Origin of the sequence: Streptomyces sp. NPDC047315 (genome assembly GCF_040643215.1) — a bacterium.
Lineage (GTDB): Bacteria > Actinomycetota > Actinomycetes > Streptomycetales > Streptomycetaceae > Streptomyces.
On the sequence record NZ_JBEYTZ010000026.1, the window covers coordinates 57672 to 111407 of the forward strand.

65 protein-coding genes and 2 pseudogenes (1 of these 67 cut by a window edge) are annotated in these 53736 nt (G+C 70.3%); 34 read left to right on the top strand and 33 right to left on the bottom strand.

Annotated features, from left to right (window positions below; translation table 11 throughout):
- Window positions 1-54: 54 nt before the first annotated feature.
- The 7 genes from ABZ842_RS27315 to ABZ842_RS27345 form a co-directional block, all read right to left on the bottom strand.
- The gene (locus ABZ842_RS27315) at window positions 55-1737 is read right to left on the bottom strand and encodes a hypothetical protein (protein ID WP_361542047.1); all 1683 of its coding nucleotides are present in this window, start codon (window positions 1735-1737) and stop codon (window positions 55-57) included.
- A gap of 114 nt (window positions 1738-1851) precedes the next feature.
- Window positions 1852-2253 (bottom strand): hypothetical protein, encoded by a 402-nt coding sequence (locus ABZ842_RS27320; protein WP_361542050.1) that lies wholly within the window; start codon window positions 2251-2253, stop codon window positions 1852-1854.
- Window positions 2254-2330: 77 nt separating this feature from the next.
- A complete protein-coding gene (locus tag ABZ842_RS27325) occupies window positions 2331-3503 on the bottom strand; it encodes a DUF2637 domain-containing protein (RefSeq protein WP_361542053.1) in 1173 nt (390 codons plus the stop codon).
- Between the two features lie 150 nt (window positions 3504-3653).
- Entirely contained in the window at window positions 3654-4478 is an 825-nt protein-coding gene (locus ABZ842_RS27330; RefSeq protein WP_361542056.1) for a hypothetical protein, read from the bottom strand.
- Window positions 4479-4492: 14 nt separating this feature from the next.
- On the bottom strand, window positions 4493-5527 hold the full coding sequence (locus ABZ842_RS27335) for a hypothetical protein (RefSeq protein ID WP_361542058.1): 1035 nt from the start codon (window positions 5525-5527) through the stop codon (window positions 4493-4495).
- Complete coding sequence (locus ABZ842_RS27340; protein ID WP_361542061.1) at window positions 5524-5823, bottom strand: hypothetical protein; 300 nt, start codon at window positions 5821-5823, stop codon at window positions 5524-5526. Before ABZ842_RS27340 ends, ABZ842_RS27335 begins: the two co-directional genes overlap by 4 nt.
- A gap of 52 nt (window positions 5824-5875) precedes the next feature.
- Window positions 5876-6481: a hypothetical protein gene (locus ABZ842_RS27345; protein WP_361542064.1), complete on the bottom strand. Its 606-nt coding sequence runs from the start codon at window positions 6479-6481 to the stop codon at window positions 5876-5878.
- A 422-nt stretch (window positions 6482-6903) separates the two neighbouring features.
- Here ABZ842_RS27345 and ABZ842_RS27350 point away from each other — a divergent pair, with 422 nt between their 5' ends.
- The 5 genes and pseudogenes from ABZ842_RS27350 to ABZ842_RS27370 all read left to right on the top strand — a co-directional run.
- Window positions 6904-7527 carry a hypothetical protein gene (locus tag ABZ842_RS27350; RefSeq protein WP_361542067.1) on the top strand — a complete coding sequence of 208 codons (624 nt, stop codon included), beginning with the start codon at window positions 6904-6906 and terminating at the stop codon, window positions 7525-7527.
- Window positions 7528-7547: 20 nt separating this feature from the next.
- Window positions 7548-8189, top strand: coding sequence for a hypothetical protein (locus ABZ842_RS27355; RefSeq protein WP_361542070.1), 642 nt, complete (start codon window positions 7548-7550; stop codon window positions 8187-8189).
- A gap of 77 nt (window positions 8190-8266) precedes the next feature.
- A complete protein-coding gene (locus ABZ842_RS27360) occupies window positions 8267-9175 on the top strand; it encodes a peptidoglycan-binding protein (RefSeq protein ID WP_361542073.1) in 909 nt (302 codons plus the stop codon).
- A gap of 60 nt (window positions 9176-9235) precedes the next feature.
- A pseudogene (locus ABZ842_RS27365) lies at window positions 9236-9658 on the top strand (single-stranded DNA-binding protein); the annotation flags it as partial.
- A 281-nt stretch (window positions 9659-9939) separates the two neighbouring features.
- Window positions 9940-10299 (top strand): annotated as a pseudogene (locus tag ABZ842_RS27370) (type I-C CRISPR-associated protein Cas8c/Csd1); the annotation flags it as partial.
- 14 nt (window positions 10300-10313) lie between these two features.
- Here the strand turns inward: ABZ842_RS27370 and ABZ842_RS27375 are convergent.
- The 3 genes from ABZ842_RS27375 to ABZ842_RS27385 all read right to left on the bottom strand — a co-directional run bounded on the left by ABZ842_RS27375 (window position 10314) and on the right by ABZ842_RS27385 (window position 12875).
- Window positions 10314-11831, bottom strand: coding sequence for a hypothetical protein (locus ABZ842_RS27375; RefSeq protein WP_361542076.1), 1518 nt, complete (start codon window positions 11829-11831; stop codon window positions 10314-10316).
- On the bottom strand, window positions 11828-12076 hold the full coding sequence (locus ABZ842_RS27380; protein ID WP_361542079.1) for a hypothetical protein: 249 nt from the start codon (window positions 12074-12076) through the stop codon (window positions 11828-11830). Before ABZ842_RS27380 ends, ABZ842_RS27375 begins: the two co-directional genes overlap by 4 nt.
- 124 nt (window positions 12077-12200) lie before the next feature.
- Window positions 12201-12875 carry an RNA polymerase sigma factor gene (locus tag ABZ842_RS27385; protein WP_361542082.1) on the bottom strand — a complete coding sequence of 225 codons (675 nt, stop codon included), beginning with the start codon at window positions 12873-12875 and terminating at the stop codon, window positions 12201-12203.
- 215 nt (window positions 12876-13090) lie between these two features.
- Here ABZ842_RS27385 and ABZ842_RS27390 point away from each other — a divergent pair, with 215 nt between their 5' ends.
- A complete protein-coding gene (locus ABZ842_RS27390) occupies window positions 13091-13324 on the top strand; it encodes a hypothetical protein (protein ID WP_361542084.1) in 234 nt (77 codons plus the stop codon).
- Between the two features lie 110 nt (window positions 13325-13434).
- Window positions 13435-13875 (top strand): hypothetical protein, encoded by a 441-nt coding sequence (locus ABZ842_RS27395; protein WP_361542087.1) that lies wholly within the window; start codon window positions 13435-13437, stop codon window positions 13873-13875.
- A gap of 96 nt (window positions 13876-13971) precedes the next feature.
- On the opposite strand, the gene ABZ842_RS27400 is transcribed toward ABZ842_RS27395, so the two are convergent.
- Window positions 13972-14199 carry a hypothetical protein gene (locus ABZ842_RS27400; protein ID WP_361542090.1) on the bottom strand — a complete coding sequence of 76 codons (228 nt, stop codon included), beginning with the start codon at window positions 14197-14199 and terminating at the stop codon, window positions 13972-13974.
- Between the two features lie 196 nt (window positions 14200-14395).
- On the opposite strand from ABZ842_RS27400, the gene ABZ842_RS27405 reads away from it, so the two are divergent.
- Window positions 14396-14899, top strand: a complete 504-nt coding sequence (locus ABZ842_RS27405; RefSeq protein WP_361542093.1) for a hypothetical protein — start codon at window positions 14396-14398, stop codon at window positions 14897-14899.
- Window positions 14900-14919: 20 nt separating this feature from the next.
- On the opposite strand, the gene ABZ842_RS27410 is transcribed toward ABZ842_RS27405, so the two are convergent.
- The 3 genes from ABZ842_RS27410 to ABZ842_RS27420 all read right to left on the bottom strand — a co-directional run bounded on the left by ABZ842_RS27410 (window position 14920) and on the right by ABZ842_RS27420 (window position 16900).
- Window positions 14920-15390 (bottom strand): helix-turn-helix domain-containing protein, encoded by a 471-nt coding sequence (locus tag ABZ842_RS27410; RefSeq protein WP_361542096.1) that lies wholly within the window; start codon window positions 15388-15390, stop codon window positions 14920-14922.
- Window positions 15387-15833 carry a replication/maintenance protein RepL gene (locus ABZ842_RS27415; protein WP_361542099.1) on the bottom strand — a complete coding sequence of 149 codons (447 nt, stop codon included), beginning with the start codon at window positions 15831-15833 and terminating at the stop codon, window positions 15387-15389. Before ABZ842_RS27415 ends, ABZ842_RS27410 begins: the two co-directional genes overlap by 4 nt.
- Before the next feature lie 599 nt (window positions 15834-16432).
- On the bottom strand, window positions 16433-16900 hold the full coding sequence (locus tag ABZ842_RS27420; protein WP_361542102.1) for a hypothetical protein: 468 nt from the start codon (window positions 16898-16900) through the stop codon (window positions 16433-16435).
- Window positions 16901-17222: 322 nt separating this feature from the next.
- Here ABZ842_RS27420 and ABZ842_RS27425 point away from each other — a divergent pair, with 322 nt between their 5' ends.
- From ABZ842_RS27425 to ABZ842_RS27455, 7 genes are all read left to right on the top strand, one after another.
- Window positions 17223-17723 carry a hypothetical protein gene (locus tag ABZ842_RS27425; protein ID WP_361542105.1) on the top strand — a complete coding sequence of 167 codons (501 nt, stop codon included), beginning with the start codon at window positions 17223-17225 and terminating at the stop codon, window positions 17721-17723.
- Window positions 17724-17747: 24 nt separating this feature from the next.
- On the top strand, window positions 17748-18284 hold the full coding sequence (locus ABZ842_RS27430; RefSeq protein WP_361542107.1) for a hypothetical protein: 537 nt from the start codon (window positions 17748-17750) through the stop codon (window positions 18282-18284).
- A gap of 25 nt (window positions 18285-18309) precedes the next feature.
- Window positions 18310-19566: an MAB_1171c family putative transporter gene (locus ABZ842_RS27435; RefSeq protein WP_361542110.1), complete on the top strand. Its 1257-nt coding sequence runs from the start codon at window positions 18310-18312 to the stop codon at window positions 19564-19566.
- Complete coding sequence (locus ABZ842_RS27440; protein WP_361542113.1) at window positions 19563-20183, top strand: hypothetical protein; 621 nt, start codon at window positions 19563-19565, stop codon at window positions 20181-20183. The genes ABZ842_RS27435 and ABZ842_RS27440 overlap by 4 nt, the downstream gene beginning before the upstream one ends.
- 34 nt (window positions 20184-20217) lie before the next feature.
- A complete protein-coding gene (uppS, locus tag ABZ842_RS27445) occupies window positions 20218-20931 on the top strand; it encodes a polyprenyl diphosphate synthase (RefSeq protein WP_361542116.1) in 714 nt (237 codons plus the stop codon).
- Between the two features lie 138 nt (window positions 20932-21069).
- Window positions 21070-21927 carry a ParA family protein gene (locus tag ABZ842_RS27450; RefSeq protein WP_361542119.1) on the top strand — a complete coding sequence of 286 codons (858 nt, stop codon included), beginning with the start codon at window positions 21070-21072 and terminating at the stop codon, window positions 21925-21927.
- Window positions 21924-22862 (top strand): hypothetical protein, encoded by a 939-nt coding sequence (locus ABZ842_RS27455; protein WP_361542122.1) that lies wholly within the window; start codon window positions 21924-21926, stop codon window positions 22860-22862. The genes ABZ842_RS27450 and ABZ842_RS27455 overlap by 4 nt, the downstream gene beginning before the upstream one ends.
- Before the next feature lie 345 nt (window positions 22863-23207).
- Here ABZ842_RS27455 and ABZ842_RS27460 read toward each other — a convergent pair whose 3' ends face one another.
- The 16 genes from ABZ842_RS27460 to ABZ842_RS27535 all read right to left on the bottom strand — a co-directional run bounded on the left by ABZ842_RS27460 (window position 23208) and on the right by ABZ842_RS27535 (window position 38953).
- On the bottom strand, window positions 23208-23852 hold the full coding sequence (locus ABZ842_RS27460; protein ID WP_361542125.1) for a hypothetical protein: 645 nt from the start codon (window positions 23850-23852) through the stop codon (window positions 23208-23210).
- A gap of 339 nt (window positions 23853-24191) precedes the next feature.
- A complete protein-coding gene (locus ABZ842_RS27465; protein WP_361542128.1) occupies window positions 24192-24635 on the bottom strand; it encodes a hypothetical protein in 444 nt (147 codons plus the stop codon).
- A gap of 92 nt (window positions 24636-24727) precedes the next feature.
- On the bottom strand, window positions 24728-26038 hold the full coding sequence (locus ABZ842_RS27470) for a hypothetical protein (protein WP_361542130.1): 1311 nt from the start codon (window positions 26036-26038) through the stop codon (window positions 24728-24730).
- Between the two features lie 70 nt (window positions 26039-26108).
- Window positions 26109-26777, bottom strand: coding sequence for a hypothetical protein (locus ABZ842_RS27475; RefSeq protein ID WP_361542133.1), 669 nt, complete (start codon window positions 26775-26777; stop codon window positions 26109-26111).
- A 69-nt stretch (window positions 26778-26846) separates the two neighbouring features.
- Window positions 26847-27299, bottom strand: a complete 453-nt coding sequence (locus ABZ842_RS27480; RefSeq protein WP_361542135.1) for a hypothetical protein — start codon at window positions 27297-27299, stop codon at window positions 26847-26849.
- A 143-nt stretch (window positions 27300-27442) separates the two neighbouring features.
- Complete coding sequence (locus tag ABZ842_RS27485; RefSeq protein ID WP_361542138.1) at window positions 27443-27964, bottom strand: hypothetical protein; 522 nt, start codon at window positions 27962-27964, stop codon at window positions 27443-27445.
- Between the two features lie 63 nt (window positions 27965-28027).
- Window positions 28028-28861, bottom strand: coding sequence for a hypothetical protein (locus ABZ842_RS27490; protein WP_361542141.1), 834 nt, complete (start codon window positions 28859-28861; stop codon window positions 28028-28030).
- A gap of 184 nt (window positions 28862-29045) precedes the next feature.
- Entirely contained in the window at window positions 29046-30134 is a 1089-nt protein-coding gene (locus ABZ842_RS27495; RefSeq protein WP_361542144.1) for a phosphoadenosine phosphosulfate reductase family protein, read from the bottom strand.
- A 92-nt stretch (window positions 30135-30226) separates the two neighbouring features.
- Window positions 30227-30679: a hypothetical protein gene (locus ABZ842_RS27500; RefSeq protein ID WP_361542147.1), complete on the bottom strand. Its 453-nt coding sequence runs from the start codon at window positions 30677-30679 to the stop codon at window positions 30227-30229.
- Window positions 30680-30767: 88 nt separating this feature from the next.
- A complete protein-coding gene (locus tag ABZ842_RS27505; protein ID WP_361542149.1) occupies window positions 30768-31457 on the bottom strand; it encodes a hypothetical protein in 690 nt (229 codons plus the stop codon).
- 75 nt (window positions 31458-31532) lie between these two features.
- On the bottom strand, window positions 31533-31973 hold the full coding sequence (locus ABZ842_RS27510) for a hypothetical protein (RefSeq protein WP_361542152.1): 441 nt from the start codon (window positions 31971-31973) through the stop codon (window positions 31533-31535).
- A gap of 93 nt (window positions 31974-32066) precedes the next feature.
- Window positions 32067-33881, bottom strand: a complete 1815-nt coding sequence (locus ABZ842_RS27515) for a hypothetical protein (RefSeq protein ID WP_361542155.1) — start codon at window positions 33879-33881, stop codon at window positions 32067-32069.
- 97 nt (window positions 33882-33978) lie between these two features.
- The gene (locus tag ABZ842_RS27520; RefSeq protein WP_361542158.1) at window positions 33979-34401 is read right to left on the bottom strand and encodes a hypothetical protein; all 423 of its coding nucleotides are present in this window, start codon (window positions 34399-34401) and stop codon (window positions 33979-33981) included.
- 133 nt (window positions 34402-34534) lie between these two features.
- Window positions 34535-35959, bottom strand: coding sequence for a hypothetical protein (locus tag ABZ842_RS27525; RefSeq protein WP_361542161.1), 1425 nt, complete (start codon window positions 35957-35959; stop codon window positions 34535-34537).
- A 213-nt stretch (window positions 35960-36172) separates the two neighbouring features.
- A complete protein-coding gene (locus tag ABZ842_RS27530; RefSeq protein WP_361542164.1) occupies window positions 36173-36631 on the bottom strand; it encodes a hypothetical protein in 459 nt (152 codons plus the stop codon).
- A gap of 105 nt (window positions 36632-36736) precedes the next feature.
- The gene (locus tag ABZ842_RS27535) at window positions 36737-38953 is read right to left on the bottom strand and encodes a hypothetical protein (RefSeq protein ID WP_361542167.1); all 2217 of its coding nucleotides are present in this window, start codon (window positions 38951-38953) and stop codon (window positions 36737-36739) included.
- Window positions 38954-39207: 254 nt separating this feature from the next.
- On the opposite strand from ABZ842_RS27535, the gene ABZ842_RS27540 reads away from it, so the two are divergent.
- The 13 genes from ABZ842_RS27540 (at window position 39208) to ABZ842_RS27600 (ending at window position 46834) form a co-directional block, all read left to right on the top strand.
- Window positions 39208-39495 carry a hypothetical protein gene (locus ABZ842_RS27540; RefSeq protein ID WP_361542170.1) on the top strand — a complete coding sequence of 96 codons (288 nt, stop codon included), beginning with the start codon at window positions 39208-39210 and terminating at the stop codon, window positions 39493-39495.
- A gap of 139 nt (window positions 39496-39634) precedes the next feature.
- Window positions 39635-39979, top strand: a complete 345-nt coding sequence (locus tag ABZ842_RS27545; RefSeq protein ID WP_361542173.1) for a hypothetical protein — start codon at window positions 39635-39637, stop codon at window positions 39977-39979.
- A 205-nt stretch (window positions 39980-40184) separates the two neighbouring features.
- The gene (locus ABZ842_RS27550) at window positions 40185-40433 is read left to right on the top strand and encodes a hypothetical protein (RefSeq protein WP_361542176.1); all 249 of its coding nucleotides are present in this window, start codon (window positions 40185-40187) and stop codon (window positions 40431-40433) included.
- A gap of 190 nt (window positions 40434-40623) precedes the next feature.
- Window positions 40624-41007: a hypothetical protein gene (locus ABZ842_RS27555; RefSeq protein WP_361542179.1), complete on the top strand. Its 384-nt coding sequence runs from the start codon at window positions 40624-40626 to the stop codon at window positions 41005-41007.
- A gap of 80 nt (window positions 41008-41087) precedes the next feature.
- Window positions 41088-41957: a hypothetical protein gene (locus ABZ842_RS27560; protein WP_361542182.1), complete on the top strand. Its 870-nt coding sequence runs from the start codon at window positions 41088-41090 to the stop codon at window positions 41955-41957.
- An 84-nt stretch (window positions 41958-42041) separates the two neighbouring features.
- Window positions 42042-42443: a hypothetical protein gene (locus ABZ842_RS27565; protein WP_361542184.1), complete on the top strand. Its 402-nt coding sequence runs from the start codon at window positions 42042-42044 to the stop codon at window positions 42441-42443.
- Between the two features lie 108 nt (window positions 42444-42551).
- A complete protein-coding gene (locus tag ABZ842_RS27570; RefSeq protein ID WP_361542187.1) occupies window positions 42552-43385 on the top strand; it encodes a hypothetical protein in 834 nt (277 codons plus the stop codon).
- Window positions 43386-43447: 62 nt separating this feature from the next.
- Entirely contained in the window at window positions 43448-44284 is an 837-nt protein-coding gene (locus ABZ842_RS27575; RefSeq protein ID WP_361542190.1) for a hypothetical protein, read from the top strand.
- Between the two features lie 56 nt (window positions 44285-44340).
- Window positions 44341-44883, top strand: a complete 543-nt coding sequence (locus tag ABZ842_RS27580) for a hypothetical protein (RefSeq protein WP_361542193.1) — start codon at window positions 44341-44343, stop codon at window positions 44881-44883.
- Window positions 44880-45266, top strand: a complete 387-nt coding sequence (locus ABZ842_RS27585) for a hypothetical protein (protein ID WP_361542196.1) — start codon at window positions 44880-44882, stop codon at window positions 45264-45266. Before ABZ842_RS27580 ends, ABZ842_RS27585 begins: the two co-directional genes overlap by 4 nt.
- Window positions 45267-45406: 140 nt before the next feature.
- Window positions 45407-45766, top strand: a complete 360-nt coding sequence (locus ABZ842_RS27590; protein ID WP_361542199.1) for a hypothetical protein — start codon at window positions 45407-45409, stop codon at window positions 45764-45766.
- Window positions 45763-46185: a hypothetical protein gene (locus tag ABZ842_RS27595; RefSeq protein WP_361542202.1), complete on the top strand. Its 423-nt coding sequence runs from the start codon at window positions 45763-45765 to the stop codon at window positions 46183-46185. Before ABZ842_RS27590 ends, ABZ842_RS27595 begins: the two co-directional genes overlap by 4 nt.
- 88 nt (window positions 46186-46273) lie before the next feature.
- Window positions 46274-46834, top strand: a complete 561-nt coding sequence (locus ABZ842_RS27600; RefSeq protein ID WP_361542205.1) for an XF1762 family protein — start codon at window positions 46274-46276, stop codon at window positions 46832-46834.
- Window positions 46835-46869: 35 nt separating this feature from the next.
- Here the strand turns inward: ABZ842_RS27600 and ABZ842_RS27605 are convergent, their stop codons facing one another.
- On the bottom strand, window positions 46870-47082 hold the full coding sequence (locus tag ABZ842_RS27605; RefSeq protein ID WP_361542208.1) for a hypothetical protein: 213 nt from the start codon (window positions 47080-47082) through the stop codon (window positions 46870-46872).
- Between the two features lie 73 nt (window positions 47083-47155).
- A complete protein-coding gene (locus ABZ842_RS27610; RefSeq protein WP_361542211.1) occupies window positions 47156-47581 on the bottom strand; it encodes a hypothetical protein in 426 nt (141 codons plus the stop codon).
- A 171-nt stretch (window positions 47582-47752) separates the two neighbouring features.
- Here ABZ842_RS27610 and ABZ842_RS27615 point away from each other — a divergent pair, with 171 nt between their 5' ends.
- Window positions 47753-48106, top strand: coding sequence for an HNH endonuclease signature motif containing protein (locus ABZ842_RS27615; protein WP_361542214.1), 354 nt, complete (start codon window positions 47753-47755; stop codon window positions 48104-48106).
- A 175-nt stretch (window positions 48107-48281) separates the two neighbouring features.
- Here ABZ842_RS27615 and ABZ842_RS27620 read toward each other — a convergent pair whose 3' ends face one another.
- Complete coding sequence (locus ABZ842_RS27620; protein ID WP_361542217.1) at window positions 48282-48611, bottom strand: hypothetical protein; 330 nt, start codon at window positions 48609-48611, stop codon at window positions 48282-48284.
- Window positions 48612-48757: 146 nt separating this feature from the next.
- Between ABZ842_RS27620 and ABZ842_RS27625 the strand changes: the two genes are divergently transcribed.
- The 5 genes from ABZ842_RS27625 to ABZ842_RS27645 form a co-directional block, all read left to right on the top strand.
- Window positions 48758-49036, top strand: coding sequence for a hypothetical protein (locus tag ABZ842_RS27625; RefSeq protein WP_361542220.1), 279 nt, complete (start codon window positions 48758-48760; stop codon window positions 49034-49036).
- Window positions 49037-49303: 267 nt separating this feature from the next.
- Window positions 49304-49936, top strand: coding sequence for a hypothetical protein (locus ABZ842_RS27630; RefSeq protein ID WP_361542223.1), 633 nt, complete (start codon window positions 49304-49306; stop codon window positions 49934-49936).
- 360 nt (window positions 49937-50296) lie between these two features.
- Entirely contained in the window at window positions 50297-50884 is a 588-nt protein-coding gene (locus ABZ842_RS27635; protein ID WP_361542226.1) for a hypothetical protein, read from the top strand.
- 285 nt (window positions 50885-51169) lie between these two features.
- A complete protein-coding gene (locus ABZ842_RS27640; RefSeq protein ID WP_361542228.1) occupies window positions 51170-52966 on the top strand; it encodes a hypothetical protein in 1797 nt (598 codons plus the stop codon).
- A gap of 355 nt (window positions 52967-53321) precedes the next feature.
- Window positions 53322-53736 carry the beginning of a hypothetical protein gene (locus ABZ842_RS27645; RefSeq protein ID WP_361542231.1) on the top strand. The gene runs 626 nt beyond the window's last position, so 415 of the gene's 1041 nt are visible here — the first part of the coding sequence; the start codon lies at window positions 53322-53324; its stop codon lies off the right edge, out of view.

The window sequence follows — 53736 nt, forward strand, 5'->3', positions numbered from 1 at the left end:
GCGCCGGCGGCCGGGGGCGCGCCGGGACGATGCGTCCCGGCGCGCTCCCTCACGTCACTGCGGCGGTCCGGCAGGCGTGCCGTCGAAGTAGGCGGCGAACTTCTTCTTGAGGGCGAGGTCCGGCATCGGCGCCTTCCCGTAGAGGTCGGCGAGGTCGGCTTGATCGTTCTCCTTCAGGAGTGCGATCACCTCGCTGCGTTGCGCCTGCACGTAGTCGCGAAGCTGAGCTAGGCCCGGTTCGCCGTCGGTGTAGATCGGCTGAAGGTGATCACCGCGCGTGACGAACTTGATTCGGGCTTGGACGTCGGCTTCGTCGAGCAGCGCTCGGCGGGCGATGTCCTCGTTCGGGTTCTTCCGCGCTGCGCGTTTGGCCGTGGGACGGGGCGGGAGGTCCTGTGGTTCCTCGGCCGCGCTGGTGTCCTCTGGCGTCTCGGGGGGCGGCGGCTCCTCGGACTGCGGGTCCGGCGGCGGGGGAGCGCCGTCCTCTGCCGGCGGCGCGGGTTCCGGCTGGGGGGCCGGCGGCGGCGTGGGCGGCGCCCCGCGGTGCTCGCGCTCTTGGCCCTGCGCGACCGCTGCTGGCGGGGTGCTGGTCGTCTCCCCCTGCTCGGCGTGGGCGCCGGCCGGTGTTCCCCGCTGGCTCTCGTTCTGCTGCTGGTTCTGGGCCTGGCCCTTGATGTAGGCGAGGGAGCGGGTGATCAGGTTGTCCGCGCTCATCGTCCCGAAGTTGGACTTGGTGGGGATCTGCTTCAGGGTGCGGATGCCCCACTCCTCGCGGATGCCTTGGAGGGCTGCTTCGGGGTTGGTTTTGTCGGTCACTGCCTTCCTGATGAGCTCGGTCGCCTGCGGGCCGGTCAACCCGTTCTGCCTGGGCTGCCGCCCCTCCCCTTCCTGCTGCTGCCGGCCCTGCTCATGTAGGTATGCCTCGGGCCGGGTCTCGGTGACCTGCCGGACGGGGGCGGCTTCCTCGAATCCGAGGCGTCGCAGCAGCGTGTCGATCGAGAAGTCCGGGAAGGGTGTGGAATCCCCCGGCTTGATGTCCCAGTGGAGGGTGCGGACGCCGGTCAGGTGCGCCTCGCCGAACGAGTGGAGTTCGACGATCGCATCGACGGCGGAGGGCAGGTGCCGTTCCGCCTTGATCTTCCGCGTCTTCTCCCGGGTCGGCTTGTCGTTTTCGAACGCGGTCACGATCTCCTGACGGGCGAGCAGGAGGGTGGGGCCGTGGTGTCGGCGGAGCAGCCATAGGATCTCGCCCCACCGCTCCTTGGCTCGGAGCCAGAGGTCAGGGTCGATGACGATGGGGTCGTCAAGGCCCGGGGCGCGGCGCCGGTTCTCCTGTGCCTTCCGTTCCGCCCGGCTGCGGGCGAAGAGCGCTTGCTCATCACTCAGCAAGTCCCACAGAGCGGTCATGTTGTCGACGGCGATCATGTTCGGCTTGCCGCCCACGGGCGGCTGCGCGACGGCGTACCGGATAGCGTCACGGATGTCCGCGAACGAGCCGTCGTGCTCGACGATCTCGTACCGGACACCCGGGATGCGGCCGTAGTAGTCGGCGGTGCCCTCGGAGCCGCCGATCTCGATCCAGTACGTCATCCCGAGCAGGTCCGACTTGGTGCCCACGGCCGCTGCGAAGCTCTTGCCGCACTTCTCAGGCCCGACGAGCAGCATCATCGGAGGGTTCGGGAGGCCGGTCGGCCGGCGGGACGTGCGCTTGCGCAGAGGCGTCAGAGTGGCAGCCATCGGTTTTCCTTCGTTCGGGGGCGCGCGGGTGCTCTCCCGCGCAGAATGAGGCAGCGAGGGCCTTAAGCTCTCGTGGTCTCATTGCTGTACTCTAACCCGGCGCGAAGGGCCGGCTCAACGCCTGTTCAGGAGTTCGGTGACAGGCTTCTCGAGGCCGGGGTCGTGGTCTTCGCGGTGCCGCGCGTACCAGTCGTCCAAGTCCTCGGCGCCGGCGTCGTCGGCGTCTGGGAGCGCGTCCCACTCGGCGACGGCGTCGGCGTACTCGTCCTGGACTGTCGCCGTATCCAGGCGGTTCAGCGCGTCGGTGATCTCCTGCCAGTCGGCGCCGCCCAGGGCTTCGGCCAGCACGACGAGGTCGACGACGTCGTTGGCCAGCTTCCGCAGTTGGCGTGCCCGGCGGATGCGCTCGGTCGGGGTCATGGGCTCGGCGGTCGTGCCGACCGTCTGGCGGGCCAGGTCGGACAGGTCGCGGGCGGCGCGGGCGGCGGCGATCCGGGCCTGGGTCTCCGGTCTCATGGAGGGGTCCGATCATGCAGGCGGCGGACCCCCAGGGTGGGGGCCCGCCGCGTTGGTGCGGGTAGAGGCAGGATGCCTTACACGGGTGTTGGCGTCGCCAGGTCCTCGATGGTGAAGTTCTCCGGCACGGCCACGCCCTGGTCGCTGAGGTGGGCGGCGTATCGGGTCAGCAGTCGGTTCCTGACCTTCCGGCCGTTCTGCGGAGTTTGGCCGAGAATCCGGCCGATCGACGCCCCCGTCAGGTCTCCACCAGCGTTGAAGCGCGAGAATTCCCCGGCCTCCAGCGCGGCCACGACGGTGGCGTACAACTCCTCTTCGGACGGTGCCTCGTCGAGCTGCTCCGCAGTGGGCGCCGGCGCGGGCCTGGTCGACTCCGCAGCGGGTGCCTCGCCCGGCGGGACGGAGGCGCTGACCCGGTGAGCCCGAGGCGCCGCCGCGGGCGTCGCTGCTGCGGGCTTCGGGATGTTCAGGGAGGGGGCCGCGGCGCGGGTGGGCGAGGTGTCGGCCGCGGCCAGGCCGGCGGGGACGGTCTCGGTGAGGGGGACGCCGTTGCGCGCCAGGTGCAGGGGGAGCAGCATCTCGACCGGCGCCTTCCGGCGCCAGCGCCTGCCGAACTGTGCACGGAGGTGAGCTTGGTAGGTCAGCCGCTCCAGTTCCAGCTTGAGCACGGTGTCGTGGTCCAGCTCCCACAAGTGCATCCTGCGCCACATCTGGAAGGTGCGCCGTGGGGCGAGTAGCCAGCGGCGCCGCTTGATGTTGCCCAGGCGGCGGCGACGGCCGGTCGCGGCGCCGATGCGGACGGCGTAGACGTGTGCGGCGATCTCGGAGACGCCGACCCACAGCAGGGAGATCGCGCCGTGCGCGACCTTCGCCCACAGGGTGTCGCCCGCGGCGACGTTCAGGGCGCACGTGACCAGGCTCAGCGCCCAGGGGACGAACCGCACCCACGCCAAGGCCATGTCCATGCGGATCAGGTACAGGTGGGCCGCGGTGAACACGGGGATCGCCGAGTCGATCGCCGTGGGCAGCACCCACGGCTGCTCGAAGCCCCACGACTCTGCTCGGAGGGATACGGAGTCGAAGGACGCGTAGAAGCCCAGGCCGCCGACGCAGATACCGAGGAGCACGGTGAGGACGGCGCCGAAGCGTTCCCAGCCGGTGAGCGGCGGAACACCGGAATCGGTGTTGGCGGGCGGCTTCGGCACCTTCACCCTGCCGTTGCGGGCACGGAGAAACGGCAGCTTGGACAAGGCGCTTTCCCTTCGTTCGGGTCACCCGGTCGGCGTATGCTCATGGCCTTCCGGGTCGACCAAACGATATAGCGTCTTTCCGCCTGCGTGCCCAGATGTGGATCACGATGCGTCAGTTTCACACCGCATTGAGGGCATTTGGAGGGGTGGTTACCAGTCGAGCGGCTTCGCTGGCTTCCGTCGGTCGGGGCCCTGGATCTTCACCAGGTGGGCGGAGGCTTCGAGTCGAGACAGGAGCTGTTCACCGAGGATGTCGACCACGCCCAAGCCGGGGTGCTCCGGGGTCCGGCGGCTGCGCAGGTTTGTGGAGTACGCGGTGGGCCGGCCGGCCGCGAGCCGGGAGTCGATCAGGTCAGTGGTCTCCCGGCGGGCGAACTGGGTGGCGGTCATGTCCATCTCGCCGCAGAACTCGTCCAGGATGAGCAGGTCGCAGGTGACGAACCGTTCCCGAACCTGGTGGGCGGTCAGGTTGTGCGGAGCGGAGTCCGGACGGCGCCACGTCAGGTACGTGGAGTGCTTCACAAGCCGTGTGACGAGACCCAGGTCGGCAGCCTCGTTGCCGACCGCGCACAGCGCGGCGGTCTTACCGCTGCCGATGGGCCCCGGCACGATCATGTTCAAGACCTCCGGCCGTGCTCGGCGCTTCTTCGCCTCGACCAGGGAGTTCAACCAGTTCCGCAGGGTGTTCGGTTTCTGGTTCGGGTCCAGGTCCTCGAAGCGGAAGCGCAGGTACTCGTCGTGTGACGCCTCCCTTACGCTCCTCGTCCACATGTCCCGTCGGGCTCGGAGCTGTGGAACGCTGACGTGCTCCCAGAGGCCGTCGGCCGGCTCCGGCTGTGGGGGGATGCCGAGTTTGGACATGTCCGCGCCGCCGCGCTTCAACGTGGCCAGCATGTGCTGGCTGAGCACGTCGAGGGAGTTCATCCCCCGGGCCGGAGCGCTCGACATCGACGGGGTGTCCGTGGCGGGAGACATCGGATCCACGCTCCTCACGGCCGTTCGATGACGCCGAACGTGGCGTCGTCGAAATCGTCATCAACGGGGGGCGGGGCGGCTGTGGCGCCCGGTGGCGGGGTGTCCTGGTCGCCCCAGGTCGAGGTGTTGTTGTACGGGGTGCGGCCGTGGGCCTGCCGGGGCTGGATGCGGTTGGTGACGACCCCGAGAGCTTCCTGCCACTGCTGCGCGCTGGGCCAGTGCTTCGCGGCATGGATGAGGGCCCTGCCGCAGTCGTTCTTGGTGTAGCCCTTCTTCAACGCGCTGCGGACCTGCGTGCGCATGGCGACGTAGCCGCGCGTGGACCCGACGTAGGGGCCGAACCGTGCCTTCGCCTCGGCCCACCACCATTCGGCGACTCGTTCGGCGTCCACGTCGAGAAGTGCGTCCTCCGCGGCCTTCTGCTGCGCGGCCTCCGTCTTCGCTTTCGGCGCCTTCGCCGCCGGGGGCTTCTTGACGGACCTGGGCTGCCGCTTGGCCGGTGCGGTCTTCGGCGTCGGGGCGGCCGGCTCGTCGTCTTCGGCCCCGGTCTCGGGCTCGTCGTCCTCAGTCCCGGTCTCGGGCTCGTCGTCCTCGGGCCGGCGGTCTCTGGTGTCGGCGGCGAAACCGTCGCTGCCGAGCGAGCCGTCCGGATACTGCACGAGGAACGAGCCGTCCTCCTGCTCCACGACGGGGACGTCCAGCTTCTCACCGAAGGTCACGTAATCCCTGGCCCACTGCTCCACCCTGACCACGGAGATCGCCGTCCCCATGGCGTAATGGTTGTCGAGGAACCGCCGGCGCTCCAGGCGGTAGTAGCCGCGGCGCGCCAACTCGTGCAGCGTCTTGCGGATGGCCTGGCGTCCTTCGCGGCCCTCCCCCTTCGTGAGCTGTTCGGACTTCACCTGCCAGTCCTCGCTCTGGTCCAGGAGGTAAGTGAGCATGCCCAGAGCGCGGTAGCTCATCGTGGTGTCGCGAACCGTCCCCGAGTCGACGTGGACGTATGGGGCTCGGTTGATCCGAACGCCGCTGTTGCTGATCAAGTCGCTCATGCTGCGCCCTCGGTGGCGGTGGCGTTGTCGTCTACGAGGCGGACGAAGGTGTGCCACGTCTTCCGGCCGGTGGCGCCGACCCCGTAGCGGCGCTCGGTCTCGATGACGCCGGCGGTGCGGAGTTCGGTGAGGAACAGGCGGATCTGGTGGGAGCGCATCCCGCACATTCCCGCGAAGAGGGGGACGGGGACCCAGCCGCCGTCGGTGCGAAGGACGAGGACGCAGTACATGCGAAAGGCGCGGTCGGAAATGCCGCTGGCAAGTGCCGGGGTGAGTACGTCGGTAGGCGTAGCCATGGGGAATCCCTTGAGGAGCGGGCCCGGCCGGTCGGGGGCCGGGCCCGGGCGGTCAGCGGTCGGTGTCCTCGGCGGTGTGCCGGGGGCCGGCCATCAGCTCCGGCGTCTCCGTCAGGAGGTGGTTAAGGGCTCCGCTGAGGTAGTGGCGCATCAACCGCTGCCTACCGACGCCCTTCCGCTCCCACGTGAACGTCAGGGTGCCCGTGGGGTCGCCGCCCTTCTCGTACTTGAGCCCCGGGACCGCCTCACCGGTCCTGGTGTCGATGATCAGCCCCGTGTCCTCGTCGTACTCGGCGTACTTGAGTAGGGCCCGCTCCCACGTCGGGTTGCGGCGGATGACGACCTCGGTGCCGCTGTGCTCGTCGGCGTACTGGTTGAGGGCCGCCTCGTTGTCGGGGTCCACAACGATCTTGGGCTGCGCGAGGTTGACCGTGTAGCGGCCGATCACGTCGTCTCCGACGCGGACGATGAGATTTGACCGCCCGTCCGCGGTGCACTCCTCGATCAGACGCGCCTTCGGCGCGTCCACCCGCGGCTGGATGACCTCGGCTGTGCGCTCATCCAGCAGGCGGGCGAGCGCGCCGACCAAGCCGATCTCGGAAAGGGTCTGCTGCGGGGGCTGCTCGGCGTGAGGGTCCTCGGTGGCATCGTTCGCCATTGGTTTTCCTCCTTCCCCGGACGCCTGCCCGGGGATTTGGGGCTGTCCCGGGCGGGGTGTTCCGGGGGCGTCGTATGGAAGTACGACAACCGCCGATTTTTGTTACACCTAGGCCCAGGTAGCTGGGTGCTCTCCCAACCAGCTCTTAGAGTACAGCAGTGCGACTCTCGGGTGGGGGCGACGTAAAGCGCGCGCCCACCTACGGTTCCCCGCGGCCCCACCGCTCCGGCGATATCACCGGAATCCGGCGGAGCCCCGTACGGCCCCATCCGGAACGAGGGCGGTACGGCCCGGCGGCGGGTGAGGGCCGGCCATGACGGCATGTCCCGCTTGCGAGGCGGGGCGCCGCGGTTGAAGTCCGCGGTCTCGCAGCCCTCCCCCGCCGCCGGGACACCGACGCACTCGAGAGGACCGTACCCGCCGTGACCGAGACGATCGCCAGCCCGCCGCGCTCCCTCGCCTACGTGCCGCTGACCGACCTGTTGCCGGCGCCCCGTAACCCGAAGCGTCACGAGCTCGAGCTCATCATCGAGTCGATCGCCATGCACGGCCTGGTGGAGACACCGATCGTCGACGAGCGCACGCAGAGGACCCTTCACGGCCACGGCCGCCGGGAGTCCCTGATCGAGATGCAGTCCCGTGGGATGAGCGCACCGAGCGGCATCGTCATCGACGAGGACGGCGGTTGGCTCGTCCCTGTTCTCCGCGGCTGGGCATCCCGTTCTGACGCCGAAGCGGAGGCGGTGGCCATCAAGCTCAACCGGCTCCCCGGCGAAGGCGGCTGGGACCCCCGCGAGTTCGCCGCGGTTCTCGAGGACCTGGCGACCGGTGACGCGGAACTGTTCGACTCCCTGGCCATCTCCCCCGACGAGATCGACCAGATCCTTCGCCGGACCGATCCTGAGACCCTGCCCGGCGGCATCCGTGAAGACGAGCCGGCCACCCTGCACCTGCCCGACGACGGCGGACTCAGCCCTGACGACGACGGCCGCGCCGCGTGCACCACCTGCCCTGCCTGCGGACACCAGTTCACCACCGGCCGCTGAACCTGCTGCGAGGTCTCCTCATGTCCACCCGACGCAAGGCCCGCCGGTCCACGAGCCGCCGCGGCCGGCCCCTCCTGCTCTCCCCAGAGGTGGAAACGCGCCTCGTCAACGCGTCCCGCATGGGCATCGCTGTCGAACTGGCCGCGGAGATGGCGGGGATCTCCCGCACCAGCTTCCTGCGCTGGATGGCGCTCGGCCGCGCCGAAGCCGAAGCCCGCGAGGACGGCGGGGAACCGGACCCGGCGGCGGAGCAGTACGCAGCCCTGTACGAGCAGGTGCGCACCGCGCGCGCCCACGCCGCCGTGCGCGCCATGGCGAACATCCGCCGGGTCGCCGATGGCGGGATCGTCACCAAGGTCACCACGCGCAAGTACCGCGACCCCGAGACCGGGCAGATCGTCGAGGAGACGGTCGAGGACCGGACCGCCCCGGACTGGCGGGCTGACGCCTGGTACCTGGAGCGGCAGCACCGCGACCACTACGGCAAGGACGCGGTGGTGGCCGTCGAGATCACCGGCCTGAGCGGGCCGGCCGAAGCCGACGAGCAGCCCGTGGACCTGTCGGCGCTCGCCGAACGCCTCAGCAAGACGCTCTCCGCAGTCCAGTACCCGCCCGAACTCGAAGGTGGAGGCGTCGTTGACGTCGAGGTCATCGACCCCTGACGGCCTGCACGCGACGTAAACCCCACCCACACTGCACGGTGCCCCTCCCTGATCACCAGCAGCGGAGGAAGCACACCATGACCGTCACCTACTACCCGGGCGCCAGCCGCGCCTACGACTACTCGGGCCGCTACAACGGCTCCCCGATCAAGCCCAACTGCGGCGTCATCCACACGACCGAGGGCACCTCCCTGCCGTCGTACGGCGGCGGCGCCTCGGCCCCGAACATCACCGCCAAACCGAACTTCACGAAGAAGCGCCTGGACTTCTACCAGCACTACCCGTTCAACCGGTCCGCCCGCGCCCTGGTCAACCTCGCCGGCGGCGTCGAGACGAACACGCTCAACGCCGTGCAGGTCGAGCTGGTGGGCACCTGCGACCCGAAGCGCAAGACGTCGTGGAACGGCGCGAAGGCGGGCAAGGACTACATCTTCTGGCCGGACGCACCGGACTGGGCGCTCAAGGGCCTCGCCGAGTTCCTCGCCTGGCAGTTCAAGCACAACGGCATCGCGCTCACCGGCCCCAAGACCTGGCTCCCCTACCCGTCCTCGTACGGCAAGACCGCGGCCCGCATGTCGTTCTCGGCCTGGACCGACTTCAACGGCTGGTGCGGCCACCAGCACGTTCCCGAGAACACCCACGGCGACCCCGGTGACCTCGACTTCGCCACGGTCCTCTCCCTGGCCAAGGCGACGGCCAACGTACCCGGCGGCCCGTCCGGCGGGACGAAGCCGAAGCCCAAGCCGATGCCGCCGTTCCCCGGCGCCTCGTACTTCGGGCCGGGCAAGAACAACCCGCACATCACGCTGCTCGGCCAGCAGCTCGTGAAGCGCGGCTTCGGCCGGCACTACGCCTCCGGGCCAGGGCCGCGATGGAGCGACGCGGACCGCAAGAACGTCGCCGCCTTCCAGCGCTCCCGCAAGGAGCTGCGCGGCGACCCGGACGGCATCCCCGGCCCGCTCACCTGGAAGCTCCTCTTCTCCTGACCACCCCTCAGGCCGGCCCGCACCCACGCGGGCCGGCCCCAGACCCGAAAGGCCCCGTCTGTGGCAGGCGAGACCGCCATCACCATCGTCGGCAACCTGGTCGACGACCCCGAGCTGCGCTTCACCCCGTCCGGCGCCGCGGTCGCGAAGTTCCGCGTCGCGTCCACTCCCCGCACCTTCGACCGCGACACCCAGGAGTGGAAGGACGGCGACAGCCTGTTCCTGACCTGCGCCGTGTGGCGGCAAACGGCGGAGAACGTCACCGAGTCGCTCCAGCGCGGCATGCGCGTGATCGTGCAGGGCCGCCTCAAGCAGCGCTCCTACGAGGACCGCGAGGGCGTCAAACGGACCGTGTACGAACTGGACGTCGAGGAGGTGGGCGCCAGCCTCAAGAACGCCACGGCCCAGATGACCAAGACCAGCGGCGCGCAGCGGACGTCCACCGCGGCGCAGGGCCGCCCCGCCGCTGACGACCGGTGGGCGGCCCCAGAGACCCCGTTCTGACCGTCGCCGCGTACGCAGTGGGGCAGGCTAGTTGTCGGCACCCACTGCGTACGCTCAGAAGCTGTGAGGGAACCGGCAGGGGCGCGGTCGACTCGCTCGGTCATGTCCGTGCACTGCGGTAGTGTGCCAACTGCACATGTGGCACACCGCGCGGCGTCGGCGCGGTCGAAAGCTCGGCCCGGCGGTCGAGGTGAGGATCGAAATCGAAACGGCATCCCGGTGCTCCGCGATCGGCGGAGCACCGGCCTCGTTATCGCTGCGATCAGGAGACCCTCATGCCGCTCGACGAAAGCTCGAACGACCCCGGATACGTGTGCGGACGCATCGGCGGAGCATACGAGACAATCGTCGGTTGGGTCGGCAAGGAGCTGCCCTTGAACGACCTCCGCCTCTTGTCCACCAATCCGATGTACGCGATTCCGCGCTTGAGGACCGGGCCGGTGCGCAAGGCACTCGCCAACTTGCGCCGGAACAACCCACGCAGTGTCGCCAGTGTTGAGATCTACCTCGCGAAGCTGTCCGCGAAGCTCGATGACGTCCCGGCGCGACTCGACTCAAAGCAGCAGGCCAATTACGTCCTCGGAGAAGCGCACCAGAAGAGGGCCGGCCTGCCCTTCTGACCGAACTCCCGGCGCTAGGCCGCCTTGCTCCAGGCGGAGCCCGTGAAAAGCAGGTCGTCGGCGTCGTCCGGTTCACCGTCGGTGTGCTTGTCCGGGGCGCCGGCGGGCGGCTTCTGCTCTTCGGGGTCCTCTTCCGACTCCGACGGCTCGTCTGGGGATTCCTCAGCGGGGGGAGCCTCAGGGCCGTCCGGCTCCTCCGACGGCGGGTCGGTCGACTCCGGCGGGGTGCTCGGGGCCTCCTCGGAGGGAACCTCCGGCGTCGACGGCTCCTCCGGCTTCACTGTCGGGTCGGTCGGTTCCGGTGGTGTCGCCGGCTTCGGCGTGGCCACCGGCGCTGGGGTGCTCGGAGTCGACGTCTCAGCCGGCGGCTTCGTGTCCGTCGGTGGAACTGCCGGCGACGCCCCGCCGCCCGCGGCGGGCGCCGTCGACGGAGCACCCGACCCCGACCCCGATCCGGTACCCGAACTGGGCTCCGCGACCGGCAGCATCGCAGGGGCCGGCGGATCGACGGCCGGCGGGTCTGGCTCGATGCCCACGGCGAGCGCCACGATGTCGTCGTCGCCCTCGTGCACGCCTCCCACGGGAGCAGGAGCGATCCCCAACACCATCCGAGCAGCCATCAGGGCGGGCGCATCGGCTACGGCCGCAGCGGGCTGCGCCAGGATCTGGTTGACCTCGGTGTTGTCCAGCCCGAGCGTGCCCAGGGTGAGCGCGGCGAGCCTCGGTGGCAGCGGCGCCCGCTGGTCCGCCTGCACCAGGAGGTCGGCGTAGTCCCTGACCCGCCCGGGATCGGTGCCCCACAGCACGTAGCGGCCGTGGACCTTCATGTGCGGGTATAGCTCCTGAGAGCCGCCCTGCCGCGCCCAGACGCTCGCGTACTCGGGCTCGAGGAAGATGCGGAGGCCGATCCGCTCGGCACCGTAAGAGAAGCTGAAGATGGTCGAGTCGGGGCCGGTGGCTGCCTTCGTCGACATCACCATGCCGTCGGCGTCGGTGCACTCCGCCTCGAGCGTGCTGATCGGGTCGCAGTCGATCTTGCTGCTCCCCGCGAAGAACTCGAACCGCGGTTCAACGAACGGCGCCGGCTCCGCCTGCGTATCGGCTTCCGGTGCCATCGCCTTGGTCTCCGCCGGCGAGGTGTCGGCGACGTTCGTGTACCGGCCCACGGCCCAGCTCGCCGCCAGCGCGGGCAGGAGCGCTGCCACGAGGACCACCCGACGGTGCCGCTTGCGCCGTACCGGCCCGACGTCCTTCATCGGCGGGTCGGCGGGCAGCTCCACCCTGGGCACGGGCGGCTCGTTCAGCCCGAGCAGCTCGTCGAAGTCTTTGAACTCGGGGCACTGCTCCCGGACCATCGACTCCGCGGCCTCCAGCGTGATGTGCGGGAGGACGTTGCGGACGTGGCGCACGGCGCTGCTGAACGTCTGGGGGCGCAGGAACAGGGTGTAGGTGCCCCGGTGCTCGATCAGGGAGCCATCCATCGGGAAGCGCCCGACCACGATGTCCAGACGCTCTATCGGCGGCGTGCTCAACTGAGCGGGTCCTTCGCCTTGCGCGCGAGTATCTCTGCGTACATCGCCGCCGCCTCATCGACCCGGTCAGGCGTGATCGGCTCCAGGTCGGACATGACCAGGCGCCCCCCGCCCGGAAGCGCGATCTCCTCGCGGTGCAACTCGGGTTCCTCCAGGCCGTCGCCGGTACCGGCGTCGTCACGCGTCTTGAGGGGATTCAAGGTCCGCTCAAAAGCGAGCATCATCGCGTCCTCGGTGGCCTTCACCCGCGCAGGGTCGCGGGTATACCCGGGGGCCAGGGCGCCCGCGGCCGTCAGGAGACGTCGGGTCTCAGCGTCGTGCGGGATCGGGCCGCCCTCCAGGGCGCGCTCCAAGCGCTCTGATCCTCCGTCAGCCCGCCGCCACATGCTGCGCCCTTTCCCCTGCTCCTGTCTGGACCCGAACACCGACTACCTTCCCTCTGCCCACTGCGACGGTCAGCAGTTCCTCGATCAGTTCGGCCGAGGTTTCCCCCGGGGGGAGCGCCTGAGCCAATCTGCGCAGTGACCGTACCGTGAGGGTGCGCACGGCCCCGACGGTCTTCCCCATGAGCTGGGCGGTGTCCGCCGGTGTGAGGCCCTCGAAGAAGCGCAGTCGAAGGCAGCGCTGCTGGTCCGGTTTCAGCGTCGCCAGGTGCACCTCGATCGCCTGGGCGAGTTGCCGGCGTTCTGCGTGCTGGTGGGGGGTGAGGCCCGGCCGCGGGCGGCTCAGCGCGAGGTGATCGGCGCCCAGCACCTCGGTGGGGCGCCTCTGGACGGTGCGGAGGTGGTCGAAGATCGTGTTGCGGGTGATGGTCAGCAGCCAGGCCATCAGGTTGGTACCGGGCCGGTAACGCTGAAGGTTCTGCGTCACCTTGATCCAGACCTCTTGGGCCAGGTCCTCTGCGGTGTGCGGGTCGTGGATGGATTGGCGCACCCATCCGTACACGGTCGCGCTCAGACTCCTGTGGAAGGCGAGCATGGCGTCGTGGTCCCCCGCAGCCGCGCGCTCGATGAGTCGGTCCAGCGGGTCAGTGCTGTCGGTCACGGCGTGGTGCCCCCCAAGTGCCGGTGCTCGCGCCCAAGGTGCGTACCGGCAATCCGACAGGAGGATCGTCTTCCGCTACGGCGCGAATGCAGCATAACCGGCCAGGTTTCGCCCGTCACCGCCCAATCCAGACCCTCTCTGTCGCACTGCTGTACTCTAACGCTCTCCGCCCCGAGAGAGCACTCGGGACAGGAGCCCCGAACGAAGGAGCGTCCGTGACCAGTACCGCCACCCCGGCCATGAACGTCGACCGCCTCGACGCGGTCCTCCTCGAACTCCCCTACGGGCAATGGATCCCCATGCCCGAGGCGGCACAGCGAGTGAAAGACGCGGGCATCCCCGGCGACCGGCTCACCGCCGTGATCCGCAAAGGCCGCCGCCGCGGTGTTCTCCGCACCCGCCCGCTACGCGAGGGGACCTACGTCATGCGCGTCAGCGAGGACCTGTAGTCCCTGCCCGTCCTGCACCAACCACCTCCCGGCCAGGCGCCAGCCGGTAGCCTGATACCGGTCGTCATCAGCCCTTGAGGGATCCCATCACCGACCTCAAAGGATCCTTCATGCCCGAACACGACCTGCGACTCATGGGGCGCATGCTGGCCGACTGGGTGGAGGGGCTGCCTTGTGACTCCCGGATGGAACGCCGGGCCCGGCTGCTCGCCTACCACCGCGTCGGCGTGAACCCCTACCACCTCGGAATGCTCCTCCACCACGTCGCCTTCGACCTGGCCATGCAGGGGCGTACCCCCGGGATTTCCGCCGACATCCTCGAGCCGTTCATTTCGTCCCGCTCACGCGCCTGGGAGCAGCGAGTCCTGCTCGCCGGGACGGTCCTCCAACTCCTCGAGGAGCGGAGTGTGGACGTGACGACCGATGCCATCGCCGGCGCCCGCGCTCGCGAGAAGGCGATCACGCTTCTCCAGGAAGCGGCGTCGGCTACCGACCTCCAGGGAACGGACTGGGCGGTGGGCCCGGACGACTACCACTTCGGCTCGGCATAGCTCCTCCCCGACTTGTGCCGCTGCCGGCCTCCGTCTGGCGGGGGTCGGCAGCGGAGCGCAGTTCCCGGAGGTCGGGGATGTCGCCTGAATGGGAACTCATGAGCGCCTTGTCGCGCCGCGGGTTGCTTGCTGTACGAGGTTGGCCAGCCAGATGGCGGTGTCGGGGCTGACGCACAGGTCGACGCCTCTGGAGATTTTCTTCCCCGGTGCGACGAGGTGAGAGACGCCAGCCTCCGTCAGAGCCACGTGTAGCTCGTAGGTGGCCGTCTCGATGGGGACGAGGTACTCGAACTCGTCCCCATCGCTGACGTGCGACCATCCCATCACGACCTCTTCCTCTCGCGATCTTTTTGATAACGGCCCAGGGCGGCCCTCCCCTTCTCGCCAGCCGCGCCGCGAGGCGCGGGGGCTGCGCGCGCGAAAAGCTCCTAGGGAAAGGGGCTCGCCCTGGGCCGTTATCAAGGCCAGAAGGTAGTAGCGTGGCGTTCCCCGCCGTCGCACTGTGGGTAGGAGCCACGCCGTGCTCGACTCGTTCGCCACGAAGAACGCCCCGCTGATCGACCGCGTCCAAGCAGCCCGTGCTGTCGGGGACGAGAGATCCGCCCGCACCGCGCTCGACGAGCTGCTCGCCGAGTACGTCCTCCTCGGGAACCGGCAGGCCGGCACCGTCGCCGAGCAGAACGCCTACATCGTCGCCCGGCGCCTGGGCGCGCTCCCCGACGCCCTCACCGAACTCGGGGTGACCGAGACCGACCTCCCCATGGCGGCCACACGCCGCCCCGCCCCTTCCCCAGCACCGCCCCACATCGCCGAACGCTTCGCCCACATCGGCCGCGACGACGAAGAACCGCTCGAGCGCTACCACGTCGAGAACCGGCCGCAGGACAACATGCGGTTCCACGGCCGGCTCCAACCCTTCGCCGTCGTCGACCGCCAGGACGGCAAACCCGTCGCCTGGTACGACAACCGCGAGCAGGCCGAACTGGTCGCCGGCACTGTCAGTCGACTCAGGTCCTCCGCCTGATTCCGGGCGCCGAACGGAAGTCAGCCGGCAAGGCGCAGCGTTGGCGGCGCTTCGGGCAGGGGGGCATCCTCGCCGCCATCGGGATCGGGGTCGAACGAGGTGCCCGCTCGAGGGTCCTTCCCGGCCGGCAGCGGTACCGCACGCCCTGGGAAGTTCAACGGCCATACGTGAGTGCTCTCGTCCCTGATGTGGTTCACCATGTGAGCCACCGTCTCGTAGGCAGCGAACAGGGGATGGATCTGTACCTTGCCGTGAACAGTCCGGGGGTGAACAAGGCCGCGGTCCTTGAGCTCCCCTATGGCCCGGGAGACCGACGGCACCGTGATACCGAGGCGCTTGGCCAGTTCCTTCTGCGTGATGCGCACCAGCCCGCCGGGCTCCTGACGAGCTTGCAGGATGTCGAAGACCTCGCGCGCGGTCTTGGCCAGACCCGCGTCGGGTAGGCGCTCGAACATGTCGGGGTTTCGGACAAGTGCGGCGGCGGCGCTCATGACTGCCTCCCCTGATCGGGAATCACGATGGTGTGCTCTCGGAGCGCCTTTGCTCCAAGCTTCGTCATCAGGGAGTGGTGTTTCTTGCTGCCCCATCGGTAGGCGTACGTGGGATTCACCTGGAGGACCCCCCTGCGTACCTTCCAGGCGAAGTGATGCGAGAACAGCTCACCGAGGGCCTTGCTGACCTTCGGCTGCGAACAGCCGAAGTGCTCGGCTAGCTCCTTCTGCGTGGCACGGAGCTGACCGTCCAAGTCGTGTTCGGCGCTCATGTGGTCGAGGAGGTTCCGGGCCATGCCCGTGAGGCCGAAGCGCCAAAGGTTCCCCTGGAGCCCCAGGTCCAAGCTCGTGTGCTGGCCGCTGTGGAACTGATACTTCCTCTTCGGCGGCTCTGCGAGGATCGTGCCGCCGTGGCTGGCGACGTTGTCCAGCAGCTTGAGCATGACCCGGCTCAGGTCTTCTACCTGCGCTGGATCTGGAACGGCAACAAGACGCTGCGGTTCTACCAGCGGCGAGGCTGCTGAGCGCCTTGCAGGCGTGGGCACTTGACCTGCTCCTTCGGTTGAATGACACGCAAAACTTACCACCACGCGCAACTTTTGCAGGGATGTATTCGCGTGTCGCGATGATCTGCTTGACGTACTCGATCTATGCCGCTAAGCGGAATACAACTCCCTGCTGCGGCCCGAGATCTATACCGCTAGGACGGAATAGATCATCCACGTTTCCGCAGGTCAGAGGGCTGCGCTCTCTTAAAAGAAGGTACCGCGCGCCGGCGTCCCAGGTTTCGCTTCGTTGGGGTGGCCCTGCGGTCCTCGCGCAAGCGCTCCGGTCCTCGGGGTGGAGGGTCCCCTCCGAGGGGAGCTGACGGTGGTCGTGGGTTACGGACCAGTAGCAACAAAGGGCGTGGCTGAGGTCTGGTCGTGGTTGAGGTGCACACGCGCGCCAGCCCGCTCGGCTGTACGCATCGCTGTGGCGTGCTGTCGATGGCTGATGCCCGAAGGCGCTCCATCAGTGCCCGCCCGAGTTTGGGACTACACACCTAAGCAGCAACTGAGGCCCAGGTAACCTGGCCGCCCATGTCGCCGGAGTACTGGCCCACGTCGTCAGCGACGCGGTGCACGAGGTACAGCCCGGGCTCCTCCTCGGGTGCCGGCAGGCGGCAGTCCATGTCCCCGACGGACACCATGACGTGGGCGCCGTCGTAGGTGACGCGGCCCACGAGGTCTTGGCTTGCCTTGTGCCGTGCTGTGACGTCCACCAGTTCCCGAAGGATTGCTTGGGCCGCCTCGCACGTCACCTTCGCGCCTGGAGCGCCGGCTAGGAACCGCGGCAGCGTCATCCCGACCATTGCGACGGCCTCTTCCATTGCGACCGAGGGCGGGGTGTCAGGGCCGATCGAGAAGCTGATGGCGCTTGCGGTGTCGAGGAGGTTGAGCGGGCCGCCGGCGTCGTTCGAGAAGGCGGTGGGCGGCGGCGGGTTGTGCGGTACAGCGTCAGAGATCGTCACGGTGGTCCGTTCCGTCGGGTACCCCATTGTCGAATACTAGTTCGATGATGGGTAAGTTGCAGAGAGGGTCGTCGGGCTGGAGCGAGGCTGGACTTGGGGGGTGGGGTGGGGGTGGCACGGGGGGCCTTCCTGGAGCTGCGCACGGATGCGCGAACACACTTTCGGTAACCGTTCACTGCCGGAGAGTGTCGGTTGGTCCATCAAAGATGGTTAACCCCTCAATCGTCAAACTATTCGTTGCTGAAACCTTCGTGTCGCCAACAATCCGTTGCGGCGGGCTAAGGTGAGGGCCTCACCGCTCGCCAAGGAAGATCACCTCACAGTGACTGCTGCCCCTCAGCTCCCTCCAGCCTTCGCCGCCTGCCTCAACCTCCTCTTCGAGGCCAGCGCGAAGGAGAACCCAGCCGCCCCCGGCACATTCGTCGAGTACACCAACGCCCAGGTCGCGGAGGCCATCAACGACAAGCACGGCCCGAACACGATCACCAGCGAGTACATCCGCCGACTCCGCAAGGGCGACATCCAGTCGCCCAGCGTCCGATACGCCTCCGTCCTCGCCGACTTCTTCCAAGTCCCGCTCGACACCTTCAACGCCATCGGCAGCGAAACCGCGGCGAAGGTCATGGCGGAAGCGCAACGTTTCGTGGACACCAGGCGTCGAACGAGTGAAGAACCAGAGCCACCGAACGTTGCCGTGCTCGCGCGGGCAGCCCGCCGCCTGTCGCCGGCCGGGCAACGGCGCGCCGCCCGGTTCGTCGAGCAGCTCGAGGAACTCGAGGCGATGGAGAACAACGCCCAACCACCAGAGCCCCCGTCCAGCTAGCCCCCAACAAGGTGTTCAACTCCGGTGATCCAGCACCCCCACGACCGAACAGTCCGAGCCGCGCTCGCCGATTTCCCCGTCCCCAACCCGCTAACGGTCGAGTCCCTGTTCGCAGTGATGCGCGAGCGCTACTGGCGGCCCCTTGAGCTGTGGCGCGGGCCGTCGCCGCTCCCAGGGCTCCACGCCAACGCCCTGTGGCTGACACGGCCCCATGCCGACAGCGACATTGTCTGGCTCGACCCGGCTCTCACCGGAGCTGCCGCCACCCACAGCCTCTCCCACGAGAACGGACACATCGAGCTCGGCCACAAAACCCTCGAGCTACCTGCCGAACCCCTGCCGGCCGAGGCCGCCGAGTACGAGTTCCTCAGCCCCGACTTCCTCGGCGGCTGCCTCCTCGGCCGCGCCCGCTCCCACGACGGCCCACACGATCCGGAGTACCAGCAGATCGAAGACGCGGCCGAGCGGTACGCCTTCGCGCTACGCCGCCTCGCCGCCCAACAGGCGCGCGACACCCGACACCATGACCCCCTGGTCGATCGGCTGCACCACAGCCTGTGACCCCCACCCGCCGCTGAGAGCCCCCGTGTCTACCGACGACCTCATCGACCTGAGCACCACCCTCCCGCTGTGGGCCGTGGTCTTCGTCCGCGCCTACCACCGGCCGACGACCCCGGGCAAACGCGCCATCCTCGCCACGCTCTTCGCCCTCGCCGTCGCCGCGACGCTGCGCCTGGCCCTCCTCGAGGACCTCCTGATCGACCTGACCGGCATGAAGGACGCCGCGGTGCTGCCGAAGCACCTGGCCGTGATGGTCGCCTGCACCCTGCTGGTCGGCTGGGTCGAGTCCGTCGTGCCACCCCGAGACCGCGAACCCGCCTGGCGCCGCTGGATCGCCCTCAAGCCCCGACTCGTCGTCGTCACCGTCGCATCCATCGGGGCGACCGTCGCCTTCCCCTACGCCGACCCCTCGATCATCGCCCCAGACGGTTCCCGCGACTTCGCCTCCGCCCAGTACGGCGACGTCGCCGGCACCACCCACCTGGCGCTCTACCTCCTGAGCATGGGCGCGGCCCTCGCCCCCTCCGCCCTCCTGTGCCTCACCGTCGCCCGCCGCACCGACGACCGACTGCTGCGGCTCTGCATGCGCCTGATGGCCGCGGGCGCAGGCGTCGGCGCGTTCTACCCCGTCTACCGGATCTCGTTTCTGATCTGCGGCTTCACCGGCTGGACGTTCCCCCTCAGCGACGCGGCGTTCCACCGCGGCGGCTCCCTCATCCAGATGGCGACCATCCTCCTCGTCCTCGCGGGCAGCTCCGTGCGCGCCGCCGAACTCCTCCTGCGCGCGGCCCGCACGCGCCGCGGCCTGATCGCCCTACGGCCACTGTGGGAGGAGCTGGTGTCCGTGCTCCCGCCCGACGTCATCCGCCGCCGCCTCCAGACCACCCCCTCCGAGCGGGAGGAACACCGCCGCGTCCGCGACCTCTACGGCCGCCTGGACGAACGCGTCGTCGACATCTCCGACGCCTGCTTCGAACTCCTGCCGTGGGTCGGCGACGACCTCCACCGAGCAGCCCTCGCGGAGGCCCACGCCGCCGGCCTCCGCGGCGAGGACGCTCTCGCCGCCCAACAGGCCCTCTGCCTGCGCGTCGCCCGGCATAAAGCTGTTGAGGGCGAGCCCTGTGCCGGCCGCCCCGCGGAGACCCTGCTGTCCCTGGGGGACGACCTGTTGGCCAACTCAAGGCGGCTGGCCCGCGTCGCCGACTTCTACGCCGCCCCCGACCTCGCCGACGCCGCAACCCGGCTCACCAACCAGAACACGCCCCGGGAGGTCACCGCATGACCGGCACCGCTGCTCCCGCCGCCGCGGCGCGAGCCCAGAACCGTACGGCCCGCTTCATCACCGACGGGCTGGAGCCGCGCAACGTCATCATCCTGGTGAGCATCGGCGTGGGCCTGGCGCAGGACAACCCCCTCACCGGCGTGCTGTGGGCGCTCGAGGCCATCGTGTTCGCGGCCGTCATACCGGTGGCGTACATCAAGTACGGGATGCGCACCGGCATGTGGGCGGACCGGCACGTCGGCCAGGTCCAGCGCCGGAAGCTGCTGATCCCCGTCATCATGGCGTCCGTCGGCGCCGGTATCGGCGGCATGCTCGCATTCGACGCCCCCCGGGCGATGCTCGCCCTGGTCGTCGCCATGCTCGCCACCCTCGCAGTCCTCCTACTCCCTACCGCCCTGTGGAAGTGGAAGATCTCGGTGCACACCGCCGTCGCCGGCGGCGCGCTCGCGATGCTCGCCCTCACCTGGGGCCCGCTGCTCTGGCTCGCCTACCCACTCGTCGGCGTCATCGCCTGGTCCCGGATCGCCCTGCGAGACCACACCCTCGCCCAGACCATCGCGGGCACGGCCGCGGGCACCGCCACCGCGGGCCTCGTCTTCGCCGCGCTCACCGCATGACGCAAGGGCACCCGTGTCTGTACTCCTCCCGGCCATGCAGATGCTTCCCACCACCGCGCCCGCAACCTTCGACGTCCCCCGCCACGTCGGCTTCATCGCCGACGGCAACCGCCGCTGGGCCGCCGCCCACGGCACCACCGTCGAACAGGGCTTCCGGCAAGGCGCAGCCGCCGTCCACACGACCGTCGAGCACTGCCGCACCCTCGGCGTCGAGACCGTCTCCGTCTTCCTCATGTCCGCCCGGAACTTCCAGCGCCCCGAGGCAGAGGTAGACGCCCTCGTCGAGGTCATCGTTGATCTCCTCGCGGTCGAGGCCGCCGCAGCAACCGGCCCGCTCCGCGTCCTCTCCCAGTTCCCCGCCGGCACCCTCATCCCCGGCCGGCTGCTCACCGCGATCCACCGCGCCCAGCGGAGCACAGCCAACCTGCCCGGCATGACCGTCTGCCTCGGCATCAGCTACGACGGCCGCGCCGACCTCCGCCAGGCCGTCAACCGAGCGCTGCACTCCCCCGCCTACGACGAACGCGTGGAACTGCCCGTGGAGGACTTCCTGTCCACCGCGGGCCTGCCCGACCCGGACCTCATCGTCCGCACCTCCGGCGAACACCGCCTCTCCGGGTTCCTGCTCTACCAGGCCACCGACGCCACGCTGCACTTCGACGACTGCTACTGGCCCGACTACTCACCCACGGCGTTCGCCGAAGCCCTCGCCCGGCACGCCGAGCAGCGCCGCACCTTCGGACGCTGACCAAGATCGTTCTTGCACAATTGTGCAGATCCGCCGGCCCCGTACAGGTGACGTACGGGGCCCTACCATGCACCCGGTCCGGTACAGATACTGGCTCACTGCCCAACCTGGTGTGCCGGTCTGACTATCGTCCCTCCCATGACAACATCGACCGGCGGCCTCGCTGCCGCAGACCGGCTCCGATACGGGCCGCTCCCGTCCGCCATCCCGGGCAAGACGACGACGCGCACCATCGTGATGTGCAATCAGAAGGGCGGCGTCGGCAAAACGACGACCACCATGAACCTCGCCGGCGCGCTCGCCGCATACGGCAAGCGAGTCCTGATCGTGGACGGTGACCCGTCCATGAACCTCACCGACGGATTCAAACTCGAGGGACTCGACGAGGACGAGGGGCACACACAGACCGACTGCCTCTTGAAGGGCGTCGACCCGCACCCGCTGGTCGCCAAGCCGTACGAGCTGATCCACGTCCTGCCGTCCAGCCTCGACCTGACGTTCCTGCCCGCGCGCCTTCGCGAGCGGGGCAACGCGCTGCACGCGCACCGCAAGATGCTTGCCCACTTCGAGGGTGAGTACGACTACATCCTGATCGACACCCGACCGGCCATCGACACGGACACCAACTCGATGACCGCCGCAGCGCACGGTGCCCTCATGATGGCCAACACCCACAAGTGGGCGATGAAGGCGGTCGGCTCTCAGCTCGACCAGCATGAGTCCATCATGGAAGAACTCGAGCGCGACGACTTCCACGAGCTCGGCATGGTGATCAGCCTCGCCTTGTACGGCCGCGGCGAGTACAACAAGGTGATCCTGAAGCAGCTCCGCAGCCACCCCGACCTGGCGCCTCTCGTCGAGATCCCGTTCCGCGGCGCCGACCTGGGCGAAGCTGAGGCCGAAGGTAAGCCGGTCCAGATGTACCGGCCGAAGTCGGACACCGCCGAGTTCTTCCGCACGATCGTCGTCAAGGCCGGGCTGGTGGACGCCGCGTGAGCGAAGAGCAGAAGCAGGCATGGGCTGAGGACGCGAGCTGGAGCTCGTCCCGGCGCCGCGGCAAAGGCAAGTTGGCCGAGGGCTCCAAGGCCGTCGACGCGGACCGCCAGGCGGCCATCGAGAAGGCCGTCGAGTCCGCCGTCGAGGAGGCCAGGCCGGGCCTGGACAAGATTCCCGACCCGGTCGAGCCCGCCGGGGAGGGCGCGCTCACCTCCGAGGAAGTAGAACGCCTCCGGCAATGCGAGGCGGGTATCGCCCTCGCCGAGACCGTCTGGTTCATGCAGGGCAAGTCCCTCGACACGATCGCCACCGGCCGCCTCTTCCGTACGACGCCCCACAAGCTCGACCCGGAGCGCTGCTACACGACGATCGAGGACTGGGCGTGGACCGAGAAGGGCGTCCGCCCCTCCAAGTGCAGCCAGCTCCGGGCAGCATGGCCGATCGGTGAAGTGCTCATGGCCCGTGGGTACGAGACGAACCCCGGGCAGGTCCGCGAACTCGTGCCCGTGAAGAACGCCTTCAGCTTGAACGCGGCCGTGGCGGTGTACGTCCTCGTCGCCGAATCGGTCGGAGCCGAGAAGGTGACGGCCGATCGTCTTCGCGAGACGATCAAGCTCATGCCCGGCGACCTCCGACTCGAGGACGACGAGGACCCCGACGTCCTCGCCAAAACCATCAAGGGCGTACTCCTCGGGGAGCTGCCGGCCGCGGCCCCCGCGATCCCGCCCGCGGTGACACGGGCCGTCGACCGGCGCGCCATCGACCTGGCCAACGGCCTCGAGCGCAGCCGTATCCCGCGCTCGGAGGTACAGCTCCAGCTCATGCAGGCGTTCTCCGATCCGGAGGACTCCACGGTCTTCGACATCGTCCTCAACCGCATGAGGGCGGCGGAGAAGGCCGCTCGGACGCCCGGCCGGAAGCCGAACAAGAAGTAGAGCCCGTGGAACGCGTGGAGCCCCGGCCATAGCAGGTGACCGGGGCTCCACGCTGGAACAACTGTGCAGCATACGGCAGTCACATGACCCGAAAGAGTGAGAACGGGCCCGCTGTCGGCGCGAGCTGCTACGGTGAAACCGCCTCGCTCCGCAAGGGACGAGGACTCCGCCCGGGCTCATCTACCCGCCAAGGGTTCGCAGGACATCCATCCGCGCGGAGAAGCACACCGCACACCATCGGAGCGGTTGAAAACTGGGATCGGGTTCCCAGGTGAGGATCGCACTACGCATCCAGATGGCCCCGGACTTCGGTCCGGGGCCATCGTGCTTCGCAGGTGCCGTCGCTCACCCGGCGGCGGCTTCGGCCCGCTCCCGCTGGGACTCACCCCGTCGCCACTCCCTACACCCAGTCCCCCTGCATGCCGGCCGCGGCGACCGCCCCCGCTCGTTGCCGCGATACCCACCGGCCGTGCTGCACGCCGGGTCGTCGTCGCCCAGCACACACAGGGACCACGCGGCCTCGTCGAGTCCTTCAGCGAACTCCGCATCCCACGTCGCCCGCCCGTACACCTGCCCCACCGCTACGCCCACCTCGACGGCGGCCTCGACCACAGGCATGCCGCCCTGGACCAGGGCGACGAGCTGGGCCCGCTTCTCGCTGGGGAACTCCTGATCGGCGAGCGCCCGGCGCCGCTCCCGGCTCGCAGTGTTGTGCTCCCGTACGCAGGACAAGCACCGGCAACCCGCGCGGTACAGGGCCGCCGGCGCGTAGCGCTCGTGGTCGTACTCCACCTCGAGTGGGCGGCGAGCGAGGCGCAGCAACTGCTTCCCCGTCCACGTGTGAACGCGACCGCCGCGCCGGTGGGGCCTCATGCGGCTGCCGGGGAACCAGCCGTGGCTGACCATCCCCGGAACACTGGACAGGGGAAGCTCAAGCAACTCGGCGAGCTGCCGCGTCGTGTAGACCTGCGCAGCGTCGATACGTTCCACGTAGGAGGCCAACGGGTGACGCTGATGAGGCACCTTTCATCCCTTCGGTTTGCCCCCACATCCACGGGGAGCGCCGCTCGAACGGCTCGGCAAGAGGCATCGGAGTCTTCCCCGCATCTGCGGGGAGCAGCGGGGCGCGCCCTGACCGTGACGGGCTCAGGCGGAACACCCCGCAGCAACGGGCGCACGCTCAGCCCGCAGGCACGTCGAGCGGCGGTGCCGGAGAACCCCCGCATCTGCGGGGAGCAGTACAGACGGAGTGGCGCAACCCGTCTGGATGGAGTCACCCCCGCTTACGCGGGGAACACAGGGGCCACGATAGCGGGCACGCGCCGGCTATCACGCTCTGATCTCGAACGGAATCCGAAGCCACAGCACCCGGCCCTCAGCGACCAAGGTCTCGAAGTCGGCGACGGTCGCCATGGGGCCGGTGATCAGAACGGCATTGCCGGCGGCGGCAACATCGCGCGGCCAGTCCGGCGTCGTCGGCATCGTGCCCTCGTAGAGGAGCATGTCGTTGGGAGAGACGATGCGCATGCTGCTGGTGGCCAGCGACAGGTACGCCTTCCACCCGGGGGCCGCGTCCGCGTCGAACCTGGGCGGCATCGTGAACGGTCGAGCTCCGTGCGACGTCATCGCCAACTCCGTGACGTCACGGGCGCGCAGCGAACCGTCCTCGCCCAGCCACGAGACGGTCTCCGGCTCGAGCATCACGATCACGGGCTGCTCTGCGATGCGCGCGGACTGCGCCCGCATCCTGAAAATGGGCCGAGTCTCAGACATCCTTCTCCAGGTTCCTTGGCGGTTGAGGTGGACGGTAGCCGCCCTCACAGAGCCTCCGCCAGGCGCGACTGTAGAAGGGTGGCGCAGCTCCTTCAACTGCGCGAACCGTGGAACTGCCGGTCGTGGTCGCCGGGGTCGTTGGCCATGTGGGTGTAGCAGTCGACGGTGCACGCCAGCCCGAAGGAGGCGATCATCCATCCAGCGGGATCGGGAGCGTGCGACCCGCAGTGACCGCAGTGCCTCGAGCCATCCTCCGGGCAGGCCAGCGGCGTAAGCCGCTGCCTGCGGTACGGCTCGTACGTTCCCGGCTGGTACTTGTGGCTCTGGTACTCGTACCGGGCCTCGTCCAGTAGGTAGAAGACGCCCCCGCGACCGCCGGCGGCCTCCTGGTGCCCGCCGTGCTCGGTGACTTCCCACCAGGTGGCCGGCGCTCCGTCGGAGAGTGTCACCGTGACCTCGACGAGCCGCAGCCGATCTCCGTACGGGCTCAGGCCCTTGTCGTACAGTACGGTGCGCCCGGCCTCCGCGACGACCGGCAGGCTCTCCACGCGCGCCTTCGTCGCCGCGGCGGCCTCCTGCACCGCCTTCTTCTTCGCCGCTCTGGCCGCGCTCCGCTTCTCCGCGGCTGCCGCCCGCTTCTCCTCCCGCTTCTTCTCGGCGGCCCGCTCCGCCGCGCGCTCCTCCTCCGCGGCGGCCACCTGCCGCTCGTACTGCTCAAGCGACGGATGATCCTCGCACCGGCCCGTGTGCAGGACCTCCCGACGCCCCTTGCCCTCACGAACGACGGTGAGGCGCGCGGTCATGGGTGCGACGGACTCACCGCACCGAGCGCAGCACGTACCGGGCGCGGCCGGCTCGGACGGGCACGCCTTGCGGTGCTCGACCTGGGGACCGCGGCCGACAAGGACGCCGGAGCCCGTCGGGAGGACATCGCCGCACCAGCAGCAGGGGCCCGGCTGGTAGCTCGGGCGGCCGGGGCCGGGGTCGACGACGGTCAACGACAGCTCCGCCGCAGGCGGTCGCGCGGCCAGGTGCTTACGGAGCTGCCCCAGACCAGCGGAGCCGAACGCCCCTCCCGCCGTCTTGAAGTGCCGGGCCCACACCTGCTTGAGTGCCCCGTCGTCCTCAACGAGATGGAGCGACACCGCGGCGTCCATGCGCGGGTACCGCTTGCCCGTGAGGTACGTCTCGCCCCAGCCGGTGATGTGCTGGTCCACCACCAGGACCAGGGCGCCGGCCGCGGTCTCCACGACCGCTCCGTGCCCCACCTCCGGCCCAAGGACGGCGGCGCTCCCCTTCGCCCCGTCGTCCAGGCCCGTCAGGATCTTTCGCCACGACCTGTACACGTTCGCATCGCTCGGCACGGTCGGCACCGTCACCGTCACCGTCGCCTCGTTCTCCACCACAGTGCTCCTCCTCGATCTGGTTGCTTCATGGTGCCGGGCGGCACGGACACCGCCCGGCGCCGGACGCTCAGGTGCGCGTACTGCCCGCCGCGGGGGCCCACTCGCACACGTCGCTCACCTCGGCGAGGTCGGCGCGCAGGCTGCGCAGGTACTCACTCAGGCCGTGGCAGACGGCCACCGGGTTGTCGTCGCACTCGGCCAGGTCCGTCAGGATCCTCCGCTCGATGTCGTCGAGTCGCTCGTCGCTCGTCTCGGCGGTGATCCCGTACTCCTCAACCTCGCCGCCGTTCACCGCCCCGTCGACCCTCCACTCCCCCACCAAGTCCTCTTCGTCGAAGCCCTGATTCTCGAACCCGCGATCGCCGCGGCCGAGCCCCAGCCGCTCCCTGATCTCCGACTCGGCTGCGAGCGCGCTCCTCCCGAGCCGGGCCACCATGCCGTTGCCGTCCCAGACCTTCTCCCAGTCAGCGAGGACGCGCACCGCCAACGGCGCGATCTCCTCCATCACCCGGTTCGCCGCTTCACCGGTCAGGACCGGAATCGCGTAGCGGCGATCGAAACCGTCCCGGACGGAGGGCGGGAAGGCGTTCCCGATCTCCACGTCGACGTCGGCAAGCAGCAGGCCCCGACGCAAGTCAAGCTCGATGTACGGGGCCTGCGCGCTGCTCTGTCCGTCAAGGCGGCGGTACAGCTCGGGCGGCGTGGAGCAGGGGATGATCGTGAGGGCGACGTTCACTGAAGGGCCCCTTTCGAGGTGGGGGGGGATGATGAGGGGTGCGGGGCACGGTCGTGCCACCGAAGGACGTCAGAACAGGCCGAACTGGCCGCCGCGCTCAAGGTCTCGCTTCTCGTTTTCGGCACGCTGCTGCGCCTCCTGCTGCCGCATCAGGGCCTTGAGCGGGGCCTGGCGTGCCTCCTGCGCCGCGCGACGGGCCTTCAGCTCCGCGCCCGTCGCCCACCGCACCAGCAACTCGTGGTCGGCCAGGACGGGCGCCTCACCGTCGACGTGGCACTTCACGTGCGGCTGCTCCAGCTGGTGTCGCACCTCGCGCATGGTGGCGGACCAGTCCGGGCCGTAGGCGCCGACGATGACGAGCAGCACGCCGGCGTCGTCGACGTGCTGCCGGGCGGCGAACCCGTTGGTGTCGTACTGCGTGGGGTGGCTGGTCTTCTGCTCATCCACGGTGAGCCCGAGGTCGACGATCCCGCCGTCAACAAGGTGCCGGCGGATCGAGTGGGCGCGGGTAGCACGAGACATCGCGGTTTCCTTCGTTCGGGGCGGGCCGGTGCTCTCCGGCCCGGGGTGGCCGCGGTTGCCCCCGGCCCGCCCCGCCCCGGAGCGGGCCGGGGGCAACCGCGGCGGTGACGCTTCGTCCGGCGGGCGGACCGCCCGCCGGGCTTCTACAGGTCGCCGGGGGCGTCCGGGTGCACGGGGCACGGCCCGTACACGCCGGGACGGCCCGGTATCGCCGGGTGCACGTGGCTCGTCTCGCCGGAGAGGCTGCACGCGGTCGCCGGATCCTCGCCGCAGTTCACGACGCAGAGGCACGTCCAGTCACGGGTGATCCACTCGACGAGCGCCGCCCGGTACTGCTGCTCTGCCACGGCCGCCAGTTCGCCCAGAGCAAGCACCTGGGGGGCGTGCATACCGATCGCCTCGGCGATCCACGGCACGGCGGCGATCTCCTCGGGCTTCCGCCGGTGCAGCGCGCGCCCGACGGTGTCCACGAGCCTCTCCAGAGGTATCGGGCGCCGGGCCTGATCGGGGCTCGGCTCGATGATGGCCCGTATGGTCGCCGCGGCGGCCAAGAGGGCCTCCATCGCGGCCAAGGCGGAGCCCTTCTCGGCGTGGGCTTCGGCGGCGTCGACGGCAGCGCGGATCTCGTCGAACTTCGCGGCGAGCTTGCTGGATACGGCAGACACGAGGGTCTCCTTCTCGGGATGGGGCCCCGGGGCGCCGCTGCGGACGCCCCGGGAAGATGCGGATCAGACGGTGAGCGTCAGGAGCTGCCGGTGGTCGGGCAGGGAGTTCAGGAGGCGGTTACGCCACCCTCGTGCGTACCGCGGGCAGTTCCCGCAGTGCTGGTGCGTGCACCCGGGCAGCGGCGCCCTCTTGGTGGCGTTCAGGCTCCACGCGAGGGAGTCGGAGGAGTACAGCAGGTGGGCGGTCTTGCGTAGACCAGTGACCTTGAAACCGAACCCGTGCAGGCGGATGCCCATGGACCACAAGGTCTCGATGATCCGTACGGCCTCACCCGTGGCCTGCCGGCGGCACACGGAGCCGATACCGACGACCGTTTCCATCGTGAGGTCGACGCCGACCTGCTCGTACAGGTCCACGCAGCGCAGGTAGTCGTCGAGGGTGAAGCCCTGGATCACGGGCATCCACGGCAGATCCGCGTCCAGCGTCATCAGGTTGAGGAAGGACGCCACAGTCTTGAGCTGGTGCTGTTCCACCGTCAGGCCGGTGTTCGCCAAGATGTCGTCCTCGCACATCCAGTCCTGGATGGCGCAGGCGTCCATCATGCCGATCTCGTCGTAGTACCTGCGCGCCGCCGCGGCGTACTCGTACGGGGTGACGGTCCACTCGCCGTACTTCGACAGCTCCGTGAAGCCGCCGGAGTCCAGCATCCACGGGGTGACCGAGCGGGGCAGCGTTTTGCGCCTGGACAGTCGGTGGTTCGCGACGCACAGCGGGATGCAGTCGTCTCCGAACTCGGGCCGGGCAAGCCACGACGGCTGGTGCGTGCCCAGGTAGGTGACGCGGTCGACGTCATCGTACGAGCGGCGGCCGGGGTTCTCCGGGGCAGACGGTCGCATTGCTGTACTTTTAGCCGCGGGTGCCGGCAGCTCGAAAAGGGCGACAGAAGGCATGCGTTTCCTTCGTTTGGGGCTTGTTGGCGGTGCTCTCCACCAACAGGTCTTAGAGTACAGCAATGCGACGCATGGGGGAGGCGGCCCGGCCAAGCGAACCCACCCTCGACCCGAACCGGCATGGTCCCGATCAGGCAGCCAGGCCGTACAGCGCGAACTGACGGGCGCGATACTTGCCGGTCGCCGCGTGCCCGAGGTGCTCGGCCATGGCCGTACCCACCGGCGGCCGGCCGGCCGGCCCCTCCGCCTCATCCAGGGCCTGGGCGCGCCGGATGATCTCCTGCATGGACAAGCCCTTCTTGAAGTCGGCCCCGATCCGCCGTTCGGTCGCGGCGTACGCGGCGGCGAGTTCCGGCACGCGCCGCGCGCCGTTGACCAAGTCGCTGTTGCACCCCAAAACGCAAAGCACGCAGCTCAACCGCTTGTTTCCCCAGTCGTAGGCCGGGTGGTACGGCATGCGGGACTGGGCGATCTCCCGCCACACCCGCCAGTCGCTCCACGCGTGGATCGGCCGCCACGTCGTGATGTGCCGCTTGCCGTTGCTCGCCGTCCGGTTGATCTCCACCCCGGCGAGCTGCGCCCGCTTGTCGCTCTCCGCGGCGCGCTGGCCGATGCACTCCAGGATGCGCACGGGGCGGCCCAGGTGCGCGAGTTCGTCCGTGAGCCGGGTGTAGAGGGTGTGGATCGGGCCCCGCTTCACGGCAGCCGTGCACCAGCGTGCCGCACTCGACGGCCAGGCCGGCGCGACCGTCGCCGTGGTGGGGTCCTCGCCCGCCTCGACGGCGTCCTGTTCCGCCTTCGCCTTCAGCTTGCCGTGGCGGATCTCCACGCGGTCCAGAAGATCCGGGCCCGACGCGGTGACCACCTCGAACCGCTCGACGCCGGCAATGATGGCCTGGAGCTCCGCGAGCTCACGGGTGCCCTTCCACTCCGCCCGCCCCAGGTCGGCGTGGACCACGACGACCTTGTGGAGCATGCCGAGCAGCCTCGCGCGCCGGGCGACGTACGACAGCATCGCCTGCGAGTCCTTCCCGCCCGACGACGAGACGACGATCCAGTCCGCGTCACGGAGCAGCTCGTCCGGCACGGTCGTCCATGGGGTGAGGGGCACCGACGCGTGGATGGTGCGCTTCTTCCGCTTCGGCTTGACCCGTACGGCGGCCTGGGGCGCGGCCTGCGGGGCGGAGCGGTCGAGGTCGAAGAGGGTCAGGGTCTGCATGCCGGGGTCCTTCGAGGCGCGGGAAGAGGGCGGCGGGGCGTGGTCTGGGGCCGGCGGGGGTGCGGGGGGCGTCGCACCCCCGCCGGGGAGGGTCAGTACCAGTGGCCGTACTGGTTCCGGGACTTCACGAACTGCTGGATGTAGGGGCGGTCGCCCCCCGGCGGCACGGGGCACCGAACGACGGCCCCGAAGCGGCGGGTGGAGTGCACCGTCCCCGGCCCCACCTGGCCCACGTGCTGGATGGTGATCTCGTCACCGGCCACCAGCCCCAGGAAGTCAGGCGTCGGCACGGACGCCACCCCTTTCCACCAGGCGGCGAACGCCTTCGGTGCGGACGGTGCCAGCGGCAGCGGCCCGAACACGTCGCCGGGCCGGTGCTCAACCCACTCCGCCGTGCCGGCCCGCGGGCTGTAGAGGTGCTCACGGTCGTACGCGGCCGGCACGCACGACACCGGCAGCTCCCCCAACGGCAGCGGCACACGCACCCGCGGCGCGGCCGACGCCGGGGCGGGAAGCTCGAACAAGGCCAGTTCGGTCTGCTGCATGGCGGGGTCCTTCAAGGCTGAGTGGGCGAAAGAGAGGTGGCGTGCCGGGGGCGCGGCCAGCGCTACGCCCCCGAGAGGGGAGGGGTGGTCAGGGGGCAAGGCCGAAAACGGCGCGCAGGTGGTTCAGGCGGTGCCGGCGGCACGCTGCCTGCGCACAGGCCCGCTCCTCGAACCGGGTGGCCGCGCGGTGCCCGCAGGAGCAGCCAGCCCGGTACAGGGGCATGCCCGGCTCGTACCCGCCGGTGCCGTCCGACCGCTGCACCCACCGATGCGTTCCAATGAACACGATCTCGTTGCGGTGCTCGTGGAGGGCCATCGCGACGCGGCCCGCGTAGGAGACGGTGATGGCGCCGTCCGTGTGGGAGGTGAGCCACCCCCGGCCGAAGAGCCGCGCCGTGGCGGCCGGGGAGATCACGGCGAACCCGGCCCGTAGGCGCCCCTCGACCAGGCGCGCCGGGAACTTGCCGGGGGCGTCGCGGTCGTGGATCAGGGTGAGGTCGTCGTACTGGCGGGCCGTCACCAGCCGGGGCCCGCACACCGGCTCCAGCCGCACCACGCGGCGCAGCGTCCGCAGCTCGGCGTCGACCGCGGAGAGGCGCCCACGGATCGTGCGGGTGATGGTGATACGGCCGGACCGGTCCGCGTCCGGGACCACGTCGTCCCCGTCGCACAACGCGCTGTCGATCAGAATGTCCCCCTCGGCGGGGGTGAGCGTGCGGGTCGAGCGGGCACCGCCGAAGTCGGCGACCGTGACGCGGTAGGCCGGGGAGTTCTGCAAGGCGTGTCCTCGAAAGTCGGGATGGGGGGGGCTGCCAGGCCGGGACGCGGGCGGTGCGCCCCGGCCCCGGGGGGGTTAGGCGGTGGCGGGGTACCAGGTACGGGAGTTGGCCGCTTCCTCGCGGGCCTCGCGAGCGACGCCGCGCACGGTCGCCATGACCTCTTCGGCCTGCGCCGGGGTGAGCTGCTCCGCGCCGTCGCGGGGCCCCTCCTCGGCCTCCACGACCGCGAACACCGCCGCGGAAATCGCGGTGACGAGCAGGCGCCCGCCCTTGATGCGCCGGGCGATCGGGCCCTTGGCGGCGTCGAACTCCTCGCGCGCCGCCGCGACCTTCTGCCCGTAGTACAGGGCCGACCCCCACCCCTTCGCGTAGTTCTGGCGTACGGACGTCTCCGCGATGTGCAGCCCGTCACGGATCACGCGGTTCGCCTCCCCACGCCCCATCAGACCGGCGCGAACGTAGGTGTTGACGACGTCGCGAGCGGCGCGCTCGGTGGCTCTCATCTGTCGTGCCATGGGACAAGTCCTCTCAAGGGTGCTGCCGGGCCCGGGGCGCGGCGCTGCGCCCCGGACGGCGGTGTCAGTCGGTGGTGGTGAGGCGGGCGCGGTCTACTTCTCGACCTGCGCGGCGCTGGCGGTCGTCGCGGGGCGGCTGTCCGGGGGCTCGGGAGCGTTGCTCTCCGGCACTTCGACGGCGTGCATCCTGAGGTCGCTTCCCTGGACCGTCCAGGCGTCGTCACGGGTCACCGTCCGCCCCGCCCACGTGCGGAGGTACGACGGCGGGACGAACTCCTCATGCAGGACTTCGGCCAGGTTCAGCACGGTGCCGCTCCACGAATACACGGCGTGCTCGCCGCTGCCGGACGGCGGGCAGTGCAGCGCATCGAGGCGGACGCGCATCCCGTACGTCCGCACGATGTCTCCCGCGCGCAGTTCGCTGGACTTCCGCGTGACCGTGGTCGTGGCCGGGCGCAGGTCCTTCAGCGCGGGAGCGTCGGTGCCGCCGTCCACCCGCTCGACCCGCGCCACGGTCTCGCCGTCGCTCGTCCACACGTCGCGCAGCCAGCCACGGCCACCCGGCACGAAGTGCGGCTCCTCGGAAGCATCGATGACGCGCCCGTCGTACTCGACGAAATCCCCCAGACTGAGCCCGGACGCCTGTGCGGGGATACCCGTGAGGTCGACGGTCGGGGCAAGGTCATCCAGCCCCTGGAAGCCTGCGCAGTCGGCGGCTCGGGGGTCGACGACCACGGCGTGGTACTCGCCGGGCTCCAAGTCGTCCCGGTGGGTGGCGAGCCACGCCTTGCCGTAGTCGCGCAGCCAGACCGTCCACGCCTCGCAGTCGTCGGGGTCGGGACCGTCGAGCACCACGGTCTCGGTGTCCAGGACAACCCGGGCGCCGCGCTCGTCCTGGTCGCGGGTGTAGATGAGCACGCGCACCGGCCGCGGGCCGGTGAGGTACCGGCGCAGCACCTCAGCGTGCTCGGGCGTCGCCTCCGGCGTCGTCGTCAGCCCCTCGTCCGTCCGCCGGACCTCGTAGAGCCGGGCTCCTTGGGCGCCGCCGTACACACGACCGCGCCCGCACGGACCGCCGACCCAGTACTCACCCGGGCCGGTCACGCTGCGGTCCACGATCTGCCGGTGACCATCAGGAGCGGCCGGCAGGAAGCAGTGGACGGCCTCCCCCGGGGTGAGGTCCACGCCGCCGGGCAGACGCCACACCGGGGCGCCGGCGCTCTCGCTGTAGACCATTTTGCCGGGGGCGCCGGACTCCCGCAGACGCGTCGGAATCGACTTCCGGGTGAAGCCGGTTGTGACCGTGATCGTGGGGCGGGCAGGGGCGGCAGCAGGGGCCGTCTGGGCGGGCTCGGCGGCCTTCGCCGGCTGCTCCGGCGGCAGGATGCGGAAGCGGTGCCCGTCTTCGGCGGTGAGGGTCTGGCCTTCCTCCATGGCCTTCACGGCGGCGACGCGGGTGTCATAGGTGCCGGCCAGCCCGTGACGCTCCAAGAGCACGGACCCGAAGTACGAGAACTGACGCCCCGTGGTGAGGCCCTTCACGGCGTCCTCGACGGTGGCGCCGTAGCTCACCGTGGTCCAGGTCTGGGCGAGCGGGGCGTAGACCTGGGCGCGGTAGGCGGTCGTCGGGGCGTCATGGCCCAGACGGCGCCGGTCGGCCTCGGCAGCACGGGCCACCAGCCAGTCCTTCTTGACGCGGCGGTTGTACTCCTCGCCGGTCTCCGCGCTCACCTCGAAGACGCGGTAGTACTTCGGTGAGGCGTCCTCAATCTTGCTGACCTGGTAGATGCTGCCGCCGTTGTACATGAGTTGGTCGCCGACCTTCAGTTCGGGCGCCGGGATGGCGGGCACGCGCCCCATCCCTTGAAGGTGGATCGTGCCGGTGGCGATATCGAGTGCTCGGGACATGCGGGTACTCCTCGGGTGCGGTGCGGTGAGCAGAGGGGGAGGGTGCCGGGGCGCGGCGCGTACCGTCGCGCCCGGCGGGGAAAGGGGGGCCGACCGGTCAGGCGACGTCGGTGATGTCGTAGAAGCTGGCCAGGCCGCGCGCGAACCGCGCGAGGGGGAGCGCCAGCGTCGGATCGGCGAACTCGCGGCGTACGGCGTCCTCGTACGCGGACTCCGCCACGTCACGGCGCGTGTGGTCGGCGGCCCAGTACGCCCGGATGGACCAGTAATCGACGGCGTACCGCGGCCACCTGCTCACGGGGTCGCGGTACAAGGCGAGCCGCACGCGCAGGATCGGCTTCCCGTCGTCGCCGTTGATGGTCGACTCCCGCAGCGTTTCGCCGTTCGCGAGGCTGCACTTGTACACGGCCAAGTGCTCAACGGTCAGGTGCGTGGTGTCCGTGTGGTGGAGGAGCGGGCGCATCGGCCCGTACAGCGGGGCCGGTTCTTCCATGGGGCGGGTCGCCAAGGCAGCGCTCATTGCGGATGTCCTTCGTTTGGGGCTTGTCGGCGGTGCTCTCCGCCAACAGGTCTTAGAGTACAGCAATGCGACGTCGTTTGGGAACTTCCCTAGCGAGGGGCGGTGAAATCTGGCGCCGGTCTCATTGCTGTACTCAAGCGATGAGTGTGACGTTCCCAATCGTCTTCGCGCGCCGTACGGGCACCACCCCGCCCGTGCGGCGCGGTGGGACCGGCGCCGGCAGCTCCCGGACCGGCACGCCCACCGTCCCGTACCGTCCCGTGAGCTGGGTGAACCGCTCCTCGAACCTCGGGCGCTGCTTGTCGCGTACCCCTGCCGGCGCCGCCACCAGGTACGCGCCAACCGTCGGGTAGCTCTCTCCCTCCGTCAGGTAGTGGGCCCGCTCCACCCCCGAGTGCTCGCCCCGCTCCAAGCTCGTGCCGTGCTCGGCGGCCACGGCCCACACGTACGCCTCCGCGTCCGCCCTACGCCCCTCGAACACGGTGCGCACCGATCGCCACGCCTGCCCCTTCGACGTCGGCCCCCGGCACTCCTCCGGCCCGGAGCACGAGGGGGTGAAGTCGCCGGCTGGGTGGTCGGCGCGGCACTGCTCCGTGCGGGCCTCACGGCACCACCAGCGCGGCGCCCGGCAGCTCTTGCCGTGCCACTGGCGGCAGTCGGCGGTCCGGGCCGCGTGGTAGATCCGGCGCACCTCGTACACGGCGTACGGGGCCTGGTCCAGCGCCGTCTCGAACGCGTCCAGCACCGCGGCGTTCCGCCCGTCCTGCGTCAACCGCTTCCGCAGCGATGTCGTCCCGTACAGCGCTACGCGCTCGTTCAGCGCCTGGGAGACGTACTCCATGCGCAGCACCCCGGCCGCGACGTGCGGATGATCCCTCAGCCGCTCCTCGTGGGCGTCCCGGGAAGCACACACCCCAGAGAAGCAACATTGTGCGCAGTACGACTTGCGGATGGGTACGCCGAGCTGCGCCAGGACGTACGCCTCCACGGCGGCCCGGTCCATCCCGGCGAGGATCAGCGGATAGTACGGGTCGCAGATCGTGCGGCCGGCGTCCGCGTTCAGCCCCCGCTGGATGGCGGTGTCATTCTCCGCCCGGTCCAGCTCGCCCGCGTGGTACCCGATGACCCGCCGGAAACTCGCCGTCCCGAACTCGTACGCGGCCCACGCGTCCAGGCACCAGCCCTTGAACCTGATCGAACACGTCCGCCGGTTCTTCACCATCTGGGGAACGGTCCCGGCCGCGCGCAGCTCGTCCGACAGCCGCCACGGCCCCCGGTCGAAGATCCGGCGCGGCTGCCGGGAGTCGTCCAGGATCACCACCCCGTCGGCGTCCTCCGGACCACCCCGCGCCACCTGGACCAGCCGCACTCGGGCCCGCCGCAACAACGGCAACACCAACCGGTCCACGTAGCTCAGGGAGTCGGGCCACTCGTCGCCGGTGACCGCGTGCACCACCACCAGATCAGACAGATCCGGCAGCAACCCGTACCGCTCCGGGGCCGCCAGGAACTGGAGCAGAATCGCCGTGGAATCCGCCCCCAACCCGTACGACAACACCGTGACACCGGACCGGCGGAAAGCGGCCGGCACAACCGGAGCCGGGGCCGGGAGATCGAACAGAGCAGACACAGACGTCCTCTCAAGGAGCTGCCGACAGCCAGGGGGAGTGGCACTTCTGGCACCGTCCACACGCGCGCGTGCGCGCGAGGGAGGTCCGGGCTGCGCCGCCCACCAGCGGGCGGGCGGCGCAGCCCCGCGGGGGGGTGCAGATCAGGAGGAGAACCAGCAGGTTCCGGCGAGCCCGCGGCGGCCGGTGTACTCGATGCACGCGGTGCCGCGGGGGATCAGGTGGTCGTACTTGCGGTGGTCGGTCCACCAACGCGTGTCGGGGTCCCACGCGCTCTCGGCGGCGATGAGGCCGTAGAAGGTGCCGCCGTCGTGCTTGCGGTACTGCGACAGGCCGCGTGCGTGCGGGTCCTCGGCGGCGACGGGCGACGCGAGTACGGCCTCGAAGATGGTGCGCACCGTGGTCGCGGCCCAAGAGGTCGCCGGCTGCCGGGTGGAGTCGAAGAAGATGCCGCGCGCCTTCCGGTCGATGCCCTCGTAGGAGATGGCGGTGAGCAGTCGGGCGACGTCATCGGGGACGATGGCGTACGCGTGGCCGGTTTGGTCGGTGGTCACGGTGACAGCGGCCACGGTCAGGACGGGGGCGGGGGGCTGCTTGGGCATGGCGGTGCTCCTTCGTTCGGGGGTGCCCCGGTGCTCTCCGGGACGGGGTGGTGCAGGAGGGGGCCGCCCGGCCGGATCAGCCGGGCGGCGTTCGTGGTGCAGGGGTCAGTCCTCGCACCAACCGCGGTACTCGATGGGGACATCGACGTCGAAGAGGTGGTGCAGGGCCTTGCGGGCGTTGTCCGCCAGACTCAGGCGGTCGTCCAGGTAGGGGAAGCACAGGGTGACGGGCGGGTGCGCGGGGATGTGGCCCGTGGGCGTTTCGATGGCGGCGGTAACCGCGGCGACCACCTGCTCCCCGTCCAGCGTCGGATGGCTGCGCACGAGGATGCAGGGCGTGCCGGTGTCGATGGCGGCCCGTTCGTCGGGCGTGCCCATGGTGGCAAGGAACGCGCGGGCGGCGGCGCGGATCTCCTCGGCGGTGGCGGGCATGTACGTGCCGCGCATCCGCTCCGCGCGCGGTTCGACGGCCAAGACGGCTGCACGGGCCCGCACAAGGGCGGCGCGCACCTTCTCCCGGGCGTGGGTGCGGCTGAGGTTCGTCGCGGCCGTACGCAGGCTCTCCCACGCGTCCTCGGCGGCGTCCCGTGCCGCGCGCAGCTCCGGGTGGAGGCCGACGGGCGCGGCCAGCGGCAGCGTCTCCAAGTGCATCGCGAGCGTGTGCAGTTCGCGCGGGGCTTCGGTCCAGAACGCCTCGGTGACGGTCTCGTACGCGGCGAGAGCGGCGAACAAGGGCGCGGCGGCGGCCGGGGGCTTCATGGCGGCGATGGCGACGCGGATAGCCGGGTACCGCTCCGGGCGGGGCGGCTTCACGCACTGGGCGAAGACTGCTCGCAGCGCGTCGTCCGTCGGCTCCTCGGTGCGCTGCTCGGCCCACCACTTCGCGGCGAACCCCTCCGCGGAGCGACGGGCCCGGAGTTCGTCGGCCGTGGGGACAAGGCGCGCGATGTCCTCGGCGGTGGCGGGGCGGAGTTCGTGAACCCGGCAGGGGCGGACGCCGTGGCCGTGTTCGTCAGCCACGAGGGAGCGCACGTTGTAGTGCGGGCTTGCCCAGTTCACTACCGTGCCGGCGTACTCCGGGAGCGTCCGGTGCTCGCGGGTCTCGTGGCGGTAGTAGACGCCACGGACGATGACGCGGTCACCGGGGGCGTACCGCTCCGCCTCGGGGGTGGTGTCCGCGTCGGTCCCCTCCGCGGTGGCCGGGCGGGCTACGGCAGCGCCGTACAGCTCCCTGAGGGAGTCGACGGTGACCATGAGGTGACATCCGGGCTCGAACACGCGGGAATCGCCCATGACGCTGTCGGCGTGGGTGCGGGTGGTCCAGGTGACGCGGACCCACGGGACGGAGCCGTTGAACGCCTTCACCGTGCTGACGGTGCGGTCTTCGAGCCGTACGGCAGCGATGACGACCATGCCGGGGCGCACCATGTCGGCGCGCACCGGGATCGCGGTACCGTCATCGACGGCGGCGACCGTCTCGGCGTAGTAGGCCAACAGGCCGCTGTCGATCGGGCCGGTGAGTTCCTGGACGGTCGGGCGCTGCTCATGGGCGGGCAAGGTGTCGCCCTTGTGGACGGGGCGCAGGTCCACGGTGCCCCGCTGGTCGCGGTAGACGATGCGCGCGGTGGAGTCGGACTCGGACATTTCGCGAACGTCGCGCTTGCCGTCCATCATCGCGTGGTTGATCTCGGCGCGGGCGGCGCGGCTGTCGACGAGTTCGGGGGTGCCGCCGTTGACGGTGCGGACGTGCTGCTGCTCCTCGATGTGCTGCCGCGGGGTGAGGGGGACGAAGCGGCTGATGCTCGTGTGAACCGTGCCTTCGTCGTCTTGGTGGACGAGTCGGCCGGCGAACCGGCAGATGCTGACGACCTTCCGAACACGGTCGGCGGGTACGGAGTGAACCTTGCGGCCGTTGACGTAGTGGGCGTGCAGGGCGTCGATGACCTCGTCCGGGTGGGGCGCAGCGGCGCGGGCGTGCTCGACGGCGCTGCGCCCCAGGACGTGTACGGCAGACGTGATCTGAGTGAAGGTGCGCACCTTGCGGGAGTTGCCGAGGCTTCGCAGGGTGGCGTCTTCGAGGCGGAACCGGGCGCCCTTCTTGAGGGGCTTGGTCCACAGCAGGGTGAGGGTGTCGGCGGCGAGGGCGACGCCCAAAGCCGTACCGATGTAGGGGACGGGTACGGGGATTTCGATGCGGACGACGTGGGCGATGGTCGTGTCGGTCGTCTTGCTGTCGACGGTGACGGTCATGTTGTAGCCGTCGGCCAGGGTGATGATTTCGTCGGCGGTCTTGATGCCGGTCGTGGGGGGCCGCTTGGGCATGGCGGTGCTCCTTCGTTCGGGGGTGCCCCGGTGCTCTCCGGGACGGGCGAACCATCACGGCTTACAGTACAGCAGTGCGACACATGGTCAAGTGGTCCGCCTTGAAGTTCAGGTTTTGCAGGAACTTCTAGGGTTCGCTCACTTCAAGTGGCGCACTGCTGTACTTTAAGCCGTGGAGTGTGTACGTTCTGAAGCCAAGCCACCCCGCAGCTCGGGGAGAGCACCCCGAGCAACCCCGAACGAAGGACACCGCCATGCCCGTGAACCTCGCAAAGAACCCCCGCCACACCGCGATCACGCGCCGCCACGACGGTGGCCTCCAGGGAATGCCGTCCACCACCACCCCGTACGCGGGCCGCGTACAGCTCGCCGCGAACCCGCCGGTGCACCTGGTGGACATGTCCCCCTCGACGCTGGCCGAACTTTTGGCCGCGCTGCTCCTCATCCCTCAGGGCGAGGCGCGGACCGACGGCCGAACCGTCCACGCCGAATACCCCACCCCTGGTGGCCTCTTCTACTGGACGTTCACGCCCCTGAACTGACCCAGACTCCGCACCGCCCGCCTTCACGGCGGGCGGTGCGCCCCGCCCCCGAGCCGGCCCCGCCGGAGCGGGCGCAGGGCGCACCGCCCCACCCCCGTCCCGGAGAGCACCGGGACACCCCCGAACGAAGGACACCACCATGCGCATGCCGCGCCTCCTCCCCCGCCGCCGTCTCGCCGCGCTCCTCGCCGCTGGAGCTGCCGTGCTCGCACTCGGCACCCTCGGTGCGCTCGGCGCCTCCGACGTCACCCCCGTCGACTTCGCGCCGCCGTCGGACCGCCCCGTCACGCAGGCGGACGTGACGGAGGCTTACCGCGCCGGGTGGGCCGACGGGCGCGCCGCGGCGATGGGCGACGACAACGGGGACGGCGTGGTCGACGAAGACGAGTTCGGGTGGGACTGCGCCACCATGGGCAACCGCCAGTGCGGCCCCAACGCCTCGCCTCGGGGTGAGGGTGCGCCCGCCGGCCGGTCGCGACCGTAGCTGAACGCCCGTCGTACGACGGGCGGAGCTGCCGCCCCATGCGGATACCGGCCCGTCCTGTACGACGGGTGGGTGTCCGCATGGCCCGCCGGCGCCCGCTCTTCTTCGGCCACTAGGGCGGCGCCACCCGTCACGGCGCGCCAGCCCGGGGCCGACCCGGGCGGCCGGCTCTGAATCGCACTCGACCTCTCACCAAAGGGATCCCATGGCCCCCCTCAGCAGCTCCCCGCTCAACTGGTCCGACATGACCCCGGCCGACTTCGACCGGGACTTGCCCCCGGAGCCCCTCGCGCTGGTTGACCCCCGAGTTGTCGAACGGTCGGTGCCCGCCGTCCCGGACGCGTGCGGCACGGAAGCGCTGTTCGGGGCGCAGCCGGCGCCCAAGCGTTCGGGGGGATGGGTGCGCCGGCCGGCCCGACCGATGCCCCCCGGCAGCGGTGACACCCTCTTCTGAGCGGCAGACAAGGGGCCGCTTTGTAGTCCAGTAGTGCGACCTTCGTGAGCGAAGTGACCCCTCAAGAGGGTTGACTAGCTGGGGGTTTGGATATTTTCCCGCACTCTCTATCCCGAGAGGGTCGCATTGCTGTACTCTAAGGGTGTTGGTGGAGAGCACCGCCGACAAGCCCCAAACGAAGGAAACAGCCATGGCCTCTGCCCGCTCCCGCCGCGCCGCCGAAGTCCTCCGCGACCGCACCCGCGCCCACCGCGCCGCCGCCGCCACACGACGCGCCGTCGCCCGCGCCGCCCGCCGCATCCACACCGGCGCACGTTCCCTCGTGACCCACATCCTCGCCACCGGCGCCACCCGCGAGACCGTCACCGGCGCCGCGAACGCCCTGCGCGCAGTCGCGAAAAAGGCGGGTATCAAGGGCCGCTCCGCCCGCATCCGCCGCACCTTCACCGGCTTCCCGAACCGCACGGTGACCGTCTTCCGCTACACCCGCGAACAGGTCGCCCGGATCGCTGAGCAGTACAAGCCGCGCAAGGCCGAATACAAGGTCGTCCGCGCCGCCCTCATCGCCGCCTAACCCGCACCCCCGCACCGCCCGGGGCGCGGCCCCCGCGCCGCGCCCCGCCCCTTCGCATCCCTTCGCGCCCGGAGACAGCCATGCCCGCAGCACCCAACGCCCTCGACGCCGCCCACCGCGCCCGCACGATCGCCGGGATCGCCCGCACCCGCGCCGACAACCCCACGCCCATCCCGGACGCCACCGGCCGCGCCGCGCTCCGGAAGATCGCCACCTGCCTCGACGTCGCCGCGCACTCGCTGGAGACCGAGGAGCCCCCCACGTGGCACGACACCACCATCACCAACACCCTCGATGCCGACACGTTCGTGGCCCTGAGCGAAGCCGATCAGATCGCCGCCGACAACCCCACCATCGGCTTCCCGCCCCACCTCTCCCAGTACGTCACCGCCCCCGTGTACGGCACCGAAATCGACATGCCGCCGTCGCTCGAACCCGCCTCCATACGCCTCGCCCAAGAGGGCGGCATGTTCGCCCAGGTCCTCATGAGCCACACCTACCTGAGCCTCACGAACGACCCAACCACCATGTCCCAGGCGCTGAAGATCGCGTTCGAATACCTCTGGCAGCACGCCCAACTCACCGCATCCGCAACCGACAACACCCCACCCCACGCGCCCGCCACCCCGCACACGGCCGAGCAGCACGCCCCCCAGCCTGCCCCGGGCACGGAACACCCGTTCAGCGTCTCCGACATCGCCCACGCCACCGCAAAACGCCTCGGTACCGGCTGGCGCGCCCAGCCCGGGCCCCACGGCACCACCGGCACCATCCAAGGCCCCGACGGCAAGAGCTACCTACTCGCCGTCGGCGACATCGGCAACATGACGCCGCAGATGTACGTGCAACACGACGACGACCAGAGCCCCATGTGGGACACGGAGGGCGAGAGCCTAGCGACGCTCGCGCACCGCGTCGCCGACATCGTCTGGATCTACGCCTGCGACTGAGCCGCCCGCCCCGCACCCGCGCCCCGACTCACCCCGGGGCGCGGCCCAACCCCTGGACCCGAACAGATGGGAGAACAACCTCACATGACCCCGTACATCGTGATGCGCCCCCTGATCCACCAGAGCGACGCCGACTTGATGAACCTGCGAAACGAGGCTAACGAGATCTTGGACGAACGAAACAGGGCAGCGCTGCCGGGCAAAGTCCTGAAGGCCGTGGAGACCGTTCTCATGGAGAACGAGCCCGGGGCTCCTGCACCAGTGTTCGCCGAGTTCAGCACCGACGAGCAGGACGACGGATTCTGCTGGGACATTCGCGACCCGATGGTCACCCTCGCCGACGGCAGCACCCGCACCCTCGACCTATCCGACCATCACCCCAGCCTGGGCACCGCACTGGGCGACTACTCGTCGTCGGTTGAGCCGAACGACAGCAGCACTCTTCTGGTCACGTTCGAGCCGCTCGCCCTGGAGCCCTCCATCTGATCCCCCGGGGCCGCCACCGCGCGGCCCCGGGGCGCGACGCAAGCACCACCCGTATGACCACATCCCGGCCGGAGAGCACCGCGCCGAACCCCCGAACGAAGGAACACCGTGACCTCTGCTGTCAGCCACGCGACCACCGCCGCGGCGCTCGCCGCGCTCCTCCCCGCCCGCCGGCGCCAGCCGTGGCAGGTCGGCCCCGCCGGATACGGCGTCCGCCCCAACGCTGCGACTTCCCGCATCGCCAACGGGGACCGCGCCCTGATCATCGCCGAGTCGGGAGGCGTGATCGAGGTGTTCGTCGACGAGGCGGGCACGTTCCCCGTCGCCCCCGAGGTCGTCGTCAGCGCCACCTCTCCCGACCCCGTCGCCGACCTCGCCCGGGGCATCCTGCACACCGTTCTTCCCAGTCTGGAGCGGCGGGCCGCCAGCGCCACCATCCACGCGCACGGGTGGCAGCAAGTCCTGGTAGACGCGGCCCCCAACCTGATCGAGGTGGGGTTTGCCCTCGTCGACCACGGCGCGCACCCCAACCCCGTGCAGCGCCCGCACGGGCACGGCTACGGCTTGGAGTGGACGACCAGCAGCGGCGCCGACTGGAGCCTGTGGGTCCTCACCCCGAGCGGGAACCTCACCCTCACCTACGAAGGCCCCCTAAGCGGCCTGTACGGCGTCCTACCGACCCTGCTGCCCCCCGCCGAAGGGTACGGCGCGACGGACGCCGGAAGCGCCTTCACCCGGCACCTCAGCGACCGCTACCCGCAACTCCGCCCCCTCAACGACCACGAGGTGGAGTTCGGCCGCCAGCGCAACGCGGTCGGACACATCAGCCTGCCCGCGTCCGACGAGCCCACCGACACCGCCGACGACGCCCGCCGCGTCGTCGCCGAGGCACGCCGCCTCGGCACCGACTTGCTGCTCACCGCCGTCCCGCACCTGGTCTGACCCTCGCCCCACCGGCCGCGCCCCCGCCACCCCCGGGGCGCGGCCCCTCGAAAGGCCCCGACATGACGACCACCGTCACCACCCCCGCCCCGACCCGCGCCGAACGTATCGCCGCCCGTCTCCCCGAACGCGCCGGCGCCCCCTGGACCGTCGCCCCCTACAACGCGTGGTGGACCGCCCGGTACCCCGCCGCCCGCCTCGTCCAAGGCAGCCGCGCCCTCATCCTCGTTGCCCGCACCTGGGAAACACAGATCGGCTGGCAGCTCCCCGACCGCGAACCGACCCGCCCCGACCTCCACATCGACAGCATCAACCCGACCGTCATCGCCCGGGAGACGCTGCGCCTGGTCCTGCCCGTCCTCGACGACGAGGCCGCCGGGCGCGCCACGGGCGACGGCCGCCGCGTGGCGGGCCGGCTGGAACTGCTGAACGAGATCGGGCACGCGCTGCGCCCCCAAGGCGCGGCGACGTACAACCGGATCGGCCTCTTGGAGAACACGTCGACCCTGGCATGGGGCGCGCCGTCGGGCGCCCGGTACTCCGTCACCCTGCACGGCACGAACCCGGTCGCCGACGTCCAGATACAGGGCCCGGTGCGCGCCGTCGAGAAGGCCGCGACCTACTTCCTGCCCCCGCCGGCCCGCGGCCCGCGGCCCGACGTCTCCCACGTCCGGGGCCGCCTGCAACGGCGCCTGGCCGCCGTACTCGCCCGACACGTGCCCGTCGAGCAGACCGACAAGGGCGGACTCGTCTTCGGCACCCGGCCCGGGCCGTACGGGTACGCCACCCCGGCCCTCGACCCCATCTCCCGCGCACACGACACGACCCCGGCGTCCGTCAACGTCCACGGCGTCGGCGTCGACTTCCTCATCTCCCTCGCCCCGCAGCTCTGCCACTGACCCCCGGGGCGCCCCGACACCAGGGGCGCCCCCGAACACTCCGGAAGGACACCCCGATGGGCTCTGCCCGCCTCACCCCGATCTTCGCCCTGAACCAGGCCATCACACAGTTGCACGCCGCAGCGGAAGCGATGCTGCCGCTCATCAGCGCGACCCTGCGCGCCCAGTTCCCGACCGGCGCCTACCTGGTCCTGACCCGGCCCGGCTACGACGGCACCGGACACTGGCCGCTGCGCCTGCACTCCATCCGCGACGCCCAGCGCCAGGCCGTGTACGACTTCCGCACGTGGACGGACCACAACACGCTGCTCCCGCCCGTACCGAAGCAGATCGTCGTGCTGTGGGGGTACGCCGACCCGCGCGACGCGAGGGACATCGAGCGCCTGGTCCAACGCGTGGACGAGGTGAAGATGAACGAACTCATCGCCTTCCTCCCCGCGGAGCTGCGCACGGACGCCGAACTCGAAGCGGAGAGCAGGGGCGACCGTACGCCGCTGGGTATCCCGCTCGCCGCAGGCGCCTGCGCGCTGCACGGCGAACAGTGCCCGGCGGGCGGTCACATCAAGCTGCGCCCCGACTGCACCGGCGGGCAGTCGTGACGCTGCGCCCCGCCCCGCCCGAGGACCTCGCCACCCTGAACGCCCTACTCGGCCCCGGCCTGCCCGGGACGGTCGTTGCGGCCCTCGACGCCGCCGAGGTACACCGCGAAACCCGCAGCGGACAGCACACGACCGAGGCGTTCGGCCGGTACTGCCGGATCGCCGTGCCGGCGCTGCTGCGCCGCCTCCTCGCCGTGGAGACCGCACTCCTCACGGTGCGGACCAAGGTCGCGGAGCACGTCGCCGCCCACGACCGGGGCGACGACCCGACGGCCGGTGACCTCCTCGCCGGCCTCCAGCGCGCGGGAATCGACCTGCGTGCCGAAGTCGACGACGCCGCCGCCGTCCTCGACGCCGAAGCACACGCCGCGGCGACCGGCTGACCACAGCCGCCTCTTCGGGGCGCCGGCGACACAGGCCGGCGCCCCACCACGCCCGGCCCCGCGGAGTCCCGCGGGCCGGGCGTTCCCGCTCCTGGAACGGCCGCTGTAACGCCTTCTGCCGTCCCGCCGTTCCCCCTGGCATGAGCACCCACGACAAGACCGCGCACGGCCCGGACAACGGCACGTTCGGGAAGTACGTCACCCTGACCGCAGAAGCCACCGTCAACGGCGAGCAGATCAAGGTTCAGCAGCAGGTAGCCCGCGCTCTCTGGCAGCGCATCCTTGAGGATTCCTCGTTCTTCGAGGACTACAAGCGGATCCTGCTCGACCACCTTGCCGTTGCCGTGGCGAGCCACCTCGAGCCGACCATCACCGTGGAGCAGTCGCCGGCCGCGGTCAGCGACGCCGTGTCTGCTGTGCTGGCGCGCGCCGACACGGGAATGCGGAACGAGCCCGATTCGGAGCGCCGCCCGTCATTCGAACTAGAATCCGAAGCGTGAGCAGCAGCGCCCCGACAGACTCCCCGGCCGCCGTCGAGCCGGCCCCGTTCGACCCCTACGACTTCCCGTCCGACCTGCTCGCGGCGCAGCGCACGGCCGCCGAGTTGTTCGCCGCCCTCCACGAGCTCCAGGCGCGCCTTCCCTGGTCCCGGGAACCGCACCCGGGCTGGCCGGAGGAGACCGAACGGGGCAGGGAGCGCCCCGGGCGGCCCGCGTCGCCCGGCTGGCCCGAGAAGGACGCGGCCGAGTACGACCGGCTCTTCGAAGAGCTGCGGGAAGCCACGGCCACGGTCCAGTGCCACCGGTGGTGGGCGCGGTGCAAGAAGGAAGGCGCGGCCCTGGTCGACGCCCGGCAGAAGCTCAAGCACGCGAAGGGCGCCGTCCCCCCGGCCCCCGGGGGCGCCGGCGCCGCGACCTGACCCCGTCGTGGCGCTCGGCCCCGGCCTCGTGCTGGGGCCGGGCCTCAGCGCGAGACGCAAGGAGCGGCCGTCCGTACGGTCCGCGGCCATGCTCACCGCAGAGACACCCCGTACCCGAACCGCCGCGCACTCAGAGCCTGCCCCGGCCCACGGCGGCCGGGCCACGGCATCGACGGAGACCGAGGCACGGTTGCATCTGGTGCCGGTCCGGCAGAGGGACGCCAAGGAGTTCGTCGCCGCGTGGCACCGGCACCACAAACCGCCCCCGGGTGCCGTGTTCGCTGTCGGGGCAGCAGACCAGGACGGGACTCTGCGTGCCGTGGCCATCGCCGGCCGCCCCATAGCCCGGCACTTCGACGACGGCCAGACCCTTGAGGTCACGCGGACTGCGACGGACGGCGTACGCAACGCCAACAGCTTGTTGTACGGCGCGGCCTGGCGGGCGGCGAAGGCGCTCGGGTACACGCGGCTGATCACGTACACGCAGGAAGGCGAGTCGGGGGCCAGCCTGCGCGGGGCCGGCTGGACAGTGGTTGCGCAACGACGTCCCCGGCCCGGCTGGAACTGTGCAAGCCGCCCCCGCGCAGCGCACGGCACGGAGAACACAGCGCGCACCCTCTGGGAGGCGGTAACAGCCGCTGTCGGCTGACCGCCGGGCACGCCTACGACGGTCCGGGGCCGGAGCTACATGAGCGTCACGGCCAGGCCCAGGAAGAAGACACCGAGGGTCAGTTCCACGTTGAGCAGGCGTTGGCCGCTGCACCAGCGCAGGAACGGCTTTCCGCGCTGGGCTTCCGCCGCCCATCTGTCCTGCCGCAGCCAGGTGAGACACGCGCAGAGCAGATGCCCCACTCCGACCAGCGTGAAGAACAGCACGAACTCGTTCTCGTTGAGCATCGGGGAACTCCGCGGCCGTTGGTCATCAAGGCGCACCGAGTGTTGCACGACTCCCCCGCAGCAGGCTGCGGGTTCAGAGCCGGCTGGGGGCGATGAAGCGGCGGACCGCGGCCATCAGACCGAAAGCCAGGGCGAGACCGGCGAGATGGGAGCTGCCGAGGACGGCCTTGGCTGTGGCGCCGGCGAGGCTCTGTTCGTGGGCGATGATCTGCCCGGTGGCGTAGCAGGCTCCCCAGACGGTCAGCATGGTCACGGCGAGGATGGCGACGCGGGCACCGATGGGGAGCCACTCCGACCCCTTGGGCGGGTCGGTCTTGGTGCTGACGTGGGCGAGGTGCGCGGCCAGCGCTTGAGCACGGCTGCCCGCCGGGTGCCGGGGCATCCGACCGCATGAACAGTCGGCCCGGAAGCGGGCTGCGCCGGCGGCGGTGGAGGCGTCCTCGTCGATGACGAGTTCCGGCAGGTGGCGGCCGTCATCGACGCCGATCCGATCGAGCACGCTGCTCCCCTGTCAGTTCTGGTTCTGAGTGGCCGTGTCAACTGTGCCCGCCAGCGACGGCGGGACGTAAGCGTCGGCGCTCGTTCATTCTCCCCGCCTCGCCCCGAGCGCACCTCCGTGGCCGCGTTCCCTGCCGGCCTGGTGCTCGGGGCAGACGAGGAGATCAGCGCTGTGGCACGACGACGGACCGGCCCCACCGACGTGGTGAAGGCCATGGTCTACGACCGGGACGGTGGCGCCTGCGTGCGCTGCGGGACGCGGGAGAGCCTGACCATCCACCACCGGGTGAACCGCGGCATGGGCGGGGCGCGGGAGCCCTGGATCAACCAGGCGCACAACCTGCTGCTCGCCTGCACGGTGTGCAACGGATGGTTCGAGGACCACCCGCGGGCGTCGTACGAGGCGGGGTGGAAGGTGCGTCGCCCGCAGCTCCCCGGCGAGGTCCTGGTGCGCTACCCGGACGGCGGCGACTACCAGCTCACCCCGGATGGCGTTCGCACCACGACCGTGGCGGCCCGCCGATGAGGCGCCGCCAGTGCACCGCCGTACCGGCCGTGCTCACCTCGCAGTGGCGCTGTCAGCTCCCGGCCGGGCACGAGGGTGCGCACAAGGCGTCGTACTCCCAGAAGTCGACACGGCACTGCGAGTGGACTGGCGCCGGGACCCTCCCTGAGTGCGAGATCCTGCCCGGGGTCGTCCGCTACGACCGGCTGCCGCTCCTGACCGCGATCCGGATGTGGGGTATCGACGAGTGGTCGGTGTTCGCGGGAGTCGTCGTGCTGATGTTGTGGTCCTCGGGGCTGCTCGCGGCCGTCACGTTCGTCTCCCTGAGGCTGTGGCTGTAGGTGCGGCGCCAGCGTTCCGTCAGTATCGGCCGGTTCACCGCCAGCGTCTGGCCGGTGACGCCGTCGAGTCCGCCGCTGGTCTTCGGCTTCACGTGCGTGTTGCAGCGCACGTGGTACGCGGTGCCGTACGTGAAGGTCGTGTTCGGGCCGGTCGCCTTGGGGGTGTTCGTGGTGGAGTCGCGCACGGGGTGGGCCGGGTGCAAGCAGCGCCGTGCGGCGCGTTCTGCGGGAGAGGGGGTGTAGTGAGTGCGCGGGGCGAGTAGCGGGGCGTGGTCGGTGTCCGGGGGCGGCTCGCTCTGGCTTGTCAGAGGTGGCCGGTAACGTCGAAAGCATGACTCAAAGTGACATGTTGCGCACGGTCCGTATGTCTCCGGTGTGGGGGGTGGGGCAGGCGTGCCGCATCATCCACCTCCCGGGCGCCGGCGACGTCGTGCTCGAAGGCCCCGCCGACATCCTCGACACGATCCGGCTCGCCCCCTGCGGGGAGGTGCTCGGGGAGCAGCGGCCACTGGACCCCGCCGCAGTGGCGGCAGCGCTCGACTTCGTCCGTGTCCAACTCCAGGCGGCGTACGACGGGCCGGAGCTCGCCGTCCCTCCGCCTCGAGCGTAGCCACGGCAACGGCGGCTGGGCCGCGACCGCGCTTCCGCGACCCAGCCTCCGCGGCCGGCCTCAGCCCAGGCCGGCCCAAGCGCGTGCTGGCCGCCGGCAGGACGAACACCTGGTGCGTTCCGGCGCAGGTCACCACTGGTGCGGTGCACGCATTATCGAACACGAATGTCTCACTGCTGTACTCTAAGAGGTGCGCGCAGGCGTGGGGGTACCCCAGTCGGCGCGAGGCGCAGCATCGCGCCATAGGTTGAGATGGGAACAGCATCCATGCGCAAGGTTGGTACCCGCTTCTCGGCGGAGCTCCAGGAGCTCGACCCTGACGCCCTCCGCGCTGCGGCAGAACGCGCCGTGATGGAGGAGTTGGCGCCGATCGCCCGCCCCGACGAACGGCTCGAGCGAGCTGCCGAGATCATTCACCAGGCCGACGCCGAAATTGCACTGCACGTCCAGGAACGCGACGAGGCCGTGGCCTCCCTGTGGTTCTACGACCACGTCCTCGGCATCCCCGCCAAGGCTGGCATCAAGCCCAACGCCTACAGGGAGATCCTGAGCAGGGTCTTCTACGGCGGCATCGAACGAGTGCCCACCGAGAGCGGGCGGATTCCGCTGCGGCCCATCCCCGACCTTCCGCTGCCCGAGCTGGCGGAGGCAGCTCGGGAGGCCGGGGTGCCGGTCGTCAAGGACGCCGCCAAGAAGTTGCCGCGGCTGGCCACCGTGGTCATCGAAGCACGCGCCCGCCGCGCCGCGGCCGTGGTGTTCATGCGGAATGCCGCGCTCGCCCTGTCGGAGGAGCCGTACAACTGGAACGCACCGAGGATCGCTGCTGTTGCCGGCGTCTCGAGGAAGCTGATCAGCCAACAGCAGATCACGGCCCGTCGCGAGCGCGACGCCAAGAACTGACCGACCAGACCGACACAGGCCGGCCCCGAGCGTCTCCGGGGCCGGCCTTTGCCATGTCCGCAGACGGCCCCGAATCCCCTTCTCGCCCGGTGCCCAAATCCCCGGCGTCCAGAAACCCGGCTCCCGGGAACTCGGTCGCCAGCGATCAGGGCGCCGCTCCTCCGGTCACCGGGCCGCTGGGCGCCTTAAGTAACAAGATCAAGCACCACAATGAAGTAAGAGTTCCGATGCCTTCGCTGCGCTCAGGCATCGGCGCGCATCGCCTCCGAACGCGCTCGAACCGGCCCTCAGCGCGCCAGCCGGGACGAGGCGACGAGCAGCCGGGTGTCACAGAATCCGGCCGACGGCGTTCCCTCAGACATGACGCCGCGAACGACGCTCCCGCCGAACCTGACCCGGCACTTCTACGAGACCCGCCGAGCGTTCCTCCGAGCCGCCGGACAGGACCCCACCCCGTGGTACCGCCTCACCCGGGCAGAGCGCACGGTGGTGGAGTCGGAGATGACGCTCTTCCGGGAAGCGATACGGCGGGCCGAGGCGGAACAAGACCTGCTCGCCAGCCTCGACGCCCGCCTAGCCCCCGCCGTCGACGAGCCGGCCACCACAGGCGCTGAGGAACCCGTGGCCGCCGACGACGCCACCGAGGACTGCCCACGCCCCAGTCGTGCCGCGGTCGCCGCACTCCTCAACCCGAGCGATGCGCCGGGCGAGCCTCTCGACGTCGCGTTGGACCCCGACAGCGGCAGGGAGAAAGCCGCGGAGGGCGAGATCGCCTCGCTCCTGGAGAGCGCGGTCGCCGACCTCTTCGACGGGATAGTCCCGAACGGCCCGCTCACCTTCAGCTGTCCCTCGATCAAGCTCGACGCCCTGCTGCGCGAGCAGCCCCCGCCCCCTCACTGCTGCCGTGCTTTCGGGGCGCGACACCCCCTCGCTGCCGACGAGGTGTAACAAATTTCGGCGCGCGACGTACTACAGAGTGCGGCTGGCGCTCCGCCCCCGACATCCCCCCGGGGAACGAGCGCTCCAGCAGCACCCCCCGGCCGGGGTGACGGCCCTGCTCCACCTCCCCGGTGCAGGGCCGCCCCCGGCGCAGACTTCCGGCACGGGCGTCACCCCTGACAGGCAGCGGGCGACACGATTCATGCGACTGCCGGAACCGCGGCCTGGCCGATGCCAGCGTGAGACTCGGCCAGGCCGCGACACTAGATCCCCCCGGGCGGCACCTTCCCGCCCATGCCCCGCACGCAGCCCCTGCCCTCGAGCTCCCGCGTCGTCCCCGCACGCGAGGAGTTGAACAGGGCGCGCCGGCCCGGAGTCATCTCCCGCGACGCCTCCAACGTCGCCGACATCCTGCTCCGCGCCCCCGTAGAGGCCCGGCGGAACGCCTTCAAACGCGACCTCACGGCCCGCGAGCGTCCGTACGTCCTGCGGGAGGTCGAGCGGGTCACCGGCTCGCTGTACGGCCTGTGGAGGGATTCACCGTCCGGGTTCGTCGAGGACGTTCTCGGCGAGAGCCTGTGGTGGAAGCAGCGCGCCGTCCTCGATGCGATCGTCGACCACAAGCGGGTCGCTGTTCCGGCAGGGTTCGGCGTGGGCAAGACCCACCTTGCTGCCAGAGCAGCACTCTGGTTCGCCAACGTGTATCCGGTCGGGACAGCGTTGGTGATCACCACGGCGACCCGGTTCCGGCAGGTTCAGCGGCAGCTCTGGCCGCACATCCGGAAGATCGTGCCCCGTGCTGGTCTGCCCGGCTTCTGCGACACCGTCCAGTACAAGATGCCCACGCGTGAGGGGCACGACTTCGTGGCCGCGTACGGGTTCTCCGCCCCCGCGAACGACGAGGCGGCGATGCAGGGCATCCACATGGCCCACATCCTCCTCATCGTCGACGAGGCGGGCGGTATCGCCCCGATGATCGGCCACGGCACCAACAACCTCCTCACGGGCGGGCACGCGGCCATGCTCGCGATCGGGAACCCGGCGATGGACGACCCGGCCTCGTGGTTCGAGGAACTGTGCCTGGAGGGCGACGACCCAGAAGAGCCCACCACCATCACCATCCCGATCTCCGTGCTCGACTCCCCCGCCATCACACGCGAACGAGTCCCGTACTGCACCGACTGCCCACCCAACCCGAACGACGTCCACACCCTGGCCCGGCACATGCCGGACCAGGACTGGGTGGACCGCACCATCCGCTCGTACGGGGAGGACCACCCGTACGTGGTGGCGAAGGTCTTCGCACGCTTCCCCAAGGGCGGCGGCGGCATCGCTATCCCGCCGAGCTGGGTAGAGGCCGCAATGTCGTACGAGGACCCGACCGGCGACGGCTGGCACCGGATCTGTGACCTCGGCCTGGACGAGGAGCACGCGGAGCACACCGTCCGCGAAGGCGCCTGGGTCCGCCTGGGCGTGGATGTGGCCGCGGACGGCGGCGACGAGTTCACCGTGTACCGATGCGTCGGGGACGCGATCGAGTTCCGGCACGCGTCCGCCGGCGCCGCGAACGACAACCAGGTGACCGTCGCCGAGGTCATCCTGGAGGAGATCCACGCGGCGCAGCGCCTCGCTGACGCGTTGAAGTCCCCGCACCCGGTGCGGGTCAAGGTGGACCAGAACGGGATCGGTCACGGTGCGGTCAGCATGTTGCAGCGGTGGGCGGAGACGGGGCGGCACCGCGCGCAGATCGTGGGCGTGATGGTGTCGGAATCACCGGAGCAGGACGACCCCGGGGCCGTGATGCGGCCGTGGCGGAAGCGAGACGAGATGTGGTTGGCCACCCGATCGCTGTTGCAGCCCGATCCGTCGTCGGGTCGTGGCCGGCTGCGGCTCCACGTCGACAAGAAGGCCGCCACGCAGCTCTCCACCCCGAAGCTGCTCACCCGGACGAACGGGTACACCGAGATCGAGTCGAAGAAGGCGATGCGGGCCCGCGGCATGAAGTCGCCCGACCGAGCTGAAGCCGTCCTCCTGTCCGTGTACGAGCCCGAGCCGATCAACCCGCCGCGCCGCCGCGGACTCCTCAACTAGAGCCCGATCGACGTTTCCCCGCCGATCGGCGGGAACGTCGACTGGTACCGTGCAGCAGCAGGACTGCTGCTGCCTTCAGGGAAGCAGCAAGGGCCCAACTCTGGCGGTCACCAGAGCCAGGCCCTCACGCAGGTCACGAGCCCGGTCGCGCCCCAAGAGACCGGGCTCGCTGCATGCGTAGCCACTGGTCCCGACCGGCCCTTCGCCGCGAGCACCCGGTTATCGGGCGGGCCATCCCGCGATGGCCCGCCGCTCCGATCCCGACCAACGAGATCTGGCCGCGGCGCACCGATGCAATCGAACTAACACGGCGATGTTGCATCGAGCAGCGGCAGGAGGCGGCAGTATTTAGGGCATGAGCACGCTCGTCCAACACCTCAGCGCCAGCGATGACCGCTCGACGCCCACGGCCGCGCTCACCGCCGTCCCCTCAACCGCGACCGCAGTCCTCGAGCTGGAGCGCGTCCTCGACGTGTTCCGCACGGTCAACCGCAAGGCCAAGGACGTCATGTCCGACAGCCGCCTTCAGCAGCTCGAATGGGTCGCCTCCGAACTCGCGATAGCGCTTCCGCTCGGGCTCTCGGAGACCGCCAGCGACTCCCTCAAAGACCTCCTTGCCCCCGACGCCGTCCACGCCTACCTGCTCCTCGGGCGCGGCGGATTCCTACGGACCATGGGGACGGTGTCCAACCCCGCCAGCGTCGACGCCTCCGAGCGCATCCGGATCTACTGCCTGGAGGCGTTCGCCCGGCAGGCCCGGATCCCGTTCG

Bases quoted from the DNA above. Each gene is read 5' to 3' on its own strand.
- ABZ842_RS27530 (WP_361542164.1), bottom strand. From the start codon at position 36,631: ATGCCCAAGCAGCCCCCCGCCCCCGTCCTGACCGTGGCCGCTGTCACC.
- ABZ842_RS27315 (WP_361542047.1), bottom strand. From the start codon at position 1,737: ATGGCTGCCACTCTGACGCCTCTGCGCAAGCGCACGTCCCGCCGGCCG.
- ABZ842_RS27640 (WP_361542228.1), top strand. From the start codon at position 51,170: ATGCCCCGCACGCAGCCCCTGCCCTCGAGCTCCCGCGTCGTCCCCGCA.
- ABZ842_RS27495 (WP_361542144.1), bottom strand. From the start codon at position 30,134: ATGCAGACCCTGACCCTCTTCGACCTCGACCGCTCCGCCCCGCAGGCC.
- ABZ842_RS27605 (WP_361542208.1), bottom strand. From the start codon at position 47,082: ATGCTCAACGAGAACGAGTTCGTGCTGTTCTTCACGCTGGTCGGAGTG.
- ABZ842_RS27330 (WP_361542056.1), bottom strand. From the start codon at position 4,478: ATGTCTCCCGCCACGGACACCCCGTCGATGTCGAGCGCTCCGGCCCGG.
- ABZ842_RS27535 (WP_361542167.1), bottom strand. From the start codon at position 38,953: ATGCCCAAGCGGCCCCCCACGACCGGCATCAAGACCGCCGACGAAATC.
- ABZ842_RS27600 (WP_361542205.1), top strand. From the start codon at position 46,274: ATGCTCACCGCAGAGACACCCCGTACCCGAACCGCCGCGCACTCAGAG.
- ABZ842_RS27360 (WP_361542073.1), top strand. From the start codon at position 8,267: ATGACCGTCACCTACTACCCGGGCGCCAGCCGCGCCTACGACTACTCG.
- ABZ842_RS27520 (WP_361542158.1), bottom strand. From the start codon at position 34,401: ATGAGCGCTGCCTTGGCGACCCGCCCCATGGAAGAACCGGCCCCGCTG.
- ABZ842_RS27465 (WP_361542128.1), bottom strand. From the start codon at position 24,635: ATGTCTGAGACTCGGCCCATTTTCAGGATGCGGGCGCAGTCCGCGCGC.
- ABZ842_RS27400 (WP_361542090.1), bottom strand. From the start codon at position 14,199: ATGGGATGGTCGCACGTCAGCGATGGGGACGAGTTCGAGTACCTCGTC.
- ABZ842_RS27340 (WP_361542061.1), bottom strand. From the start codon at position 5,823: ATGGCTACGCCTACCGACGTACTCACCCCGGCACTTGCCAGCGGCATT.
- ABZ842_RS27550 (WP_361542176.1), top strand. From the start codon at position 40,185: ATGGCCCCCCTCAGCAGCTCCCCGCTCAACTGGTCCGACATGACCCCG.
- ABZ842_RS27490 (WP_361542141.1), bottom strand. From the start codon at position 28,861: ATGCGACCGTCTGCCCCGGAGAACCCCGGCCGCCGCTCGTACGATGAC.
- ABZ842_RS27395 (WP_361542087.1), top strand. From the start codon at position 13,435: ATGCCCGAACACGACCTGCGACTCATGGGGCGCATGCTGGCCGACTGG.
- ABZ842_RS27345 (WP_361542064.1), bottom strand. From the start codon at position 6,481: ATGGCGAACGATGCCACCGAGGACCCTCACGCCGAGCAGCCCCCGCAG.
- ABZ842_RS27545 (WP_361542173.1), top strand. From the start codon at position 39,635: ATGCGCATGCCGCGCCTCCTCCCCCGCCGCCGTCTCGCCGCGCTCCTC.
- ABZ842_RS27515 (WP_361542155.1), bottom strand. From the start codon at position 33,881: ATGTCCCGAGCACTCGATATCGCCACCGGCACGATCCACCTTCAAGGG.
- ABZ842_RS27500 (WP_361542147.1), bottom strand. From the start codon at position 30,679: ATGCAGCAGACCGAACTGGCCTTGTTCGAGCTTCCCGCCCCGGCGTCG.
- ABZ842_RS27635 (WP_361542226.1), top strand. From the start codon at position 50,297: ATGACGCCGCGAACGACGCTCCCGCCGAACCTGACCCGGCACTTCTAC.
- ABZ842_RS27575 (WP_361542190.1), top strand. From the start codon at position 43,448: ATGACGACCACCGTCACCACCCCCGCCCCGACCCGCGCCGAACGTATC.
- ABZ842_RS27510 (WP_361542152.1), bottom strand. From the start codon at position 31,973: ATGGCACGACAGATGAGAGCCACCGAGCGCGCCGCTCGCGACGTCGTC.
- ABZ842_RS27440 (WP_361542113.1), top strand. From the start codon at position 19,563: ATGACCGGCACCGCTGCTCCCGCCGCCGCGGCGCGAGCCCAGAACCGT.
- ABZ842_RS27560 (WP_361542182.1), top strand. From the start codon at position 41,088: ATGCCCGCAGCACCCAACGCCCTCGACGCCGCCCACCGCGCCCGCACG.
- ABZ842_RS27540 (WP_361542170.1), top strand. From the start codon at position 39,208: ATGCCCGTGAACCTCGCAAAGAACCCCCGCCACACCGCGATCACGCGC.
- ABZ842_RS27580 (WP_361542193.1), top strand. From the start codon at position 44,341: ATGGGCTCTGCCCGCCTCACCCCGATCTTCGCCCTGAACCAGGCCATC.
- ABZ842_RS27335 (WP_361542058.1), bottom strand. From the start codon at position 5,527: ATGAGCGACTTGATCAGCAACAGCGGCGTTCGGATCAACCGAGCCCCA.
- ABZ842_RS27625 (WP_361542220.1), top strand. From the start codon at position 48,758: ATGACTCAAAGTGACATGTTGCGCACGGTCCGTATGTCTCCGGTGTGG.
- ABZ842_RS27355 (WP_361542070.1), top strand. From the start codon at position 7,548: ATGTCCACCCGACGCAAGGCCCGCCGGTCCACGAGCCGCCGCGGCCGG.
- ABZ842_RS27565 (WP_361542184.1), top strand. From the start codon at position 42,042: ATGACCCCGTACATCGTGATGCGCCCCCTGATCCACCAGAGCGACGCC.
- ABZ842_RS27415 (WP_361542099.1), bottom strand. From the start codon at position 15,833: ATGCTCAAGCTGCTGGACAACGTCGCCAGCCACGGCGGCACGATCCTC.
- ABZ842_RS27630 (WP_361542223.1), top strand. From the start codon at position 49,304: ATGCGCAAGGTTGGTACCCGCTTCTCGGCGGAGCTCCAGGAGCTCGAC.
- ABZ842_RS27410 (WP_361542096.1), bottom strand. From the start codon at position 15,390: ATGAGCGCCGCCGCCGCACTTGTCCGAAACCCCGACATGTTCGAGCGC.
- ABZ842_RS27480 (WP_361542135.1), bottom strand. From the start codon at position 27,299: ATGTCTCGTGCTACCCGCGCCCACTCGATCCGCCGGCACCTTGTTGAC.
- ABZ842_RS27450 (WP_361542119.1), top strand. From the start codon at position 21,070: ATGACAACATCGACCGGCGGCCTCGCTGCCGCAGACCGGCTCCGATAC.
- ABZ842_RS27555 (WP_361542179.1), top strand. From the start codon at position 40,624: ATGGCCTCTGCCCGCTCCCGCCGCGCCGCCGAAGTCCTCCGCGACCGC.
- ABZ842_RS27320 (WP_361542050.1), bottom strand. From the start codon at position 2,253: ATGAGACCGGAGACCCAGGCCCGGATCGCCGCCGCCCGCGCCGCCCGC.
- ABZ842_RS27590 (WP_361542199.1), top strand. From the start codon at position 45,407: ATGAGCACCCACGACAAGACCGCGCACGGCCCGGACAACGGCACGTTC.
- uppS (WP_361542116.1), top strand. From the start codon at position 20,218: ATGCAGATGCTTCCCACCACCGCGCCCGCAACCTTCGACGTCCCCCGC.